This window comes from Deltaproteobacteria bacterium, assembly GCA_016219225.1.
In the GTDB taxonomy this organism is placed as follows: domain Bacteria; phylum Desulfobacterota; class RBG-13-43-22; order RBG-13-43-22; family RBG-13-43-22; genus RBG-13-43-22.
Genome location: JACRBX010000013.1, coordinates 1 through 48,652 on the forward strand (window position 1 = coordinate 1; position 48,652 = coordinate 48,652).

Genomic DNA, 48,652 nt, shown 5'->3' on the forward strand with positions numbered 1-48,652 from the left:
ATTTTTTACCACTAAGACACTAAGACACAAAGAAGGTCTTAATTTCATGAGGGTTAAACAAACATGAAAGCTTTATGCATTTCTTTGTGCCTTCGAGTCTTCGTGGTAAGCTTTTGGTTCCGGCTTGTCCGGGTTAGGGGTGTTCGGGGTGAAATCGGTAATGAGTTTGTTGTAGATGGTCAGATTCGGGGCCAAAACGAAAAAATTGTTCAGGCCGTGGGCCAGATGCAGATAACTGATGAAGGCCCCCATCAACCGGGTCTTGCCGACTCCCGTTGCCAGGGCAAAGCAAAGAGAGGGGAAATCACGCTCAAATTCACTGACCGTTGGAAACTCGCTGCCGATAGCGGCCAGGGCTGATACCAGGTCAGTGCCTTTTCGGGGTGGAACGATTTCGGAGATCCTATCAAGGATTTCCAAAGAGCGGCGCTGCGGTGGTCGCAGGCTCAGACGTCCGGCAATGGCGTTAACGTGGCGGTTCATTGGTTCTTCCTTGTATTCTTTTTGGGTGGTTTTGCCGGCTTTAGCTTTTCTATCTTCTTGATCGACTCCAGGAAATCTATTTCCACCGGGCTCGTTTTCGCCAGTTGTTTCAGGCTGAATTGCTCATATTGTCTCTCAGCTATTTCAATAGCTATTTCATGGCTGATCTTGCCCGCATGGGTGAGGATATCCCGTTCGCTGAGCCGTAGAAAATCGTCGAGCCTGGCAATCCAGTCCTGCATGTACATGGGCTTCCGGTTACGGGCTTGGAGTTCTGCAAATTCCAAGTAGGCCGTCACGATCTGGTTGAGGGCCTCCAGTTCTTCCCCATGCAAATAGTTTCTGGCCACTCCAACATCGGATTTACGGGGTCGGCTGCCCCCCCAACTGGTTAGTCCCATGTGGGGCAACCCGGCATCGGCCCGTTGTGAAATGACCTCGGCCGCAGTTTGACCATGGGCGGCCCAATGCATTTTATTTTGAACGGTGTCAAAGAACTGTTGGGTTATCTCGGCACTGGGATTGTAATCAATGCTGATGGCATAAATATCCAGTACTTTCCGCCAAAATACCTTCTCAGAGGAACGGATGTCGCGGATACGTTCGAGCAATTCTTCAAAATAGATTCCCCCGCCCGCCTGCTTTAGCCTGTCGTCATCCAGAGTAAACCCTTTGACTATGTATTCCCGTAAGCGTTCGGTAGCCCAAATTCGGAATTGGGTGCCCCGCTGGGATTTAATCCTGTAACCTAATGAAATAACTACATCCAAGTTGTAGAAGGAGACTGCCCGTGACACCTTGCGGGTCCCTTCCTGTTGAACTATTAAGGAATCCTTAATAGTTGCCTCCTGGAGCAGCTCACCTTCTGCAAATATATTGCGGAGATGCATATTAATGTTAGGGACGGAAGTCTGGAACAACTCGGCCATTTGGAGATGTGTCAACCAAACAGTCTCCCCCTCGAATCGGACCTCAAGACGTGTTCTTCCGTCTTCTGTTTGGTAGAGAATGAATTAAGAATCTTTTGGAGGTTTATCGAAAGGTTTTCTCACAATTGTTTCTCCCCTGCGGGTTTGGAATTTACTATCATGGGTTTCCAGGATTCGCTACGCGGGGCGTAGCCATTTCCCAAAATAAATTAGGAGGTTGAGTTTTCAATTTCCGAGGCAATGCGTCGGAAATCTCTGTCTATTTATCTTTCATGGTTCCTCCTCAAAAAGGGTCAACTGCCCCGGCTTGGGCGGGGCCTTGGGCAGGTTTTCCACCGCAGGCTGTAGTCATCATGGCCCCACTCTCAGCGTTTCAAGACGGCATTGGGAATTTTTTTGATGGTCAAATTGGGGAACCGGTCAGATTTTCCGCGGAAAGCCGAACAAAGGACCAGCAAGGATCGGCTTTGGCCGACTTCATCATTTAAGGCCTGAAGCTGGTCATGGTTCAGGTTCTGAGTGGTCACATAGATGAAATCCTGCTCGGTGGAATGGCCGTGCTGCCAATAGATACTGTCGCTCGGGGCATAGATAAACCCCTCCAGCTTACAGATGGCCTCGGCCAGCATTGTTGCATTGTATAGTTTATTGATAACCCAGTTGCCCCACTTGTCCTTCTCCAAGAGAGACGGCGCCAGCCGGTAATAACGGAACCCTCCCCCGCCTTTCCAGTTGACGGCCTTGGTGATCCCCCCTTGATCCGTCCCGTCGATGACCTTTTTCATCCGCGGAATAATGTGGGTATGGCAATGCTCTCCCAACTCCACCATAATCCACCGCCGGCCCATCTTATGCGCCACCGCTCCGGTTGTGCCCGACCCGGCGAAGGAGTCGAGGACGATGTCGCCAGGTGAGGAAGAAACTTCAAGGACCCTCTTGATTAGTTTCTCCGGTTTGGGGGTTATAAGCATTTCGGTATCTGTAATATCTGCAAACAAAGCGCGAACTTCAGTCTTAGCCTGTGCGTTTGTACCGCAATCTTCGTGAAACCAAAGAGTGGCTGGAACAACCCCTTGTTTAGCTTCTGATAGAAACTTCTTAATGCGCGAAATGCTGCTTCCGACTTTACCCCACCAGACCCGCCCATCCTCATCCAACTCGTCAAAGGTTGGTTTGGAAATTCGCCAGAATGTACCTTTTGGTGGGTAAAATGACTTTCCTTTTGGTGAACGGATTTCATAGGTTCCTTGGCTGTAATAATTGCGAGCTTGAACGGCATTTGTCGTCCAGAGCCCACGAGGGTCGTTGTCGGGATTTGAGTATGTCTTGTCTAACTTTTCTGAACGTGGAAGGAGATTCCTCTGCCACTTCGAAGCATCCTTCGCATATAGTATGATGTAATCGTGCATGTCTGAAAAGTGACGAGCTGAATTTTTAACGGTAAAGATTTTTTTGCCAAATAATCGTAGCAATGAAATTTTGTCGCCCAAAAATTTCATCCATCATGACTTTAAAGTAATGATTTTCATTATCATCGATAGACACCCATACACACCCATCTTCAGAAAGAAGCTGGCGAATAATTTCCATCCTGTCGCGCATGAGGGTAAGCCAGATCGAATGCTCGATACCATCATCGTAATGCTCAAAAGCGCTGCCCGTATTGTAAGGAGGGTCAATATAGATACATTTGATCTTCCCCGAAAACTCCTGTTCCAGGGTTTTCAATGCCAGCAGGTTATCCCCGAAGACGAGCCGGTTATCAAAGATGTCCTTATCCGTCATCCGATGCGGGGCATGGTAGGACCTCTCCGGCTCCTCCAACAGAATCCTCGGCCGATTCTCCTTCCCGATCCATGTGAGTTCGAGTTTTTGGTTTTCTCGTGTCATAGCCAAATATTACAAAAGAAATTATCTCGCTATGTAAAGATTCTCGGATTCATTGTTTAATGCCCATCTACAGGAAAAATTCTAATCAAATGCTGATAATATTCTTGTATCCAGGCTGCATAATGCATGATACTGATTTTAGACCTAAGAAAATCATCAAAATATTCTTTAGCCTTTGCCTGCTGGTCCAAAAATAGGGCGTATCTAGCTATCCTAACTATATATTCATTAGAAGCAGGATAATGGCGGAATTTTTCTAGGTCCGTGCAGGCATCATTTAGGTGCCTTTCCATAACCTCTCTCAAATACGGTATGAGAGAAGATTCTCCGATCGATAGAATAAATCCCATACATTCGTCAACTATGTTTAAATCCGCCTCGATTGCTGTAAATAAATTTCCATGTTGTAACTGGATATCTTTGATGCTACGGAGGTGTTCGAAAATAACATTATAATGGTCCATCAAATCAATCTTCGTCATTTCTATTTTTTGTATCTTACGCAAATGCACCTTTTCTTTCTCCCAAAAACAGCGCTCCAACACACAATAATCCGGTAATCCCAAAACATATCGGTCTATTTCTTTTTTTGACTGGCCCATGAAATCTATCACCTGTCCGAACAGGGCTTCGAATGGCCCCAAATTTTCCATTATTGCTAAGTCTTTTAGAATAATAAAGATTTCTTTAATCGCATAATATCGATTAGAGAATTCCAAATTAAGAAATAATGAGAGATTTTGTCTAACCCAAAACAGTTTTTCGTCCCATCCGGATTGGTTGTTCCACCTAATCCGAAGTTCAGTGATTTCAAAAAAAAGGGCCTCTTGAGTCGAAAGTTTTGGGAGGATTTCGGTCCTTCCTCTGACCAGATTTTCTAAAAAAAGCGGTTTGTTTTTCAGTTGCCTGGCGTATTCAAGACAATAATTGTTGAATTTCAAAAGATCGTCAACATTTTCCTTGTCGATAAGGCCCGAATATCGTTCCATGAATGAGTGGGCTTCCTGAGTACCACCCGTTAACAAATGGACATCTATGATATTAGGAAAGACAATGTGGATAAGGCTTTTTATTTTAAACCGTTGTGCTATTTCTGCCGACTTCTGGTAATAATGGATCGCATTTAGAAAATTCCCAAGTATTCTCTCCATGCGTCCGAGATTATTGTAGATTAATGCCAAGGCTTCTTCCTTGCCCCCCTTGCAGTCGCCTATGGCAGATAGCAAATTTTGGCTTGCCGATTCGAATTCCCCCTTTCTTTCATTGAAAATAGACTCCAATTGAAGAATTTCAGGGCATTTCGGTATGCTTAGTTGCTCAAAAATGGATCTTGCCCTGTTTGTATCCCCCAATTGAAGGAGTGCAAAAACCTGTTTCTGCCTGACATTGCTTATTTCCTCTTCAAATAAAGGAAGATTAAGTATTTTCTCATATATTGCATATCCTTCCTTTGTTCGACCTTTCAGCACAAGATGATGGGCTTGCAGCATATCCCATTCCATTTTTCCTGGGACGCTATGTATATAGAAAGGTTTTTTGCCAAAACGACCTTCAGTGGTTCTATAAGCTCCATCATTAATGAGGGTTTTTAAGCGTGATATTGGGAAAGACTCTGGAAAGACAATCTTGGCTGGGGCAAGAAAGGTTAGAAGAAAATAGCCTGCGTATAAGGGTATGAGAGCGAATAACGTAGCCAGGGAGAGAGGCTTCAGGAAATACAGTGTTACCATCACGAGGGGAAAAAAGGCCAACAATATAATGTTGTTCCGATATCTCTTATGATTATATTTGGGGTAATATCGGAAAAAGGCCATCAGCAAACCGATCACTACCATCCACATTAATGGAATATTATGGGTTGAGATGGCCTTAATGAGTTGATCAACCATGTTGTTTTATCTGCTGCTATTGCAGCGGTCCCCTGCTTTTTATTTGGCGGGTTGCCTGACAGTCCATAAGACGGGAGCAGGATTTATACATTTCACTGCATCTATTTGCCAGCCGAACATCCGCCCACTCATCTTCCTATTGACCCCTCCTACAGCTTCCTTTCGATGTCCCCCGGATTTTATTATTCCCAGTTTATCCGCAAAACCTATCTTCTCTCCATAACCTCCCAATGCCCACCCTTGGCAGAACCAATGCGGCGTAGGCGACCCTGCCCTTTAAGTTTGTCGATCTGTTTCAATACGGCCCTTTTGGAAATACCAATGGCTTTCCCCAATTCTTCCGTAGTGATGGTACCATCCTGCCGGAGAAAATCGATTATTTTATCTTCGGTTTTTGGTGAACTTTTTAGTGAACTTTCTGGTGAACTTTCTCTCGGCGTTTTCCCCGAACTTTTTAGAGAACTAAGCTGCTCCTTCCGATGAACCGTGGCGGTGAACAGACAGCCTTCCCGATCATCGATAAAGTCGATATCCGGCCATCCTTCCAGTGCCCGTTTAATACCGGAGCCAAGTCCATGATAGGGTAAAAGCCCCTTGGCCACAAACGAAACCAGAATCGGATTTCGAATATTGGAAATACCTGTCCGTATTTTTTCTACCGTCAGGTTATTGGGCAAATGGCCAGGGCTGATGATCTCAATGCGGTTGTCGAAGATGAAAAGGCGAATAGAAGCGCTTACCAGATAGTCCCTGTGGATCAGGGCATTGACCAGAAGCTCTTCAAAAACCGATTCCGGGATCTCCGGCAGACCCGGCGCATTGACGCCACGGCCAGCCTGCACTTTATGCAAATTGCGCATGACAAAGGCCAGGGAATCATCAAATACCTTGCGCAGGGGACCGGAAAAATCTTCGGTATCCACGTAATCACTGACATGGATTTCGTTGCCGGGATAACGAATGGCCTTGATAATGAACTGGGGTTTGATCCACTCGGGACGTTCGGCAAAAAGAAGGACGCCTGCAAGATTTAGTTGTCCGTCATCGGTGGCCAGATTCATATTCTGTAAAAGCCGAAGACGCGCGGCGGCCGAGTCGGGATACTCCAGCTTGTAGACATCGCGAAGGAAATCGCGAAAGCGCAGTTTGTCAAGTTTGTCTATTTTTGCTTTAGTCGGCAATTCATCGGCATGGAATTGATCGGAAATCTGAAACAATCTGCGCAGTTCTTCCTTGGAATTGACCCGCCGTTTGTCCGCCCCGCATTTCAGCCAGATGACCCCATTTTTATCGAAGTAGGGTTTGTCAATTCCTTTAGGCACGGTCAATACGATGATGATCCGCCCATGCGAAATCAGAACGTTTTGGGTCTGCACGGTCAGAGGACTGCGAACCAGATGGCTGGCCGCATTGCTGATAAGCTGATTGATTCTGGTCACATCCTCCTTACTCAGACCGGGTATCGAACCGTCATCGGCCACACCAATGAAAATCGTTCCTCCTTCAGAATTGGCAAAAGCGGCCATTTCCGAGGCCAGGGAATCGCTGTTCTTTATATTGCCCTTAAACTGGCGGGTACTGTCTTCCCCCGAAGCGATGAGGGAATATAGCTGTTCTTTTTTCAGGTTATCTTTCATCCTTCACAATTCCATCGATAAGCATTTCGATGCATCTATTTCAGGTCCTACTATCATCATTTTTCCACTTCCTTCATCGACCAGCCTTTCAATATAAAATCGTCACTAATGGAAAATAATCAAATTTCACTTAATCCCTTAGAATCAGAATAAGGGATGGCTGCCCCGACCGGTTTATCCTGCCAAATCTTTTCCCGGTGGGCGGCTGCATAAACTTGTCGATCTTCAGGGAAGGCTTTGACGATCTTCCGGATGATCTGCAATTCTTCATTAATCAGGTGTCCAGCTTGGGTTTCGTCCGCTTTTCTAATTTCCTCAACCAAATCCCGGTAGTTATTGAGCTGCGGCCCTAAAGGCAGGGCGGCATACCCGGCCCCGGTCATACTGGTGCCCAGGTCGCGAAAGGCCAGCATATCCGCATACCAGAGGTACTTAGCCGCATAAAGCATCTTATCGGTTTTCCGGAGAAGTGTCCTGCCCAATTTCTTTTCAAAGGTTGTTAAAACCAATTTGATCCGTGGTATGGAAAATGGTCGGTTTCCTGAAAAACTGTCTTTCAATCGGTTTCCCGTCAGGTGAAGACGAAGGGCATGGTCCAGGGACTTGCTCTGGATCAGCCCGGTTTCCCAACGCTTGATGCTGGCCACGCCGATCTTTAACCGATCCGCCAGTTCCTGTTGGGTCAGCCCTCTTTTTTTGCGTAACGCTTTAATCTCCTCCCCGGTAAGAAGTCCGGTCCGCTTACGGAAGGTCTCGGCCAATTCCTGTTGAATAGCGCCGGTGGAATTAATCGTTCCTCCCTCCAACCCGCATTCCGGGCAGACATAAGCCTCAACCTGGCAGGGAATCTCCATTCCTCGAAAGCTGACGGTTTTATTTATTTTACGGAGTTTCATTTTTTCATGCCCGCGAGGGCAATTCAAAGCCTTCATACATCCTCCTACGGTTGTCTGCTTTTATGCAGAGAAACCAGCCACAACACCCCAGTGCTCAAGGCAAACTTAAAATAGATGGGGCACTTAAAACGCAGGCTGATTACTTCAAAAGCAAACAGTTCCAGATCCTTGATGATTCGTTCGTAAGACCTTTGGGGTGGTCTGGTGCCCACATAATGGTCTGGAGAAATCAAACCCAATAGTTCGGATAATACCGGCTTCAATTCCTCCTTAACGAGGTAACCCAGTTCCAGGGCATCAGAAGCGGTGGCTTCCTGATTAAGAATACCTATCCGCCCATCAGCCACAGCCTCCTGGGCCTCTTTGATTCGTTTGATGATCTCCTTATCCGATGGTCTTTTCATGAGGATAAAGTATCAATTGATACCTTGTCAAGTATTATTTGAATCAAAAAAAGTTATCCTTTTTCTAATAAGCTGGAGCATCCCGGATTCTTTCACGAACTGTGATGATCGAAAAATAAATTCGTCTAGGGGCTTTACTCTGTCTTATTGATATCTCTACAAATCCCTCAATTAATCTTCCACTGTATCACAAACAATGTTTCTGAGCGTATCTTCTGGGTAAGTTTTCCTTCAATATCCGCAATCAACTGCTCCCTGCGCCGGTCGATCTCGTCCTGGGCATCGAAGAGGGCGCGCCGTTTGCCGTTTCGGAGGGACTCAAGGGCCTTGATCTGTTTTTGACCGGCCAGTTTTTCCTCCAGACTGAGAGCCAGGGTAGCTGACCGTTTAGCTTCTTTAATCTGCCGGTCCATGTCCTTGATCTCCCGTTCGAGGGCTACTTTTAGGTCATCGGCCCAGCCATCCAATTTTTCCGCCTCTATTTCGAAGAATTTGGCGTTTCGTTCTGAGATACTGCGCTGTATGTCCGTCCTTCGTTGTCCAACCTGGACCTGAAGCTTTTCACCTAATGGTGATGAGGGTAAAGGCGAAACGGATGAGGCCGGAAGGGAAAGGAGACTCCGGGTCGTGTCCTCATCAAGCATTTCCCCAACACCGTTTCTTCCCGGAAGTAATCTACCAGAGCCGAACGCATGTCCGCAGTACGCGACCCGGTGACCCGGTCCGTGCCCTGGTGGCGGTTTAACCAATCGGTGTATATCCGGCGTGATTGCTCATCATTATTCGACCCGTTAAAGAGGACAATGCCTTCGGCATAAGGACTGTCGGACAGGATTCGAAGCAGATATTCCTGGGTGCGCCGGGATTCGGTAAAAACGATAGCCTTGCGGGCCGTCCCCAGCCGGTCGGCCTCTTCGAAGGCGTGATCCAGGGCGACGAGGAGGGCATCCCCTTTGGCATTGTGGGTAATCGAGACTGCCAGGTTATGAAACGATTCCAGATCGGCCAGTTCTTTGACAATGGCTTCCCTGCCGGCCACTGAGAGAGGCTCCGGATCGGATAGTTCCTCCGTCCATTCTTCGGATGTTTCATTGAGGGACTCATAATCCTTTAGGGTCAAATCCTAAATGTACACAAAATTCCCAGTTCATTGTTGTCTAAGATGCTGCTGACTAAGTTGCCCCACAAAGAAACCCCCATTTCATTTGAAAAAAGGGAGGCTTGTTGGACTGCTTCATAAACAAACCTTTCGGTTAGAGGTTGCCGGTTTGAAGAACGCTGACTTTGGGATGAACAAAATAAAAACATATCCATCACTTGAAGTCAAATCAAAAGGAGATTAATTTATGTAGGAAATCCCCTATTAGCAGAATAACGCCAAAGGTCATTTCTTCCCGCCATGTTTGTCCCTTTGTTTGGTCTATTGGGGTTTTAGGGTTCGTTGGGTTTCTCGGCTTCGTTGAGTTTGTTGGGTTCATTGAGCCACCGCTCCAGCCGTTTCCCTGTCCCGATTTTCATTAACCGCCCGAAGGATCCCTTCCTCAGAGACTGGAAGGTTGTCCCAGGAAACTCCTGGCTTTAAGCCCCTTATGGAGAGTCCCGATGGCGGTCATCCATCGGCTGTTTAGTCTTGCTTTTCATCGACCCCCGCTTCCTTCGCCAGTTTCGCGATGAGGTCGCGCCCTTTTGGGGTGAGCCGGCATTTCTGTTTGCTGCTTGTGGGTTTGCCGGAAATGGTCATTTCGATCACACCGGCAGTCAGCGCCGGAACAAGATAAGCCTCCCGAAAGTAGTCTTCATGCCGGAGGGACAGAGCCTCCTGGATGTCCGCATGTTTCCTCTCCCCAATGAGTACCTTCAGGAGCCTTTGAACTTCCCCGGTGACTTCCCCGGCAATTGTCCCGGTAAGTTGGCCTTCGATTGCCCAGGCGAGTCCGTCTCTCACCCCTTCACCTCCCAACGGCCAGCCTTGGTTGAACAGCATGGCGGATGATTCCGGATTTGGTCAGTTTGCCGCGGTGAGTTTGACCATTTCTCTAAAAACGCAACGTCTTCATGATGCCGGATGAGCGGTAGCTCAGGTTTCTGCATTAGCCAAGGGGACCTTGAAATTGATTGACAATTTGACGATTAAAGTGTAGGTATTTTAATACAAAAGTAGATTTTTGGCACGGATTTCACGGATTACACAGTTAAAGCCATGGGGTATCCCTCGATCTCGTTAACTCTGGATTGAGGGTTTAATATGAAAAATTGTTAAAGAATGCGGAGAATTCTATGAAGGGTTGCTGTTAATGTTAATTTTTTAAGGGATAAGAAATGGCCAAAAAAAACATTAAGGATTATTATTGTAATGTGATCAGTGAACCCGTTAAGATTTTTTTAAAAAATAAGGTTAACATCGGCCTTAAATATCAAAGAGACTATTTTGTTAAATGCAATCAGGAAGAGTGTCAATATGTAGATAAAAATACATTGCCCTGTCCTTTAGTGATAGAAATGTTTAGTATACCTAACGAAGTCTGAGCCCGTCCTAATCATCCGGGCCACTTTCTCTCAAGAACAACTAACCTATCTCCCGGAAAAATTCCGGATCCTCTACCGTTCCAAAGGTAATAAGTCAATTGATCCTCCAAAGAAATCCTGATAAAAATATGCCATTTGTCTGTTTTTGTCTTGACTCTGAGGAGGGCTTTATAATATAGGATAAAAACCATTAACCCCTTGGAATTTACATCCCCCCATCCGGATTAGGCCCGAATAGCTTAATGGATACTGGATGGCAAAAGCAATTCTTCTAATAAAAACAATAAACGACTAAAGGCCTTCAAGGCAAAGGTTGAAGCCATTTCCCGGTTCTGAAAAAAGGCATTTGGCGCACCTTGATGGGAGATCCTGACTTCATCATGATCGACGAACCGACCGAGAGCCTGGCGCCCATGCTGGTCGATCAGATGGGTAAATTGATGGAGGAAATTGTCCGGCGGGAGGTCTCGGTATTGCTCGTAGAACAGAAATTGAGCATCGCCTTGAAGATTTCCAAGCGTCTGTACATCATGGGACATGGGCGGATTGTTTTTGAGGGCTCGCCGGACGATCTGAAAAACGATCAGGCCATTCGAAAAGAATGGCTGGAAGTCTAAGCATAAAACCCCGAAGAAAAGGTCTGCCGACCCAGGGTAACTTTTCCAGGCCGTCCCATTTTACCGTGGGGCGGTTTTTTATTCTGAAAGGATAGGCGAATAGCGATGATTGAACCAGGAAGAAGCACGGATAATCCAAAACACCCGCTTCAAGGTATCTTTGTTGTCGAATATGGGGTCTTTCATGCCGGCCCCGGAGCTGGGGCCATCTTGGGGGACCTTGGGGCGGAGGTGGTTAAAATCGAAGGCCCGGAGGGAGACCCGGAACGATACTGGACCAAGGTGGGCAGCCTGGACCTGGCCATGCCGAACGGCGAGAATGCCATATTCCAGTTTTCAAACCGGAACAAGCGGTCCCTCTGCCTGGATATCACATCAGACAAAGGCCGCTCGATCCTGGAACGTCTGGTGGCGCGGGCGGATGTCTTCCTGACGAACGTCCGACGGTCCACCAAGAAGAAATTGGGCATTGACTACGAAACCCTCAAGGCGATTAATTCCCGTATGATTCATGCCAATGTGTCGGGTTACGGGCCGGAAGGGGCCTTGTCGGATCTGGGGGCTTTCGATCCTCTGGGCCTGGCCAGATCGGGAATGATGTTTGCCACCGGAGACCCGGAACCCAGACTCTTGCACATCGGCATCCTGGATCAGGCCACGGCCATCGCCGCCAGTCATGCTATCATAACCGCCCTCTATGCACGGGAACGAAACGGTTCGGGCCAGGAGGTTCACGTTTCCCTTTACAGCGTAGGACAATGGATTAATGGTGTGAGCCTCATGGTAAACAGCCTTCTTGGGATCGATCCGATCGTCCCGGAAAACCGCGCCGTTCACTCTCCGCTGCGCAACCGATATCGGTGTAAAGACGGGGAATGGATCATCTGCACCCATCATCCCGAGGAAAAATATTGGACCCTGTTCTGTGAGGCGATCGAGCAGGGGGCTTGGCTTTCCGACCCACGGTTCGCCGATGCGGAAAGTCGAATAATCAACCGCGCCGCCCTGATCGAGATCCTGGACAGGATATTTGAAACCAGAACCAGCGAGGAATGGATGGAGATTTTTGTGGTCAGAGGGCTCATGTTTTGTCCGGTGAAACGGGTCGGGGATATTCGAAACGACCCGCAGGCCCTGGACAATCGGTATATGGTGGATTTTCAAGATCCGGACCTCGGCCCGCTCAGGATTCCCGGCTACCCCATCCACTTCAGCGCCCAGACCGCAGGAACCCGTTCTCTGGCCCCGGTTCTGGGCCAGCACACTACGGAAGTCCTTAGGGAGATGGGCTATGGCGACGAAGAAATCGAGGCTCTCAAAGGGGAGGGGGTCATCCGCTGAGATCTGAAAAAGGAAGCACTATCGACAGACTTAAAGGTGGATCACTCAGGGCAGGAGTGCCCGCCTGGACCGAGGGCCTTAACAAACTGACGCTAATCCTTTATTCAAGAGAGCCCCAGTTTATTGATGCGCTTTTGAAGCGTGGTACGCTTCATTCCTAAGAACTCCGCGGCCCCACCCCGACCGCCGATCTTCCCGCCGGTCCTTTCCAGCGTGTATTTAATATAACGCCGCTGCAATTCATCCAGCGAGGGTTGACCGTTATAGAATTGTCCTGAGTTTGTCTTCTTACCGGCGGGCAGATCTAACTCCAGGGTTTCATCATGGGAGAGGATTACGGCCCGTTCAATGATGTTCTGCAATTCCCTGATATTGCCAGGCCAGTGATAATCTATCAATCGGCCTTCATCTTCCGATGTCAGCTCGTATAAAGGACGTTTGGATTTTGCCGAATACTTCATCAGAAAATGGCGAGCCAACAACGGCACATCCTCCAATCGTTCACGCAGGGGCGGGAGGGTGATGGGCACTACGTTAAGGCGGTAATATAGGTCTTCCCGGAAGCGGCCGGCAGTGACCTCAACCGCCAGATCTCGGTTTGTGGCCACCACCAGTCGAAAATCGGAGGAGATGGTCTGCGTCCCTCCTAACCGGACCAGGGTTTTTTCCTGTAAAACACGGAGCAATTTGACCTGGACAGACTTGGGAATCTCCCCTATTTCATCGATGAACAGGGTTCCGCTATGGGCCAGCTCCAGACGTCCGGCCTTGCGGCGTTCGGCCCCGGTGAAGGCCCCTTTCTCGTGACCGAACAGTTCACTTTCCACCAGGTTCTCAGGGATGGAGGTGGGGTCGACAATCACAAAGGGCCCTTCGTTCCGGCGGCTCATCTGATGGATCCTCTGGGCCAGCAGCTCCTTGCCAACGCCGGTCTCGCCGAGTATCAGAATGGTGCTGTCTGACGAGGCCACGCGGTCCACCTGTCCCAGGATTTTTTTCATCACCTTACTCTCGGCTACAATATTCAGACCATCCGGGTATTGATCCAGATGGATCTTTTCCGTTGCCGATTGCTCCAGGCGCTGTGAAAATTCATACAGGCGGTTGATAAAAATACTCAGAGAGCTCCCCAGTCTGGTCAGCATGGGTTTTTCAAGGAAATCAAAACAATCTTTGACATAAGAATTGTCATGATAGAGAACGCCGCCGGTCTGTCCGGCTATTTCAAGGGGCAGACAGAGGATGGCCCTGACCTTATGGGGCCAATAACCGACCCCTTCCAGTCGAGCCACATGAGGCTGTTTTTCCCTGAAGGATTTGGCTATCAAGGCCAGATTGGACTTGAACGCTTCCGAAAACACTTCGCTTTGGGTCAAATTGTAAGAGCCCCGGAAGACCGGCTTTTCTTTGCTCTTTTCCCGGTTGAACCAGAAAAGGCCCCCCCGCTCGGCGCCGAAAAAACGGTTGGTGGCCGCCACGGCCCTGGCCATCAGGATGTCCAGGTCGGCAGACGGGGCGAGTTCCTGAATCATGGAGACAAATTTTTCCGTTAATTCTTCGCTGTTTTCCTGATTGACCTGGCCGGATGGGTGCACTGTCAACAAATGGCGCAGGTCGTCCGGAAAGAAAACATCTCCGTAGCCGGAAAAACCGTACCAGGCCTTTTGGGCATAGGCCCGGGCCTTTTCTTTTTGGTTCACTTTCAGTTTAAGCCGGGCCAGCTCCAGTCTGGTCTTGGCCAGTTGAATGGAGTCGCCGGATCGGCACAGGAGTTCTTCACTGGCCTGAAGCTCGGCTTCGATGAAGTTGTGGGATTCCTCCCTGGCGGCGGCATCCATGGCCCGCAGCCGGTGGGCGACCCCGCGCAGATGGATGTTAGGTTCCTGCAAATGCCTTTCGATCTCTTGATGATAACTGAGGTCGGGAATGGGTTTCATGCCCAGCCGGTTGAATTCATAAAGGTGTTCCAGGGCCAGGGGAGAGGCGTATTGCCGGATCAGGCCGGCGGTTTTCCCATGCTTGATATTTTTTGATAAGGTCTCCCAGGCCTCGTGGGGGTGTCCATCCATCAGTTGACAATGAGACAGATTTCCAAGAGCAAAGTAATAAGCCAGATCATTTTTGGTTTTTATAGCCTCCTGCCAGGCCCCGTTCAAATGTTGGAAGGCCTCTTCCTTCTTCTTGATCATCAGGAGCACAATGCCCAGCACGGCCCGTATGGTGGTGGCTAAAGACCGGTCGGATCTTTCCAGGGCCAGGCGACGGTAATAATCCAGGGTGCCTATGGCTTGATGGAAACGCCCCAGATAGGCATAACAATAGGCCAGCCAGATGGGACCGGACGGGTTCAGGGCCATCCCCTTGCCGCCGGATTCGTAGATTTGGGCGGCCCGCTCGAAGTGGGGTAAGGCGTCGTTGAAAAGACCCTGGATGTGATAATAAAACCCCAGGAATTCTGCTGAGCGGCTCAAGATATCCTCGTCACCCAGGTCTTCCACCTCGGTTTTACCCTCGGCAAAGAGGGCCAGGGCCTCGTGGCGGCGGTGGGCAAAATAATAAAAACGGCCGAGATGCATAATGATCAAGGCCCGGGAACGCCGGTCGCCCAGGCGTTCGGCAGCGGTTTTAGCGGTTTTTAAATTTGGGGCCGAATCCGTAAAGCCCTTGCCCAGGGCGAAACAGAGATTTGAAAATTCGAGGGTGATAGAGACCAGCAGATCATCACAGCCCCGGTCCGCAGGACAGGAGGAAAGTCGTGTCAGCACCTGTTTTTGTCGGAGCCAGGCCAATTCCAAATCCCCGTCGCTCAAGGCCTTGTGGGCCAAATCCCTTTCCAGATAAGCAGCTTCCTTGATTTGAGCAAGATTCAAAGCAGCAGGATTCGGGTTCACCGAGCACCTCCAATTATTCAAAAAATGAAAAGAATGTCAGCCTTTCATAGCATAATAATAAACATAAAACCAGAATGATTTGTCACTATAGCGGCAACCTATTTTGGGTGATATGCTATTTGAATGCCCTTATAGGGTCATAATTTGCCCCCATAGTGGCCATTATGAATAGTAATAAAATTTTTTATTTTAATTTTCATATAGTTAACTAATAAAAAAGATTTGGCATAAGTTTTGCTCTGAATAGCCTAAAGAATTTAAAATCTAAATTATCAAAGAATTTTTCTGCAGAAAATGGGCAACAATCTTTCAGGATCTTTAGCCATTGATCTCATAGCCAAAGCCGAGAGTCACCCTGACTTCCCGGTTGTCACCTTTGAAAACCATCCCTGGCCGGATGAGGTGCTGACCTACGCGGATATTGTTATCAAGGGAAACAAACTGGCCCGGGCCATTGGAAAAATGGGTTTATGCAGGGGAGACGTTTTCTCCATCATCATGCGCAACCATCCGGAAACGGTGATCGCCATGTATGCGGCTTCGGTTTTGAATGCCGTCCTTATGCCTATCGACCACCAAATGAAAGGGGACCAGCTCTATGGGCAGATCAAGGACTCCGGTTCCAAAGGAATAATCGCAGATGGTGAATTCATGGATTCTGTCGAAGAGATCCTGAAAAACGGAGCGGATGTCCGGCTGATCGGATGTCTGCACCAGACAGTCGAACAGAGAGGGCCTGTTGCTGCGGATTATCCCGATTTAAGGGAAATCCTGGAAGGTCCGGAAGTTCCTATGCTGGCGCCCCGGGCCGGGTCAGTCACTGAACCCTTTCAGATCAATTACAATTGGGAACCCGGCGTTAATCCGAGAAGCATCCCCATAGGCTACGATCGTATCCGGCAGGCCTGTTTCCTGGCTGAGAATGCCTGGCGATATGTTCCTCAGGACAGGCTTTATACCGGCATTTCATTGTCCCACTGGAATGCCCAGATGATCACCCTTTTTCCGGCCCTGTATCAAAAAATCCCGGCGGTCATAAGCCGCCAATTCTCCAAGAATCGTATTTGGGAATTCTGCCATCATCACCGATGCACCACCTTCTCTCTTTTGGGGGGAATGCTGTTGAGTATTTACGCCGAGCCGCCCAGGCCGGATGACCGGGACCATTCCGTCGGGGTGGTCCTGAGCACCGGTACACCCCGGGGGCTCCGGGAGGCCTTCCAGAACCGCTTCGGGGTGGTCATCCATGAATGGTACGGTTCGGGTGAGGGGGGATTTGCTCATAATCCGCCCGGTGCAGGTCCGGCCGGTTCTTTCGGCAAGCCGATGCCTGGCATGATTGAGATGAAGGTAATCCAGGAAGACGGCGCCGAGTGTGCGCCTTATGAGATCGGTGAATTGATCCTGCGCAATGGATGCGGTGCAACCGGGAGGATGTGCCAGGCTGTACCGGCGGCCCCGGGGGCCAAGACGCCGAAAGGATGGCTTCGCAGCGGAGACATGGGCCACCAGGATGCCAAGGGATGGTTTTATTTTGATTTCGCCAAGGGTGACGGCCTGAGGCGTAAAGGGGAATTTATTCTGCCTGAACAGGTGGAAGGGGTGATGGCCGGGCACCCGGATGTGATTGACGTCTGTGTCTATGGGATAAGCCTTCCCTCCGGGGAACCCGGTGATAGCGAACTGGTGGCCGCCATCGTCCCGACCCCGGACAGGATTCCGGATATAAAAAATATCTTTCATTACTCTCTGGCTAGGCTGGAGCGGAATCAGGTCCCTGCTTACATTCAAATCGTTCCTGAAATTCCCAAATCGGCTTCCGAAAAAAATCTGAGCCAATACCTGAAAAAAAAATTCGGTACAAAGGCTGAAAATGTGTACCGTTTCGAGGAATAGAACAGGTTATAAAGCGAGTCATTACGAGGATCAATAGATGGATATGTCACAGACCAGAATACCGGATTTTTTTCCCCGTGAATTAGAAGCCAAGGCGGAAGAAAACCCCGATTTCAAAATTATGACTTTTGAAAACGGAGATTATCCCGATGAAGTGCTGACCTATGCGGATATAGTCATCAAGGGCAGGAAGATGGCCGGCTTATTGAAGGACAGGGGCATAAAGAAAGGCGACACCTTTATTCTCCTGATGAGAAATCACCCGGAGTTCGTTTATTGTCTTTATGCCGCCACGGCCCTGGGGGCGATCATGGTGCCTGTCGATCCCCGCATAAAAGCGGAGAGACTTCAATTCCTGATAAAAGATTCCAAATCCCGGGGGATCATCCTGTCCAGCGAGTTTATAGACCATATCCAGGGGCTTCTTCAAGGCCTCCCGCAGGTCCCGGTGATCGGTGTGGCCTGTAAGCAGGGCTTCGAGGCGCTCGGGATGGGGGAATACCCTGATCTTAACGAAATCCTGAAGGGACCGGAAGTCCCTCCCCCTGATCAAAGGAACCAGACTCCTGATGCCCCGATTCAGATCATGTATACCTCCGGAACTACCGGGGACCCCAAGGGGATTGTCATCAGGGGAAGCCGTTTTACGAACTTTTCCATAATGGCCCAGCTCGTCTGGCAATACGGCCCCGAGGATAAACTTTATACCGGACTTTCGCTGACCCACGGCAACGCCCAGGGTGTGACTTTGATCCCTTCCTTATTTCATTCGATTCCTTCAGTCATCAGCCGGAAATTCACCAAAAGCCGTATATGGGACCTCTGCAGAAAATACGGGTGCACGAATTTCTCCCTGTTGGGAGGGATGATGATGGGAATTTACAGTGAAGTGCCGAGATCGGACGATGCCGATAACCCGGTGCGCGTGGTCCTGAGCGCCGGCACCCCCCGGGCTATATGGGAGGCCTTTGAAATGCGTTTCCAGGTGGTTATCCATGAATGGTACGGGGCCATGGAAGGGGGATTCGCCCACAGGCCGCCCGGTGTCGGACCGATAGGCTCTTTCGGCAAACCCGTCGAAGGGCTGGCGGAGATGAAGGTGGTCCGGGAGGATGACCGTGAATGCCTTCCCGGCGAAATCGGCGAGCTGATCAGCCGCGAGACAGGCCGGACTGTGGAAGTGGAATATTTCGGAAACCAGGAGGCCTCGGAGAAGAAAACCCGTGGAGGCTGGCTCCGTTCCGGAGACATGTGCCATCGGGACGAAGAGGGCTATTTTTTCTTCGATTACCGCAAAGGTGGGGGACTGCGAAGGGCGGGAGATTTCATCATGCCAGAACATGTAGAGGCCATTATCGCCAGACATCCGGATGTGGACGACGTCTGCGTCTACGGCATTCCGGCGGCATCGGGGGCCCCCGGGGAGAGCGATGTCGTGGCCGCTGTGGTCGCGGTCGAAACAGGTACCCTGAACATCCGATCGGTCTTCAGGCTTTGTGACGAAAATCTGGAAAGAAACGCCGTGCCTTCTTTTATTCAAGTCATCGGCGAAATTCCCAAAACGGCCTCGGAGAAAAACCTCGATCGGGTGCTGAGGGAACAATTCAGGAAGGATGGGGAGGATGTATACCATCTGGGGGATTATCTATAGAGTTCGGAGTTCGGAGTGAGCCAGTTTCATGCTTCGTCGGTGCCCAAACAGGCATGAGGATTTAATACGATAATAGAATTTGTTTAATGTAGCACAGCCGCCCTCGGCTGTTTCCACTAATGCCTCATTTTCATATTTCATGGTGTCCTTTGAGGCATAAGGGTTTAAAAAGGAGAATGGATCGTATGCGCAAAGTCAAGATTATCGGGGGGGCCATGACTAAATTCGGACGTCACCTGGACCGTAATTTAAAATCACTGGTTGAAGAAGCGGTCAGCGGCGCCTTGAAAGATGCCGGAGTGTCCAAAGATCAGCTTGAAGGGGTCTGGGTGGGCAATGCCTCCCAAGGCATCCTGCAGGGGCAGGAATCTATCAGGGGTCAGGTGGTCATGAGGGCCATGGGCATCGGCGGTATTCCGGTTATCAACGTTGAAAATGCCTGCGCCTCCTCGGCCACAGCCCTCCACGGGGCCAGGGCCATGGTGGCCCTGGGGGACATGGATGTGGCCCTGGTGGTGGGTATGGAAAAGATGTACTCGGAAGACCGAAGCAAAGTCCTGCCGGCCTTTACGGGGTGCATGGATGTGGAGATTCTGCCTCAGCTTATGCAGGCCTTCGCCGAGCAGGAGGAAAGGATCAAGAAGGAACAGATGATCCGGGGGGAAGGCCGGAAGCAGAAGTCCGGGCAGCGTTCCGTGTTTATGGATGTCTATGCCCTGAATGCCCGGAGCCACATGAAAGAGTACGGCACCACCCAACGGCAGTTGGCCGTCATCGCCTCGAAAAATCATTATCACTCCTCCATGAATCCCCTGGCCCAATATCAAAATACCTTTACCGTGGAAGAGGTCCTAGAATCCCCGGAAGTCACCTGGCCTCTAACCCGGCCCATGTGCTCACCCATCGGAGACGGTGCGGCTGCCCTGATCATCTGCTCGGAAGCCTTTGCCAGGAAGATAGGGGCTGCCTATGGTATCGAAGTGGCCGCCTGTATGTTGGCCAGTGGAGAGGACCCGGACCAGGAAAAAGGCGCCAGCACCCTTTCCCGTCTATCCAGGAAGTCTTATGAGAAAGCCGGCCTAGGGCCGGAAGATATCGACCTGGCCGAGGTCCACGATGCCACGGCCTTCGGGGAGTTGTATGCCAGCGAGGAATTGGGTTTTTGCCCTCTGGGCGAGGGCGGGGCCTTTGCCGAGGCCGGTCACAGCACCCTGGGCGGAAAGCTTCCCATCAATGTCTCCGGCGGCCTGGAATCTCAAGGCCATCCCATCGGGGCCACCGGTGTGCGGCAGGTGGTGGAGCTTTATTGGCACCTGGCCGGGAAAGGGCAGGCCGGCCAAAGGCAGGTCGAGGGGGCCAAGGCCGGACTGGCCCAAAATGCCGGTGGAACCGTCAATGGATCGGAGGGGGCCCTGTCCGTGACCATTTTGAAGAGATAAGGATCAAAAAACATTTTTACCGATTCAGAAAGGAAGAAGACCATGCCTCGAAGCTTCGAAGAACTCAAGCCCATGCTCCGACCTACGGGGGTCCATATGGGCGTGATGCGAGTGGATGCGGAAAAGTGCACCGCCTGCGGCCTGTGCCTCAGGAACTGTCCTTTCAAGTGCTGGGAGATGGGTGAAAAGGGGTTTCCCGTCATGAAGGCGGATAATGCCTGCTTTTCCTGTTTCAACTGCCTGGTAGCCTGTCCGACGGAGGCCGTTTCCATCGTTGAATCATACCATGTGGATGAAGGCTTTTTTGACACCTGGCTCCCCGTACTCAAAATGCCTCTCGAACCCAGGGATGCTGAAGACCGACCCGATGACTGGAACAAGGTGGAGCGGACCATCCTGGAGCGGCGCAGTGTGCGTAATTTCAAAGAAAATCCCATTCCCGAATCGCTGATACGGCGGGTCCTGGAAGCGGGACGTTTCGCCCCCAGCGCCGGCAACCATCAACCCTGGAAGTTCACCGTGGTCACGGACAAGGCCTTCATCGATCAGCTTGAGGAGGCCTGTTATGCTGTCTGGAACGGGATGTACCCCATGTTCCAGGATGACCAGACGGTCATGAACCTGGTAGATACTGTGCCGGTTGGGGCCTTCGATCCCCGGGTCCAGGGGGGAATAAGGTGCGTGATCCGAAAGGAGCTGCCCATCTTTAATAATGCCCCGGTGGTTATCTTCCTGGGTTGTCACGAAAATATGGCCTTTCCGGAGCAACATTCCGGCATCTGCGGACAGAACATGAACCTGTCTGCCAAGTCCCTGGGACTGGGTTTCTGCTGGAGTAATTTCGGATCGGCCGTCAATTTCATCCCGGAGTTGAAGTCCAGACTGGGCTTCGATGACCCCTGGCGGGTTTATTCGTCCCTGTGTCTCGGGTTCCCCAAATTCAAACAGGAAGGTCTGGTCCCCCGCTATTTCAGGCCCATAACCTGGTTTCGCCCCGGGACCGAGGGACCCCAGGTGGAGGGATAGTTCTATCAAAATGCAAGTTTCAAGATGCAAGATGCAGGTTTCAAAGCAGAGATGAACAGTGAACCGTATTTTCGAACTAAATTGCGAATCATTTTTTCCAATTAATCATACTTGCAACTTGGGACTTGAGACTTGAAACTATTTTTTCTTATTAAGAAAGGAGAAAGCCCATGGAATATTTAGATCTGGATCTCAATTTGACCGACAAGGATAGGGCCATCCGGCAAAGCGCCCATGAATTCGCCAAAGAGGTCATGCGTCCCATTGCCAAGCAGTTGGACGAGATGAAACCGGAGGAGGCCATCGCCCCCGGCTCACCCTACTGGGATTTTTTAAAACAGGCATATGAACTGGGATACCACAAATTCGGCCTTCCGGAACAATACTCGGGTATGAACACTTCATTGCTGCAAACCATGCTGATCGTGGAAGAACTGGCCTGGGGTAGCGCCGGTCTGGCCGTGGCCCTGGGCGTGGCCGGCATGCCGGCCCAGTTGGCTGCCCTGGCTCCGAATGATGACCTGGTAAAAAATATCATCGTTCCTTTTTGCGAATGCCGTGACGGCAGCATGCGGGGCTGTTGGGGCATTACCGAACCCGACCATGGCTCGGACACCCTGATGCCCGGTTATCCCAGTTTCCGGGACCCTAAAATCGAGGCCAACTGTCGGGCCCGGCTGGACGGCAATGAATGGGTGATCAACGGCCAGAAATCTTCCTGGGTGTCCTGCGGGACTGTTTCCACTCACTGTCTTCTGTACTGTCAGATCGATTCTTCCATGGGGCATGCCGGCAGCGGAATCTTTATCGTGCCGGCCGATCGCCCCGGTGTCTCCAAGGGCAAACCCCTGAACAAGCTCGGCCAGAGGGATGAGAATCAGGGAGAGATCTTCTTTGATGAGGTTCGTATTCCGAAATCGTACCAGATCTGCGGGCCGGAGGCCTATGAAGCCTTTTTGGAAGGCACCCTGGCCGGGACGATGTGTATGATGGGCATCATCGGAACAGCCATAGGCCGGGCGGCTTATGAAGAATCCCTGGCCTACGCCAAGAAACGGGTCCAGGGGGGGAGAACCCTGATCGATTATACCCACGTCAAAATGACCCTCTTCAATATGCTCCGGCGGGTCGAAGCCAGCCGTTATTTGACCCGGAACGCCTTCATCTATAACCAGACCGTGGCTCCACCGGCCCTGGAATATTCCCAAATGTCCAAGATCCAGGGGACTGAAACGGCCTTTAAGAACACTCATGAAGCCATCCAGATTTTTGGCGGGAACGGGCTGGCCAAAGAATTTCTGATCGAAAAACTTTTCCGGGATGCCCGGGCGACCCTGATCGAGGACGGATCCAATCAGATTATAGCCATCGCCGGAGGACACACATTAGCAGAAACGTATCCAAGAAGAAAATAAATTTGCAATTCGGATTTCGGAATAAACCGTTTTCATAAATCGTGGTGACTTAAACAATGTTCCGACATTCGTTTAAAAAATATTCATCAATTGTGGTGTAGTAATGCAGTTTCAAGGTTCACGCATGACGAACCTTGCACCTTGCACCTTGAACCTTTTTTCCCGAAAGTGTGAACAACCATGGCTGAGACGATCATTAAAGGGGGAAATTTTTTGTTCGATTCCGTTCATTCGGAGGATGTTTTCACCCCCGAGGACATGGACGGGGAACAGAAACTGCTTTCCCAGGTGACCGATGAATTTTTGCAGGGCGAGGTGGAACCCCGCATCAAGGAACTGGAGGCCGGGGATGAAGGACTGATGGTGGCCCTTTTCAAAAAGTCCGCCCCCCTGGGATTGCAGGGACTGGATATCCCGGAAGAGTTCGGCGGTATGGAACTGAAGGCCACCAGTTCTCTGATCGTTACGGAAAAGACGGCCTTAGGCGGTCCCTTCGGTGTGGCCAGCCTGGATCATACGACCTTTGCCACTTTGCCGATCCTTTATTTCGGGACAAAGGAACAGAAGAAGAAATATCTGAAGGCCCTGGCCGAGGCCGTTAAAATCGGGGCCTTTGCCTTGACCGAACCAAATTCAGGATCGGATGCCCTGAATGCCGGCACCACGGCCACCCTTTCTGAAGACGGCGACTATTACCTCCTCAATGGTGAAAAACAGTTTATCAGTAATAGTGCCTATGCCGGTCTTTTCATTCTCTTTGCCAAAATTGATGACAGAGATTTTTCGGCCTTTATCGTCGACCGGGATTCCGAGGGGCTGTCTCTGGGGGAAGAGGAGGACAAGATGGGTATCAAGGGCACTTCCACCCGAAGCGTCTTAATGCAGAATGTCCGGGTGCCCTGTCAAAACCTCCTCCTGGGGCCGGGGAAAGGGGCCCAGGTGGCCTTCAGCACCTTAAACCTGGGCCGTTACAAAATGGCCGGTCTGTGCCTTGGAAACGCCAAGCTGGCCTTGAAGGATTCCATCGGTTATGCCCGGAACCGGCTCCAGTTCGGCCGGCCTATTGCCGATTTCGGCCTCATCAGGGAAAAGATAGCGGAGATGGCGGTTCGTATATTTGCCGCTGAAAGCATGCTTTACCGGACGGCCGGGCTGATTCAGGAAGGACTTGAGGGAATGGATTTTTCCCTTGATCAGCCCGGGCCGGATCAGTCCGCAAGGCTCCAGAAATACGCTATGGAATGCTCCATCAATAAGATCTATGCCTCGGAGATGCTCCATTATGTGACCCATGAGGCGGTCCAGATCCATGGGGGCTATGGCTATATTAAAGACTACCCGGTGGAGCGGTATTACCGGGATGCCCGTATCAATTTGATTTATGGGGGGACCAACGAGATCAACCGCCTGTTGATTGCCCGCCTCCTTTTTAAGAAGGCCCTATCCGACGGCCTTTCTCTGACCGATGACCTGGTGCAGGCCCTTTCGGAAAAGAGAGGCCTGTCTGCCCCTTCCGGTTCCGATGGCCTCGGGTTGGAGGAAATGGCCTTTCGAGTGGAAAAGGCCAAGGGGGCGACCCTGCAGGCTGTTAAGGCGGTTTATGATGCCTATCCCGAAGACCTGGAAGAACAGCAGGAGGTGGGGGGAATGATTGCCAACATCCTCATCGAAATCTTTGCTATGGAAAGCAGCCTGCTCAGAATCCTGAAGATCACAGAAAAACGAAAAGGGGAGGGGGCTGAAATTCCAGAGGCCATCTCCGGGGTGATCGTCAGCGAGGGCTTAATGAAGGTGCGCCAATATTTTAAGAGCCTTTTCAGCAATCTTTTTCAGGGAGATGAACTCAAAGACCGTTTGACGGCCTTAAGGATCCTGAGCGAACCTTTACCGGCTGATTTAATCGGCCTTCGACGGAAGATCGCCGAGGCCATGATCAAGACCGGGAGATATTTTATTGTTTGAAACGAAAAGACGGTTCAAGGTTCAAAGTCCGGAAAATCAAGTTCGGAGTTTAGAGTTCGGAGTTCGGAGTAAATCATTTTCATGTTTCGTGTCGCCCCGGTGGGGAATAAGGGTTTGGAAATAAAAAGCATAAAAATAGATTCAATCTCGTTAAAAGAGGGAAACCGATGCACATCATCGTCTGTTTAAAACAAATCATCGACCCGGAGACCCCGGCAGAAGACTTTAGGGTGGATCCTGCAGCCAGGCGGGCCATTTTACCTCAGGACCGGGGATATGTCATCAGCGATTATGATGCCAATGCCCTGGAAGGGGCACTCAGGCTCAAAGACCGGGGAGATTCGAAGGTAACAGTATTCAGCCTGGGGGAAGAACGGACCAAGGAAGCCCTGCGCAAGGCCCTGGGTATGGGGGCCGATGAGGCTATTCTTTTGAGTGATCCTCTGTACGATGATGCCGACAGCTTTGCCGTGGCCCATGTCCTGAGTCAGGCCATCAAGAAGGCCGATCCCTTTGACCTTATTTTGTGCGGGAGACAGGAAGGGGACTGGGACGCCGGCCAGGTGGGCTCAGGAATGGCCGAGCTTCTGGGCCTTCCCAGCGCCACCTGTGTAGGCGGTATAGAAGTCCAAGACGGAAGCATCATAGTTGAAAGAATAGTTGCCGATGGGCGGGAAACTATCGAACTCCCTTTGCCGGCTGTGCTGACTATCAGCAGTGAAATCGGTGTTCCCCGGTATGCGCCTTTAAAGGGCGTCATGGCCGCCTTTGAAAAAAACATTCCTGTCTGGAATGCCGAGGTGATCCCTCCGGCTGAATCCCGGAACCGTATGCTCGATTTGTTTATTCCGGTCCGGAAAGAAGAGGAGTGCCTGTTTATAGAAGGCGATACTCCGGAGGAGGCCGGGATCAATCTGGCCCTGCGGCTCAGGAATGCCAAGCTTATCTGATTTCGAATTTCGGAATGCGGATTTCGGAATTGAAATACCTTGAACCTTAAACCTGTTTTTATGAGAGGTTGAGATGAAACAAGGGGTCTTTATTGTAGGTGAGATGAGGGATGGGAAGATGGCTTCCATAACCGCTGAACTATTAGGTGTCGGTCGGAAGCTGTCCGATGAACTGAACCAGGAACTTTCAGCCCTGTTCATAGGATTGGGTATTACCGATGCCGCCGGGGAGGCCATCGCCTTCGGGGCGGACAGGGTGTACGTCATGGATAATCCCCTGTTCAAGGATTATTTGACGGAATCCTATGTGGCGGCTTTGGAAAATTTGTGCCAACAGGCAGGACCTGGGATTTTACTTCTGGGACAAACATCGATGGGCAAGGATCTGGCCCCGTCATTGGCCTTCCGAATGAAGACCGGCCTGACCATGGATTGTGTGGACCTGACCATTGATCCGGAAACCAGGCACCTTAGAAAAACCAAGCCGGTTTATGGCGGCAATGCTTTGGCTGTATTTGTGTGTGAATCAGGGCGGCCTCAAATGGCGACCATAAGGCCAAAGGCCATGTCTCCCCTGCTCCCGGATCCTTCCCGGAAGGGTGAGGTCGTCCCCTTCGATCCGAAGATAAACCCTTCGGCCCTGCGGACCCGCTTGATTGGCAGAAAGAAAACCGAGATTGAAGGGATAAAACTGTGCGAGGCCGAGGTTGTCGTCTCCGGAGGAAGAGGCCTGGGCGGCCCGGAACCCTTCCAAAAACTGGAGACCCTGGCCAAAATACTCCATGGTACGGTCGGTGCTTCCAGACCGCCCTGTGATGACGGGTGGGTCCCTTCCCACTACCAGGTGGGCCTGACCGGTGAACTGGTCGCCCCCAATTTATATATAGCGGTGGCCATATCCGGGGCCTCCCAGCATCTGGCCGGCATGCAGGGTTCCAAAAATATCGTGGCCATCAACAAAAACCCCAAGGCCGGTATCTTCAGATTGGCCAAGTTCGGCATTGTCGGTGACTACCAAACCATATTACCGGCCTTTACTGAAAAATGCAGGGAACTTCTGGCGGATTAAAAATCATGCCCTTCGTCCACCCCTCCGCTGAAACCTATTTCGGGATTCCGGGTTATGTTCTGTCCTGGGTTATTCTTATTGCAGCCCTGGCCTTATTTTCCTGTACCCTTTACCAACGGATTTTATTGCTCCGTTCCGGACAGCCGGACCCCCGCTTTTCCCAATTGGACCGAAGATTCCTGGGGTTGATCCGTTACGGTCTGATTCAAAAAAAACAACTGCGCTATTTTGGGGCCGGTATAATTCATTATCTGATTTTTACCGGATTCATCATCCTGAGCCTCCGATCCCTGGACCTGATCATCCAGGGGCTGGGAGGCGGCTATGAGCTGTACTGGTTGAAAGGGTCTTTCGGGGGTTTTTACAACAGCTTGAAGGACGTCTTTGAACTGCTGGTCCTGGCCGCCGGTCTCTGGGCCATCCTGAGACGGCTCCTGCTTCAGCCAGAACGCTACCGGCGCAATGGAGATCCAGGCCATCAGTCAGAGGCTTATCTGGTATTGGGCCTGATCGTTTTTCTGATGATCACGGATATCCTTTTTGAAGCCGGTCGCCTGGCTTCCACTTCCCAGGTTTCCCGGGGCTGGCTTCCGGCGGCTGCTTTGGGGGCCTGGACCCTTTCCGGATCTCTTCCGTCTACAGGGGCGGTTCTTTCCAGCACCGTCTATTGGCTGCACCTGCTGGCCTTTTTTTTCTTTTTAAACTTCCTCCCCCTGGCCAAGCATTTTCACATCATCACGGCCCTGCCCAATGTCTTTTTCCGCAAGCTTGAAAAAGGAGGGATCAAACCGGCCCGATGGGGAATCGAAAATCCGGAAGACCTGGACAGCCTGGGGGTGGGCCGACTGACGGATTTTACCTGGAAGCACCTGCTAGACTTTTTTAGTTGCACGGAATGCGGCCGCTGTTCCGATCAATGTCCGGCCAGGGCCGTAGGCCGGCCTTTGTCTCCTAAAATGTTCACCATCAAGTTAAGGGATTACGGGTATTCGAAGGAGGAAAACAAAATCGCGATGACCGGCGGCCTGATCACCACCGATGAAATCTGGTCCTGCACGACCTGCGGGGCCTGTGAGGAGGAATGCCCGGTCTGTATCGAGTATATTGACAAGATGATTGACCTGCGCCGTCATCTCATCGAGACCTCGCAAACTCCCAAATCATTTAATTCCGTTTTGATGCAGATCGAAAAGACCGGAAATCCCTTCGGCAAACCGGCTTCCAAAAGGGCTGACTGGACCAAAGAGGTGCCGGGACTCCTCGTCCCGATTCTGAAAGCGGGAGATGAGGCCGAGGTTCTTTACTTTGTTGACGGCTATGCTTCCTATGACCCCAGGGTCCAGATCATAGCCCAGGCTATCGTTCAGGGGCTTCACCGTTCTAACATCCAATTCGGCATCCTGGGGGCTAGAGAAAAAGATTCCGGCCATCAGGTCCGCCGTCTGGGGGAGGAAGGCCTTTTCCAAAACCTGTTGGAAGAAAATATGGAGACCCTGGGCAGCCGCCGGTTTAAACAGATTGTCACCACCGATCCCCATGCCTTCAACACCCTTAAAAAGGATTATCCCGGAGATCTTCCGGTCATGCACTATAGCCAATTCTTTTTGCCCCTCATTCAGGACGGCCGGCTCAAACCGGCAAAGGCCCTGGCTCCCGGGGATGTCTATACCTATCATGACCCCTGTTATTTAGGCCGGCATAACGGCCTTTATGATCCGCCCCGGCAGATCCTCAAGACCTTGCCGGGCATGAACTTAGTGGAGATGCAGCGCTGCCGGGACCGGAGTTTTTGCTGCGGCGGCGGAGATGTCAATCTCTGGCATGAGATCGAAGGAGAGGAAATGCGTATGGCCGGAAAAAGGGTCCGGATGGCCCGGGATGCCGGGGCGAACGTCATCGTCACCGCCTGCCTCTTTTGCCTGCTTAATTTGGAAGATGCGGTCAAGACCGCCGGTCTGGATAAGGAAATGCGGGTAACGGATCTGATGGAATTGGTGGTTTCTACGATCTAAAAAATAGCCTTCAGGGATCGGGGATTGGCGAAAGACATTTTCATGATTCGTGGCGCCCCATGGGTATGAAGGTTTAGTTCGAAAATAGATTTAAATATGTAGCACAGCCGCCCTCGGCTGGGAACCGCTAAAGACAGCCTTAAACCTTCTCAGGAGGTATGTTTTGTGGACATCATTGTCTGTGTAAAAAGGGTCCCTTTTACCCAAGAGGTGGACCTGGAGATTGGTCAGGACAAAAAGGATATCGACCGGTCCCCGCTGGTTTATGCCTTGAACGATTGGGATGGTTATGCCATAGAAGAGGCCGTTCTGATCAAAGAGCAATTCGGCGGGACCATCACGGCCATCACCCTGGGCAGCGAAGACGATGAAGAGGTCTTAAGAAGATGCCTGGCCGTGGGGACTGACAAGGCCATGCGCATCGATCCCGGGAGCAGGGAATTGGACGGCTATGGGATTTCCAGGGTCCTTTCGGAGGTCATCAGAGGACTTTCTTTTGACCTGATTCTCACCGGTGTCCAGGCCGAAGACGACAACCAGGCCATGATCGGGATCATGACGGCCGAACAACTGGGCCTGGCCCATGCCGCCGTGGTGACCGGGATCGAGGTAAAGGATCAATCGGCCCTGATTCGCTGCGAACTGGAAGACGGGCTGGAAGAACGATCCATCCTCAGCCTCCCGGCCCTGCTGACCATCCAGAGCGGGATCAATGAACCCCGCTATGTGTCCCTCATGGGCATAAAAAAAGCGGCTAAAAAAGGGATCGAAACGGTCCTTTTGACTGATTTGAATCTGACCGAAGAGGACCTGGCCCCGAGAACGCACATCGAAGAAGTCTATCTGCCGCCGGATACCGAAGGGGCCGATATGATCATCGGTGAGCCTTCCCGGATCGCCGAAGAGATTTTACGCCTATTGAAAGAAAAGGGGGTGAGGACCTGATGAATCCGATCTTTGTCCTGGTGGAGCACCGTCGCGGAAAGATCCGGGATATAACTTTTGAAATGCTCGGGAAGGCCGGGGACTTGAGCCATTGGCAGGGCTGCCCCCTGACCGTGGTTTTAATCGGCTGGGAAGTAACCCCTTTTTTGCAGGAGCTTTCCGGCTGGGCCGATACCATCCTGGTGGTGGAAAAGGAAGAATTGAAAAACTTTGATGCCGGGTTATACCAGGAGGTCCTCCATCAACTCATTCAGGAATACCGGCCTTGTATTACTCTTATGGGCCAGACCTCCTGGGGGTTGGATCTGGCCCCGGCCCTGGCTGTTAAAACCGGGTTTCCATTGGCCACAGATTGCCTGGATATCCTCACGGACGGGGATCAGGTGAAAGCCATCCGCCAGGCCTATGGCGGCAAGGTCTTCACCCGGGTCGCTTTAAAGAAGTCTGCCGGATACCTGATGACCGTACGGGCCGGGGCTTTCTCCCCAGAGAAGACCGAAGAACGGAAGGGAGAGATCATTAAACAGGAGCTTAAGGCCGATCTGCCAGAACCGCGCCGGCGCTTTGTGGAATTTGTGGAAAATGGGGCCGGTGAGATCGATATCGCCCAGGCGGAGTTCCTGATCTCCGTGGGCCGGGGCATCGGTGAGGAAGAAAACCTGACCCTGGTAAAAGACCTGGCCCAGTCCCTGGGCGGGGTCCTGTCCTGTTCCCGGCCGATTGTGGACAAGAAGTGGCTGCCCAAATTTCACCAGGTGGGCACCTCCGGCAAATCGGTCAAGCCCAAGGTCTATCTGGCCCTGGGGATCAGCGGGGCCTTTCAGCATCTGGCCGGGATCAGCGGGGCCGGCACGGTTATCGCCGTCAACAAGGATCCCAAGGCCCCTATCTTCCGGGTGGCCGATTACGGTGTGGTGGAAGATCTTTTCAAGATCCTCCCGGCGTTGATGGAAAAGGTATGAAAAACCTAATATCGAATATCGAATAATGAATATCGAATGTCGAAGGAAGGAAAAAACTTCATGTTTCGAATCTCAATATTTTCAGATTAAGGAGAAGCTATGGAAGGATTGGTAGGGGCCGTGGTCGATGCCTTAATGCTATCGTCCATATACATCCTGGTCTCCCTGGGTTTCGCCCTGATCCTGAGCATCATCGGGATCCTGAATTTCGCCCATGGGGCCCTCTATATGATCGGGGGGTATATCTGCTATTGGCTTTCCACACAGTTGGGCTTGAATCAATGGCTATCGCTACTCATGGCGGCAATCATACTCGGGTTGATCGGTTTATTTCTGGAAAGATTTTGTTTTCGTCCCTTCGTCGGTGACGCAAACCGCACCATCATCATGGCCATAGCTTTGATTCTCATCCTTGAGACCACCATCAATGTGCTGGCCGGCGGCGTTACCCGGACCATCTCCTCTTTTGTCCCTGGAATTCTAAAAGCCGGGGCTGTTTCCGTGAGCCTGGAAAGGGTGGCCACCTTTTTCATGGCCGGAATTCTGCTGCTCATCCTGACCTTGTTCATTGGGAAAACCAGGGCCGGCCAACAGATGCTGGCTGTTTCCCAGGAACCGGAAGGGGCTATCTTACAGGGAATTCGCATCCACCGCATTTCGGCCCTGGCAGTGGTCATGAGTTGTGCTTTGGCGGCGGTAGCCGGATCTTTTATGGGTGCTATTTTCGATCTTAAACCGTTTATGGGTGGGCCCATGCTGGTCAAGGCCATTCAAGTGGTCGTTTTGAGCGGAATAGGCAATATAGGCGGCATATTGGCCGGAGGATTGATCATCGGCACCTTGGATGCAATTCTGCCGCTTTTGGCCGACGGAGCGGTTACCCAGGCCGTCGGTCTGGGCATCATTATCGTGCTTTTGCTTTTCAAACCCCAGGGGCTGTTCGGCCGGGAGGTAGCCTGAACCATGGCGAAAAAGCAATCCATGGGAATGAAAACAACCCACAGATACGGATGGATAAAGGCCTTCCTGCTGACGGGGCTGGTGGCCATTCTGGCCATGATTCCGCTGATGATTAAGTCTGTTTATCTTTTGCACATCTTTATCCTGGTTTTAGTCTATGTCATTGCTGCCAGCAGCCTGCGGACCATCGCCATTTCCGGCCAAATGTCTCTTGGCCATGCCGGTTTCATGGGCATCGGGGCTTACACCTCGGCTATCCTGGCCAAGCAATTGGAATGGACCCCCTGGGTCACCATGCCCTTGGGGGCATTGGCTGCCATGGTGGTGGCCATAATGGTCGGCTACCCCTTTTCGAGATTACGGACTTTCTATTTTTCCATGGTCAGTCTTTTTTTCGGCATAGGCATTTTGGCGATTAACACCATTTTCAGCCGTTTTACCGGAGGTTACTATGGCTTGGCCGGGATCCCGCCGTTGTTTGTGGCCTCCAAGGTTCCATTCTTTTTCTTCTTCTTGGGGCTAACCGTTTTTTGTCTGCTCATACTTTACAGATTTGAAACTTGTCGGATTGGCACGAGTCTGAAGGCCGTGGCCCAATCTCATGCTGTAGCCGCCAGTGTGGGGATTAATGAATCCGGATACCGGGTACTGGCCTTGGCTGCGGGTTCCTTCGTGGTCGGGTTGGCTGGTGCCGGATATGGGCACTATAATCTGGTTTTGTCCCACAGTACCTTTGATCTGGTAGCCAGCATTAACCTCATGGTCTATATGATCGTTGGTGGCATGAGCAGCTTTGCCGGACCGATTGTCGGCGCGGCTATTTTGGTTATTATTCCAGAGATGTTTCGTGATCTGAAGATGTACACACCTTACGTCTTCGCCGGAGTGGTCATCCTGATTATTTTTCTGGTGCCTCAAGGGCTTGTCGGCCTGTATGAAAAGACCGGATTTCTAATTAAGAAGTCGGATGACGGAGGTCAAGACGGCCGTGTTGCTTAAAATTAAAAAATTATCAAAATTCTTCGGCGGCTTGACGGCTGTGGCCAACCTGGACATGGTGGTCAGGGAAGGGGAGATGGTCGGGCTCATCGGTCCTAACGGGGCCGGTAAAACGACCCTGTTTAACCTGATCACGGGTTTTTTGCGTCCCACCGCAGGAAGAGTTTTGTTCGAAGAAAAGGATATCACTGGCCTGAAACCCCACACGGTGGCCAGGCTGGGCATAGGCCGTACCTTTCAACTGAATCCGCTTTTCGCCGACTTTACGGTTTTGCAGAACATCATCGCTTCTTTCTTTCTTCACCCGAAATCGAGTTTGTGGGCGGCCTATTTCAACACCTCCACCTACCGTCATAACGAATACCAAATTGGAGAACAGGCTCTGGAGATTCTGGAATTATTAGGATTAGATCGGGTGAAGGACAACTTGGCCAGGAATCTGCCCCATGGATACCAGAAGATGCTGGGTATCGCCAGAGCCCTGGCCACCAGGCCGAAACTGTTGTTACTCGACGAGCCGTTAGGAGGGATGAATGAGGATGAGATCGCCTTTGCCATGGGCATTATCGAAAAGACCCGGCAGCAAGGGATCTCCATTCTGCTAGTCGAGCATAACATGCAGATCATGGACATCGTGGATCGGGTGGTGGTGATGAACTTCGGCCAGAAAGTCTGCGAAGGCACGATCGAGGAAGTCAGAGAAAACCAGCAAGTCGTGGAGGCCTATTTTGGCATCGAAGAACCTGCTTGAAGTAAAAGAGATAAAGATCCAATACGGCAAGGCGGTGGCCATAGAGGACGTAACACTCACCGTTGCCGAGGAAAGCATCGTCAGTATCATCGGTGCCAACGGAGCGGGCAAGACCACCCTTTTGAGGGCCATTTCCGGTTTGACGCGCCTGCGCTCGGGGGAGATCTGGTTTGATGATAAGAGGATAGACCGGATGGATCCTGCCGATATCGTCAAGATGGGCCTGATCCACATTCCCGAAGGCCGGAAGCTTTTCCCCTATCTCACTGTCCTCAGCAACCTTAATCTGGGCGCCAGTCTGCGCCGGGATAAGGACGGCATCAAGAAGGAAATGGACGAGATCTTTGAGTACTTCCCAAGGTTGCACGAGAGACGGAACCAAAAGGCCGGCACCTTGAGCGGTGGGGAACAGGAGATGCTGGCTATTGGCCGGGGTCTGATGGCTAGACCAAAGCTCCTGTTGATGGATGAGCCTTCCTTGGGATTGGCACCAAAAGTGGTTCTTGATCTGGCTCCGGTGATCCGGAACATTAACAGCCGTGGGGTGTCTGTTCTTTTGGTGGAACAAAGCATCCCCTTGGTCCTTCGAGTGGCCCAGTGGGGTTACGCCTTGAAAGTCGGCAAGGTGGTCATGGATGCCGAGATAACCCACTTCAAAGCCGGACTAATCAAGAAGGCCTACTTGGGGGGATGATGACCCATGAAGATCGGTTCAAGGTTCAAGGGTCAGGGTGCAGGGTTCAAGGTTCAAGAAAAACCTCTTTCATTAATGATGCGGCCATACCCATCGACAATGCCTGTACGGCCCAATAAGGTCAGGTCAGATAAATGAAAAGTATTCTGCCCAGTAATGGCAGGGAAAGGAGGCTGGATCAAAAAGCCCTTAAAACCGAGGGAAGGGTCTGATGCGTAGATTGAAATTTGTCAATCTTAATTCGAAAAAAGAGGAGGACCAAGAATGAGAGCAAAAAGGTCATTATTGTCTGTTGGCAGCGCAGGTGCAGTTCTGCTTATAGTATTGCTGCTTTTTTCTTCTATTGGGCTTAGTGCGGAAAAGACCCAACAAGAGAAAGGACACCCCAAGATATTAAACATCGGCTGCATCGGCGCCCTGACGGGGTTTGCGGCACCCGGAGAGATGCCCATGGTGCAAGGAAGTCAAGTGGCCGAGGATTGGATCAACGAAAAGGGCGGGATTACCATTAAGGGAGAAAAATACCGCGTAAAGCTGGTCACCGAGGACCATAAGAGCACTGCCGAGGGCGCGGCCTCTGCGGCCACCAAACTGGTTCATGACCAAAAAGTGAAGTTTATCATCGGCGGGGTCATGCCATTCACCAATATCGCCATACGCAGCGTGACGGAACCGGCCAAAGTTCTTAACGCCGGGATCTACAACGTCGGTACCCCGGATGAGTACGGGCTGAAAACACCGTATACCTTCGTTACTATGAACGGCACTATCGAAGGTATGTATACTATGCTCGATTATATAAGTCAGGCTCACCGCGAGGTTAAAAAAATTGCCGTCCTTATTCCAGAAGATGGCAGTATTCCTCACCTTCAGCCGAGAATCGTGCAGATTGCCAAGGACCGCGGAATGATTGTGGCGGACGTGATCGGTTGGGCCCTCGATACGGTGGATTTTACCCCCATCGCGAAAAAAGCTCTTGCCCGCAACCCGGACGGGATATGTATGATAAACGGATGGCCGTCCATGACGGGCGGCATCCTTAAAGTCGCTCGTCAGTTAGGCTATACGAAGCCTATTTGGGTAACCAGCTATCAGCCTGCTGACGATACGCTCAAGGTGTCGGGTAAGGAAGCATCAACGGGATTCTATCTTCAGGGTCTTTTAGCCAACGACCCCAAGAACCCGCCACTCGTTACCGAAATATTTCGCCGGCTCAAAGCCAAATTTGGACACGAGAACATATACTACTCAAGCGTTGGATTTGATAACCTCTGGATGATGGTGCAGGCCATCGAAGCAGCTCAGAGCTTCGACCCCACGGTGGTAAAGAACAAATGGGAAAAGATGAGCGCCATGAAAAGCGTCTGGGGAGCCGCACACTTAGGAGGGCTGAAGACCTACGGGATCAAGCATACCATGTCCCATCCCATACCGGTAATAAGCTACGTAAACGCTGAACCGAAGACCATGAAATGGATGGACATCATAACCCCTTAAGGGGGTAACAAAGTTCATTTTTCATCGGGGCAGTGCGGGCCGCCTGCCCTGGATTTTTCAGGGAGAAGGAGTCTGTGCGGATTTGCTGTCGGGGTGTTATGAAACCAGGAAATCCTAGCGCGTAGCGGGTTATTAAATGCCTCGGAGAATGGATAGCGCGTAGGCGGGACTTGATGTTAGGTAATAAGATCTAAACAGTTAACAAGGGGATTAACGTATGAAGCTGAACAACAGAGTTGCCTTGGTTACCGGCGCGGGCAGTGGTATTGGGAGGGCCATCGCGGTTGAATTAGCGCAGGAAGGGGCTAAGATTGGTGTAAATGACATCAATGAGAAGGCTATTGATGAGACTCTCAGGATACTTCAGGATCTGGGTGCCTCCGGCATCGCTTTGAAGGCCGACATAGGGAACGTATCCGAGGTGAAAGGAATGTTTAAGAAACTGAAAGAGACCTACGGCACGATCGACATCCTGGTCAATAATGCCGGTATTGCCATGCCGCCATCCTGGGTCGTTTATAAAGAAAGGTCCAATAATGCCGCCTTAAAGGCGATGGGTGAGGTGATGGAGACAGGGAAAATGCAGGAATCCATGAAAATAACCTCCTCCTTTGAAGACGAATGGTGGCTGATTACGTTGAATGTCCATCTCAACGGGACTTTTTATTGCACCCGGGAGGCCCTGAAAATCATGGAGGAAAAAAGGAAAGGGAAGATCATTAATCTGTCCTCCGTCACGGCCCTGCATGGCGAACCAATTGTACCTGCTTACTCCGCCGCGAAGGCCGGTATCATCGGATTTACCAAGGCCGTGGCCCAGGAGGTCATTGGCTCCGGCATCATTGTGAATGCCTTGGCGCCGGGATACATTGATACGCCGTTGCTCGACGGCATGGACGACCGGGTCAAACAGATGATCATCGCCCGTACACCTGCCGGACGACTAGGCAACGCCAAGGAAATTGCCTCGCTGGTAGCCTATCTGGCTACGGACGATGCCAATTATATTGTTGGGCAGGTTATCAGTCCCAATGGGGGGATGGTTATTTAATTCGAAGGAGAAATCCATGAGCTATAACAACTTCCAATTTCTCAAGTTTCGGATAGAACGGGGGGTTCTGTTCGTGACCATCGACCATCCACCGATTAATATCCTCACACTGGACATGGCTGCGGAATTCCTCCGTCTTTCCGTGGAAGTGACGGCCGACAAGGATATCCGAGTCGTGGTATTCGACAGCGCCAATCCCGATTATTTTATAGCCCATTTTGACGTGGGCACCCTGGTGCAGTTTCCTGATTCTCCGGCCGCCGCCCGATCGGTAGACCTTCATGACCTAAATCGGGCCTGCGAAGCCCTTCGCCGAATGCCCAAACCGACAATCGCCAAAGTCGAAGGACGGGCCCGGGGTGGCGGGAGCGAGCTTTTGATGGCCCTGGATATGAGGTTCGGGGCCATCGGACGGGCATTCATCGGCCAACCCGAAGTGCCTTTGGGTATCATTCCCGGAGCCGGTGGTACCCAAAGGCTGCCTCGTCTCATCGGCGTTTGCAGGGCTTTTGAAGTCATCCTGGGTGCTGATGATCTCTCAGCTGATCTGGGCGAGCGTTATGGCTATTTTAACCGGGCCTTGCCAGAGAATGAACTAACAAAGTTTGTTGAGGCCCTGGCCTTTCGGATGGCTACTTTTCCACCGGCCGCGGTTTCGGCAGCCAAGGCGGCGATATTATCTGCAACGGAATTACCCCTGATAGAAGGAATCATGGAGGAATCAAGACTTTTCAGCACCATCCTACCCTCTGCAAAAAAGCGCATGAAAAAGTTTTTGGAATCAGATGGTCAAATCCATTCGATGGAACTGGATTGGACGAATATGTGGGATGTGCTGGCGAAGGTCGAATAGGTATTATGTCCGGGGCGAATGAGGAGGAAATTGGACTGGCGACTCGAAAATGGGTAAAAGGATCAGATGGGTGACAGCCAGACCAATGAGTTGATCAATAAAAATCGGAAGGAGAAGAAAGAAATGCGCTTACAGGACAAAGTGGCTTTGGTAACCGGAGCAGGAAGAGGTATTGGCCGGGCAATAGCCGAGCGGTTCGCCGTAGAGGGGGCCCGGGTGGTAGTCAACGATGTAAACGGGGAGAGCGCTCAAGAAACGGTTGAGATGATTAAGACCCAGGGAGGGACCGCTGCTCCCATTGAAGGCGACACAAGCCAAGAAACCCATGTGGAAAGGATGGTGCAATTCGTCGTTGATACTTATGGAGGGCTGGACATCCTGGTCAATAATGCCGGGGTCGAAATATGGAAACCGATTCACGAAATGACCGCCCAGGAATGGGACCGGATTATGGGCATAAATCTCCGGGGGGTCTTTCTCGTGTCCAAGCATGCCGTTCGGCAGATGCTGTCCCGGAACCGGGCCGGACAAATCGTCAATATGGCTTCAGTCGCCGGTTTAGTCTCTTTTCCTGGACTGGGCGCCTATAGCACTTCGAAGCATGGCGTCATCGGACTGACCAAGACCATGGCCTTGGAATTGAGGCCGCACAATATCCGGGTTAATGCCGTTTGCCCGGCATTCATCGATACCGACATGGCCGGACGGTTGCTCGAACTTCTTAAAAGCCAAGGCCTTCCTCAGGATGACCTCTTGATGCAGAATCAGGGACGTCTGGGCCATCCGGGTGAAGTGGCCAATCTGGCGCTCTTTCTGGCCAGCGACGAATCCTCCTTTATGTCCGGCGCGGCCGTACCCATAGACAATGGCTGTACGGCCCAGTAGAGTTTGTCCGGTCGTCGAGTCAATGTCCTTCATGTTGTTATCGATGCGGAACAAATAAAGGGTAATCAGGCCTACCGATTACTGCCGAAAGAACAGGGAAAGGAAGCCGGATCAAAAAGCCCATTACAATCGACAGGCGCGGTGGAGAGGTAAATTAAAGTTTACAAATCTTATATCTTAAGAAAAGGGGAGGAGCGAAAATGAACACAAGAAGGGTGTTATTTTTTAAGGCCAGTATCGTCACAGTCTTGTTTTTTGAACTAATGCTTTCACCCTCTTTGGGACTCTGTGTGGAAAAGACTCAAAAGGGAAAAGGTCAACCCAAGACCTTGACCATAGGATATATCGCCGGTATGACCGGGTTTTCGGCCGGTTCGGAAAGAGTCATTGAGCAGGGAGGCCATTTGGCCGTGGACTGGATCAATGAGAAGGGCGGGATCGATATCAAGGGGGAGAAATACCTGATCAAACTGGTCACCGAGGACCATAAGAGCACGGCCGAGGGTGCAGCCGGTGCGGCAATGAAACTCATTTATGATCAAAAAGTAAAGTTCATCGTCGGAGGTATCATGCCCTTCACCAATGTGGCCATAAACAGCGTGGCGGAACCGGCCAAGATTCTACGGGCGGCTATCTACAACGTGGTCACACCCGACGAATACGGACCGAAGACCCCTTATACCTTTGTCACCTGCAACGGCACCGTGGAAGGCATGATCACCATGCTGACCTTTCTGGCCCAGGCCCATCCTGAGGTCAAAACCATAGCGGTTTCCCATCCGGATGACGGCGCCATACCCTTTATCCAACCTTGGATCGTGAAGATCGCCAAGGAACGGGGGATCACGGTATTAGGGGACGTCGTCGGCTTTGCCTTGGATACAGTAGATTTCACCCCCCTCGCCAAAAAGATGCTGGCCCGTAATCCGGATGCCATAGGGATGATTAACGGCTGGCCTTCCATGACGGGGGGCGTTCTTAAAGTGGCCCGGCAGTCTGGTTACACCAAACCCATTTTCATTACCACCTATCAGCCGGCAGAGGATACGCTGAAGGTGGCAGGCAAAGAGGCGTCAACCCTTTTCTATCAGCACAGTCTTCTTCCGGGCGACTCTCACAATCCGCAGATTGTTGATGAGCTGATGCGCCGGTGCCAGACCAAGTTCAACCATAGCCATATTTACTACATCATCGTTGGGTTCAATAATCTCTGGATGCTGGCCCAGGCCATCGAAGCGGCCCAGAGTCTTGATTCCACGACGGTGAGGGATAAATGGGAAAAGATGAACACCATGAAGAGTGTTTTGGGAACCGCACACCTGGGCGGGCTGAAGACATACGGGATCAAACACACCATGTCCTATCCCATACCGATAATCAGTTATGTAAATGGCGTTCCGAAAACCATGAAATTGATGGATGTCACGGCTCCCTAAAGGAGGGAAGTCAGGATCCAGGAGACGGGATTCAGGATGTTTAAGGTAATCCAAGCTATGAGGAGTCAACAATGGGCAAAGACAAAGTAAATTGGGAGTATATAAACGAGTGGAAGAAGGATGTTAATCCCCTTGGGAAAAAGGAAGACTTCAAGGCCATCGGGTTTTCTTTCGGTCTTCCGGAGATCATCGATCCCATAGGCACAAGATACGGTGTTGAGGTTGAGGTGCAGCCTCAATGGCAAATTCCACGGAAGGCCCTTATATGCCAGACGATCGTCGGCGCCCTTTACAGCCGAAGGGGGAATCCCCATCAGCCTATTGAACCGGAAAAAACCAGGGAACAGGCCCTTGCCTGCCTTGAAGCCGGCGCTCCCAACGTGCATATTCATGTGAGGGATCAGAACGGTTACAACACGCTCGACCCGGAACTTTTTCACTTTGTTATCGATCCCATCAGAAAGGCCTATCCCGACAGAATCGTGTGCGGCTGCATGGTCCCGAACATCGACGGCGACTGGGAGAAATTTATCGAATGTTGCCAGGATGGATTGTTTGATCAAACCCCGATAAATACAACGGCAACGTTTTTAGGGGATACGGCTTTCGTCAAGCCCCCTCATGTCATCATTGAAAAAACGCGGATATGCCAGGAATTAGGAGTTAAGCCGCAGATTGCCGTGTACAGCGATGGGGATATCGATAATGCGGACCGGTATCTTATCAAGACAGGGGTTCTTGAGAAACCCTACTACTGGATAGTCCTGCCCGCGCTCCCCGGCGGGTCCCCTATGCATAGTCCCAAAGCCATGGTGGAAGTGCTGATGCATTACTGCAACCGAATAAAGGAGATCGATGAAGATTCGCAGATTGTCGTGTGCGCCTCAGGCAGGGCATCATCCTACCTGTCCACTTTTGCCCTGCTTCTGGGTCACCACATTCGTATAGGCATGGAAGATACCGTATGGCGATGGCCACACAGAAATGAGATGATCACGCATAACCTTGAAACGTTCAAGGCTGCGAGGACGATGTTGAATTTACTCGGCAGAGAATTGGTGACGCCGGATGAGTGGAGAGAGCTCCTGGGCATGCGAAAACCGGGAGGCACGCTGAAACGCTGATCATGGGCGCAGAGGAAGAAAAACGGTTTAATTCGGGTAAAGGAGGGATCGAATGACCGGACCAATGACGGGGAAAGTCGCCCTGGTAACCGGGGCGACCTCGGGAATCGGCAGGGCCACAGCCCTGGCCTTCGCCAAAGAAGGCGCCTGGGTTGTGGCCGTAGGGGATTCCAATGTTGCGGGGGGGAAGGAAACGGTTGCATTAGTTGAAGGGGCAGGCAGCCAGGGCCTATTCGTAAAGTGTAACGTATCGAAGAAAGAAGAAGTTCAACACTTGATTCTAACAACCCTCAAGGAGTTCGGACGTCTTGATTATGCCTGTAATAATGCGGGCGTTCAGCAACAGATGGCACTTCTGGCTGAAATCGATGAGGCCGAATGGGACCGGATTATTGCCATCAATCTGAGAGGAGTGTTCCTTTGCATGAAATATGAGATTCAGCAGATGGTGAAGCAGGGGAATGGTGTTATTGTCAATATTTCCTCTATGGGGGGGCTTGCTGCTCCGTCGCCGGGTCTTTCCAGCTATATCGCTTCAAAACACGGTGTAATCGGTCTGACCAAGGCGGCGGCCATCGAGTATGCCAGAACAGGGATTAGGGTCAATACCGTATGCCCTGGGGTCATTGAGACCGGGATGACTGCCCAGTTTGCCGCGAAAGCCTCGGAGGAAATGATGCAACTTCTGGTGAATATGCATCCTGTCGGAAGATTCGGGAAACCGGAAGAGGTGGCCTGCGCGGTAATCTGGCTCTGCTCGGATCTGGCAGCCTTTGTGACGGGCTCCAGTGTGGTCGTGGATGGAGGGGTGACGGCGCAATAAGAGGAGTTCCCGTCACAATAATTTAAGGGAAAGGAGGACCGATCAACCAGCTTTTGAGATCAAAGGGGTGCCCCGATATTCTTTTTGAACCCGGGTAAGTCCGGCCCCCTGCCCTGGCCTTCACCAGGGAAGGGGCCGGGTCGGAGGTCTGACGGCAAAATAGGGCGGGTATCGGCGAAACTCTGCGCCCAATTTAATCCAAGACGAATGTTCCTCAGGAGATCTGGCCCATTGCTAATCTCCTTGACAAAAAGTTAAGATAACATATATGTGGGTAAGTTAAGAATACGTAGTGCTTCTCTACCCCAAGAGATAACCGTCCGGGCATTGTGGCATTAGGGCGGACCAGCGTCACATATATTCCGAGATTTTCCGGCAATCGGGGTTGAATCTTTTCTTTTTCCGAGAAACCGATGAAGAATGAATCCAGGGAATCGCAATTACTGAAAATTGCCGAAGAGATCGAGGCCTGTGCCCTGTGCCGGCAGGGGAAAGTGGGCCTGGCAGTGGTCGGTGAAGGAAACCCTGACGCGGAAATCGCCTTTATCGGAGAGGCCCCGGGCAAAGAGGAAGCCAAGGTCGGCCGGCCGTTCATTGGAAGATCGGGGAGGTTTTTACGGTCGCTGATCCGGGAGATCGGACTGGAAGAAAAAGAGGTCTACATCACCAGTCCGGTCAAATATCTGCCCCAACGGGGGACCCCAACCAGGGCGGATATCGCCCACGGCCGCACCCATCTTCTCCGGCAATTGGCGGTCATCGATCCTAAAATCATCGTTCTTTTAGGCCACGTAGCCGCACTCGCCGTCCTGGACCGGGAGGTGGCCGTCAGCCGGGAACATGGAAAAATGATTAAAAAGGGGGATAAGACCTATTTGATTACCTTTCATCCGGCGGCGGCCATGCGTTTTCCCAAGATCAGGAAAGCATTTTACGAGGACTTTGAGAAATTGAAAGGATTAATTGAAGAAGAGTCAGTTTAAACACCCTATTTCAAATAGCTTTGGTCAGGTCTTCGGGAAAATTAAATCATCCGCTCCCGCCCTTCCCAGTATTTCTTCCTGACCGCCTTCTTATCCAGCTTTCCGTAAGCCGTCCGGGGGATGGCCTCGTAGAACTCGATCCGTTTCGGCCTCTTATAGGCAGTCAGATTCTCCCGGCAGAATTCCAGGAGTTCGGTTTCGCTGACTTTTTTCCCTGCGGCCTTGACCACGATAGCCAGAACCATCTCTCCCCATTTTTCATCGGGAATGCCGATAACGATCACCTCACTCAAAGCCGGATGCATGGCCAGGCAATACTCGACCTCCGTCGAGTAGACATTCATCCCCCCGGAGATGATCATGTCGTGCTTGCGGTCCACGAGATAGAGGTAGCCGTTTTCGTCCCGGTAGGCGATGTCCCCGGTATGGAGCCAGCCGCCCACGATCGCCTTGCCCGTTTCCTTTTCCTTGCCCCAGTAGCCCTTCATCATGTGAGGGCCCCGGGTGATGATCTCCCCGGTTTTTCCTGTCTCCACATCCTGATCGTCCTCGTCGACGATACGCACCTGGGACATGATGATCGGCATACCGCAGGATTTCAGCCTTTCCTTCCTGCCCTTTTCAATGGCTTCCAGGTGCTGGCGTTTGGTGAAGGAAGCGGTCTGGTTGGCCACCTCCATCTGGGAATAGGCCTGCATGAATATGGGCCCCATGGCCTTCATGGCCTCTTCCAGCCGTCTGGGGGAAATCGGCGCGGCGCCGTACATGATGGTTTTCAGGCTCGACAGGTCGTAGTCATTTCTTTTCGGATGGTCGAGGAAACCATAGATCATGGTGGGCACCATAAAGGTGCAGGTGATTTTCTCTTCCTGAATCAGGCGGAAGGTCTCTTCCGGGTTAAAGCCATTGGTTATAACGACCCTGCCGCCCTTTAACAGGCAGGGGGGGATCATGAAACCGGCGGCATGAGGCAGCGGTGCGGTTTGCAACATGATCTCCCCCTCGGAAATATCCATTTCGACAATAGAGCTGAAAATGATGCTTACATACGATTTATGAGTATGCATGACCCCTTTGGATTCCCCGGTGGTGCCGCCGGTATACATAATGGCCCGAAGGTCGTCCTGCTCTACCCCCACATCCAGGGGGGTGGACGGGGAACTTTCCAACAACCGGTAAAAACCGATCACCCCCTGGGAGAGAATCTCCTCCCGGTCGGTAACGGCGATGACGGTCTGGACAAAATCATAGTCCTTGAAAAACAGCCCCACCTTCTGGTAAAAGAATTCATCCAGGAGTATGGTCCGGGCCCCGGAGTCTTTTATCCGATAATCGATGTCCTTAAAGGTCAACATGACATTCAAAGGGATCATCACCAGGCCGGCCTTGGCCGCGGCATAATCGGCATAGAGATATTCTATGCAGTTGGTGGTCATGATGACGATCCGGTCGCCTTTTTTCAGGCCCAGGCCGATAAAGGCGTTGGCCAGTTTATTGACGGCCGACTCGACTTCCCTGTAGGTATAGACCTGACCGTTTATCTTGAAGGCCACCCGGTCTTTATACTTTATAAACGCTTTGTCCAAAATATTGCCGAAACTGGTTTCCAGCATAGTTACCTCCCGTAAATAGAATAGTTATCTGCGTATATCGGCGAAAATCTGCGTTCTGATTAAGAATTCGGCCTTTTCAGCCGCCGATATACCCCTTGATGATCTCAGGGGTGTTCTGAAGTTCCCGGGCCGTGCCTTGCATGAAGATCTCGCCGTTCCGCAGGACGTATCCGCGATGGGAAAGGGCCAGGGCCAGGGTAGCCGCCTGTTCGACCAGGAGTATGGTGATCCCGGTCTTATGAAGGTGCCAGATGGCCTTCATGATCTGTTCGACCACCAGAGGGGCCAATCCTATGGATGGCTCATCCATCATGATGAATTTCGGCTCCATCATGATGGCCCTGGATATGGCCAGCATCTGCTGCTCCCCCCCGCTCAGGGAAGAGGCGATCTGATTCCTGCGCTCCCCAAGGATGGGGAAACGCTCGAATTCCTGTTCCATGAGCCGTAGCACCTTGTTTCGGTCCCTCCTCTGGAATCGATAGGCCCCCAACTCCAGATTTCCCTTGACGGTTAAATCAGGGACGATCCGTTTGCCCTGAGGCACATGGGCGATGCCGAGTCCGGCGATCTGGTGGGGCTTGAATGTTCCAAGATCATGGCCTTCAAAGAGGATCTGACCTTCGACAATGGGGGCCAGACCGGAGACGGCCATGACCAGCGTTGTCTTGCCGGCCCCGTTGGCCCCGATCAGGCTGACCACTTCCCCCTGACCAACCTCGACATCAATCCCTTTGAGTGCTTGGACTTTATCATAACGGACGGAAAGTCCCTTGACGCTGACCACCGATTGCTGAGCAATGGTCAACGTATTCTGTTTGACTGGATTAGACATCATGCTTCTTATCCTTCTTTCCGGCGAATATTTTCAAGGGTCTTGGCCAGGTCGCCCCGTCCCAGATAGGCTTCGATCACCTTCGGATCCCTGCGGATTTCCTGAGGGGTCCCCTCGGCGATTTTAATCCCGAAGTTGTGCACGGAAATCCGATCCGAGATGCGCATCACGAAATCCATGTTATGTTCGATAAGTAGAATAGTCATCCCCATGGCCCGGAGCTTTGAGAGGAGGCTAAAGACCTCTTCGACCTCTGAACGGTTTAGACCGGCTACTGGCTCATCCAGCAAAAGGAGATCCGGTTTCAAGGCCAGTGCCCGGGCAATCTCCAAGAGTTTTTGATGCCCGTAAGACAGGTCACCGGCACTTTTCGAGGCCAGATGGCTGATCCCGACGAACCGGAGGAGATTGAGGGCACTGTCCTTGAAACCGGCCTCTTCTTTCCGGGAGGCCGGCAGAGAAAGGGCATAAGAAACAGATCCACTGCTGAAGTGCCGGTAAAAACCCACCAGGACATTATCCAGGACGCTGATCTCACTGAAGAGCTTGAGATTCTGAAAGGTGCGGGCCATGCCGAGGCTGCCCCGGCGGTGGGCTTTTAGACCGTTCAGGTTCAGGTTGTTGAAAATGATGGTTCCCTGATGAGAGTTCAGACTGCCGGTGATGAGATTGATCAGGGTGGTCTTGCCGGCCCCATTGGGTCCGATAATGGCGTGGACCTGTCCATTCCGGACCGAAAGGTCCAATCCATTGACAGCCATCAGACCGCCGAAGGAGCGGGAAAGTTGCTTGATGGTCAGGATGGTGCTGCCCGGATCTTTTGGCTCCCGCCTTTCAAATAAAGCGCTGATATCCTGTGCTGAATCTTCATCCCTGCTCTCCGGGAGTACTTTTGCCTTGAGAACCCTTCGGATTCTTTTTTCTGCCAGGCCCACGACCCCTTCCGGTAGCAGGGTCAAAACGGCCAGGAAGGTTCCTCCGTAAAGGAAAAACCGGTATTCATAGAGTCCGGCCAGGACCTGATTGATGAAGGTTAACAGGGCGGCACCGACCAGGGGACCCCAGCGGCTTCCGGAACCTCCGATGACCAGGGCGACCAGAAGAAACATGGAAATGTGAACGGTGAAGCTGTCGGAGTTCAGATAGCCGGTCTGGTGAGCCAGAAAAAATCCGGCAATACCGGCATAGGCCGCGCTGATGACAAAGGCGATCACCTTCTGTTTGGTTATGGATATGCCCATGCTTTTGGCCGCGTCTTCGCTGTGTTTCAGGGCAATGAGCGTCTTCCCCCAGCGGGATTCCACCAGATTATCGGCCATCCATTGCAGTAAGGCCCAGGTGATGGCTACCAGATAGAAATACCCCCAGGGGCCGAGTTCCTTTCCGGACAGGCTGGGAGTGGGCACTCCGTAAATGCCCATGGTCCCCCCGGTCAGGGAAATCCATCTCTGGCTCAATATCTCCACTACAAAACCGAAGGCTATGGTGATCATGGCCAGATAAAGGCCGCGGGTCCGTATGGCCGGAAGGGCCACGATCAATCCGACCAGGCCGCTGGACAGGGCGGCCAAAGGCAAGGTCAACCAGAGCGGCCAGCCCAGTTTCGTAGCCAGCAGGGCGGAGGTATAGGCACCGACGGCCATAAATCCCGAATGCCCGATGGATATCTGATTGGTGTACCCCACCAGAAGGTTCAGGCCGATCACCGCTATGGCGTAATAACCTATGGTTTGACCCAGGCTCAGGACGTAGTCCCCCCGGAAGAAAAGGGGAAAGACCATAAATAAGCCTATGGGACCGAATCGATAAAGACCATCAACCCAATTGGTAAGAAAATACCGTTCAGCGTTAAGTCCCGCAAGGCGGGATTCGTCAAAATTTTTTTTCATAATTTGCGGCGCCTCCTCGGGGGCCTGTGTTCAGTAGTCTAATAAATTTCCTGTTCCTTAAATAGACCGGAAGGCCGGAAAATAAGAACGGCAATAATCAACAAGAAAGCGATCATATCCCCGAATTCGGAGGTCATCAAACAGGCAAAGTTTTCAATCAACCCGAGGAGTAAGGACCCCACCAGTACGCCGACCGGGTTCATAAAACCGCCCAGGATGGCTGCGGCAAAGCCCTTAATAGTCAGCTTGAAGCCCATAAAGGGTTCGACCGTGGCCACCGGGCCGACCAGGAACCCGCTGATCCCGGCCAGGATGGAGGCGATGATATAGGCGGCCACTTTTATCCGGATCACATTGATCCCGAAAAGAAAGGCCGTATCCGCATTGTAGGCCACGGCCGAAAAGGCCTTGCCGATGAGGGTCTTCTTTAAAAGGAGGAAGAAACAGATCATCACGGCCAGTGAGGCCAGGATGATGAATATCTCTTCGGGGAAAAACCCTATTCCGCAAAGATGCACCGCCTCTGCCCGGCTGCCACCGAAAAGGGAGGGGAAGGGCCGGGCATGGTTGCCCCAGAGGACGATGACCGCATTCTGAACGATCATGGCAAAGCCCATGCCGGTCAGAACATAGGAAAGTCCGGCATGGGCTACGGGCCTTATGGCCACCCTTTCCAGCACAATTCCCGCCAAGGCCAGGAAAACGACCACCAACACAAAAACCAGCAGATAGGGGAAGTTTAAATGAATGAACAGGAGGGCAATGAAGCAACCCAACATCAGGAAATCACCCTGACCGAAATTGAGGGTGTTGGTAATCCGATGGGCGATGTAGAAGCCTTCGGCAATGAGGGCATAAATGGCCCCCATGGCCAAGCCGGAGATGGAAATTTGCAAGATTGTTGTGTAATCCATTTGGTTCCTTTCTCTTTTTGGAACATTCAGCGATCAGCTGTCAGCAGCCAGCCAACCCCATGATGGAAAAGATTTTACGTATCCATATGATTCAGGTTCAGCTTCAGATTTTTCAAAAGGCTGAAGTGTTACGATTTTACTGAAAGCTGACAGATGATTGCTGATCGCTGACCGCTGCTAATGCGTTGCCCTGACCACAATGTCATCCTTCCAGACCCCGAGAAAAACCCCTTTCGGATCCAGGATTTCATGATCCTCTTTACTGAAGGGTTTTTTAGGGACCGCGGTAGTGGCCGCCTCAAAATTGTCGATCTTCTCCAGGGCGTCCCGAATTGCCTCGGGATTGGGACCGGCCATATCCAGGGCCTTGAGAAGGATGCGGGCCCCGTCATAATGAAGGATGGTGACTGCCGGCCAATCATATTTGGACCCGTACTCGGCCCGTAATTTTTTGTCCGCAGCGGCCGCTCTGGGTTCGGAGACATCCACGGTCTGGCCCATCATAATCCCCTGCA

General features: G+C 51.5%; 38 protein-coding genes and 3 pseudogenes. 25 read left to right on the forward strand and 16 right to left on the reverse strand.

All coding sequences use genetic code 11. From position 1 onward, the window contains the following. Nucleotides 1-135 precede the first annotated feature (135 nt). From HY879_00805 to HY879_00850, 10 genes and pseudogenes are all read right to left on the reverse strand, one after another. A pseudogene (locus tag HY879_00805) lies at nt 136-483 on the reverse strand (DEAD/DEAH box helicase family protein). Further along, complete coding sequence (locus HY879_00810) at nt 480-1,412, reverse strand: virulence RhuM family protein (protein ID MBI5601874.1); 933 nt, start codon at nt 1,410-1,412, stop codon at nt 480-482. Before HY879_00810 ends, HY879_00805 begins: the two are co-directional and overlap by 4 nt. Nucleotides 1,413-1,777: 365 nt before the next feature. Next, nucleotides 1,778-3,302, reverse strand: a pseudogene (locus tag HY879_00815) (site-specific DNA-methyltransferase). 56 nt (nt 3,303-3,358) lie between these two features. Further along, a complete protein-coding gene (locus HY879_00820) occupies nt 3,359-5,191 on the reverse strand; it encodes a tetratricopeptide repeat protein (GenBank protein MBI5601875.1) in 1,833 nt (610 codons plus the stop codon). Between the two features lie 206 nt (nt 5,192-5,397). Next, entirely contained in the window at nt 5,398-6,816 is a 1,419-nt protein-coding gene (locus HY879_00825; GenBank protein ID MBI5601876.1) for a putative DNA binding domain-containing protein, read from the reverse strand. A gap of 131 nt (nt 6,817-6,947) precedes the next feature. Beyond that, nucleotides 6,948-7,760: a helix-turn-helix domain-containing protein gene (locus HY879_00830; GenBank protein MBI5601877.1), complete on the reverse strand. Its 813-nt coding sequence runs from the start codon at nt 7,758-7,760 to the stop codon at nt 6,948-6,950. Between the two features lie 8 nt (nt 7,761-7,768). Beyond that, nucleotides 7,769-8,128, reverse strand: coding sequence for a hypothetical protein (locus tag HY879_00835; protein ID MBI5601878.1), 360 nt, complete (start codon nt 8,126-8,128; stop codon nt 7,769-7,771). A 167-nt stretch (nt 8,129-8,295) separates the two neighbouring features. Continuing rightward, the gene (locus HY879_00840) at nt 8,296-8,595 is read right to left on the reverse strand and encodes a hypothetical protein (protein MBI5601879.1); all 300 of its coding nucleotides are present in this window, start codon (nt 8,593-8,595) and stop codon (nt 8,296-8,298) included. A gap of 98 nt (nt 8,596-8,693) precedes the next feature. After that, nucleotides 8,694-9,167, reverse strand: a complete 474-nt coding sequence (locus HY879_00845) for a hypothetical protein (GenBank protein MBI5601880.1) — start codon at nt 9,165-9,167, stop codon at nt 8,694-8,696. Nucleotides 9,168-9,752: 585 nt separating this feature from the next. Next, the gene (locus tag HY879_00850) at nt 9,753-10,073 is read right to left on the reverse strand and encodes a hypothetical protein (GenBank protein ID MBI5601881.1); all 321 of its coding nucleotides are present in this window, start codon (nt 10,071-10,073) and stop codon (nt 9,753-9,755) included. 925 nt (nt 10,074-10,998) lie between these two features. Between HY879_00850 and HY879_00855 the strand changes: the two are divergent. After that, nucleotides 10,999-11,271: pseudogene (locus tag HY879_00855) on the forward strand (ABC transporter ATP-binding protein). A 105-nt stretch (nt 11,272-11,376) separates the two neighbouring features. Beyond that, on the forward strand, nt 11,377-12,612 hold the full coding sequence (locus HY879_00860; protein ID MBI5601882.1) for a CoA transferase: 1,236 nt from the start codon (nt 11,377-11,379) through the stop codon (nt 12,610-12,612). Between the two features lie 104 nt (nt 12,613-12,716). Here HY879_00860 and HY879_00865 read toward each other — a convergent pair whose 3' ends face one another. Beyond that, nucleotides 12,717-15,503, reverse strand: coding sequence for a sigma 54-interacting transcriptional regulator (locus HY879_00865; GenBank protein MBI5601883.1), 2,787 nt, complete (start codon nt 15,501-15,503; stop codon nt 12,717-12,719). A 294-nt stretch (nt 15,504-15,797) separates the two neighbouring features. On the opposite strand from HY879_00865, the gene HY879_00870 reads away from it, so the two are divergent. The 23 genes from HY879_00870 to HY879_00980 all read left to right on the forward strand — a co-directional run bounded on the left by HY879_00870 (nt 15,798) and on the right by HY879_00980 (nt 42,886). After that, on the forward strand, nt 15,798-17,399 hold the full coding sequence (locus HY879_00870; GenBank protein ID MBI5601884.1) for an AMP-binding protein: 1,602 nt from the start codon (nt 15,798-15,800) through the stop codon (nt 17,397-17,399). Nucleotides 17,400-17,436: 37 nt separating this feature from the next. Next, nucleotides 17,437-19,050 carry an AMP-binding protein gene (locus tag HY879_00875; GenBank protein MBI5601885.1) on the forward strand — a complete coding sequence of 538 codons (1,614 nt, stop codon included), beginning with the start codon at nt 17,437-17,439 and terminating at the stop codon, nt 19,048-19,050. A gap of 185 nt (nt 19,051-19,235) precedes the next feature. Then, nucleotides 19,236-20,489: a thiolase family protein gene (locus HY879_00880; protein ID MBI5601886.1), complete on the forward strand. Its 1,254-nt coding sequence runs from the start codon at nt 19,236-19,238 to the stop codon at nt 20,487-20,489. A gap of 42 nt (nt 20,490-20,531) precedes the next feature. Further along, nucleotides 20,532-21,515, forward strand: coding sequence for a nitroreductase family protein (locus HY879_00885; GenBank protein ID MBI5601887.1), 984 nt, complete (start codon nt 20,532-20,534; stop codon nt 21,513-21,515). A gap of 170 nt (nt 21,516-21,685) precedes the next feature. Beyond that, complete coding sequence (locus tag HY879_00890; protein ID MBI5601888.1) at nt 21,686-22,930, forward strand: acyl-CoA/acyl-ACP dehydrogenase; 1,245 nt, start codon at nt 21,686-21,688, stop codon at nt 22,928-22,930. A 213-nt stretch (nt 22,931-23,143) separates the two neighbouring features. Next, nucleotides 23,144-24,892 carry an acyl-CoA dehydrogenase family protein gene (locus tag HY879_00895; protein ID MBI5601889.1) on the forward strand — a complete coding sequence of 583 codons (1,749 nt, stop codon included), beginning with the start codon at nt 23,144-23,146 and terminating at the stop codon, nt 24,890-24,892. A gap of 167 nt (nt 24,893-25,059) precedes the next feature. Then, complete coding sequence (locus HY879_00900) at nt 25,060-25,842, forward strand: electron transfer flavoprotein subunit beta/FixA family protein (protein MBI5601890.1); 783 nt, start codon at nt 25,060-25,062, stop codon at nt 25,840-25,842. 73 nt (nt 25,843-25,915) lie between these two features. Continuing rightward, a complete protein-coding gene (locus HY879_00905; protein MBI5601891.1) occupies nt 25,916-26,911 on the forward strand; it encodes an electron transfer flavoprotein subunit alpha/FixB family protein in 996 nt (331 codons plus the stop codon). 5 nt (nt 26,912-26,916) lie between these two features. Next, nucleotides 26,917-28,923: a (Fe-S)-binding protein gene (locus HY879_00910; protein ID MBI5601892.1), complete on the forward strand. Its 2,007-nt coding sequence runs from the start codon at nt 26,917-26,919 to the stop codon at nt 28,921-28,923. 165 nt (nt 28,924-29,088) lie between these two features. Further along, entirely contained in the window at nt 29,089-29,868 is a 780-nt protein-coding gene (locus HY879_00915; GenBank protein ID MBI5601893.1) for an electron transfer flavoprotein subunit beta/FixA family protein, read from the forward strand. Further along, nucleotides 29,868-30,830 carry an electron transfer flavoprotein subunit alpha/FixB family protein gene (locus HY879_00920; protein ID MBI5601894.1) on the forward strand — a complete coding sequence of 321 codons (963 nt, stop codon included), beginning with the start codon at nt 29,868-29,870 and terminating at the stop codon, nt 30,828-30,830. Before HY879_00915 ends, HY879_00920 begins: the two co-directional genes overlap by 1 nt. Before the next feature lie 99 nt (nt 30,831-30,929). Beyond that, complete coding sequence (locus HY879_00925; protein MBI5601895.1) at nt 30,930-31,790, forward strand: branched-chain amino acid ABC transporter permease; 861 nt, start codon at nt 30,930-30,932, stop codon at nt 31,788-31,790. A gap of 3 nt (nt 31,791-31,793) precedes the next feature. Continuing rightward, the gene (locus HY879_00930) at nt 31,794-32,789 is read left to right on the forward strand and encodes a branched-chain amino acid ABC transporter permease (GenBank protein ID MBI5601896.1); all 996 of its coding nucleotides are present in this window, start codon (nt 31,794-31,796) and stop codon (nt 32,787-32,789) included. Beyond that, nucleotides 32,758-33,540 (forward strand): ABC transporter ATP-binding protein, encoded by a 783-nt coding sequence (locus tag HY879_00935; protein MBI5601897.1) that lies wholly within the window; start codon nt 32,758-32,760, stop codon nt 33,538-33,540. Before HY879_00930 ends, HY879_00935 begins: the two co-directional genes overlap by 32 nt. Further along, nucleotides 33,533-34,234, forward strand: a complete 702-nt coding sequence (locus HY879_00940) for an ABC transporter ATP-binding protein (protein ID MBI5601898.1) — start codon at nt 33,533-33,535, stop codon at nt 34,232-34,234. The genes HY879_00935 and HY879_00940 overlap by 8 nt, the downstream gene beginning before the upstream one ends. Nucleotides 34,235-34,498: 264 nt before the next feature. Further along, nucleotides 34,499-35,731 (forward strand): ABC transporter substrate-binding protein, encoded by a 1,233-nt coding sequence (locus HY879_00945; GenBank protein ID MBI5601899.1) that lies wholly within the window; start codon nt 34,499-34,501, stop codon nt 35,729-35,731. Nucleotides 35,732-35,948: 217 nt separating this feature from the next. Then, on the forward strand, nt 35,949-36,782 hold the full coding sequence (locus tag HY879_00950; GenBank protein MBI5601900.1) for a 3-oxoacyl-ACP reductase FabG: 834 nt from the start codon (nt 35,949-35,951) through the stop codon (nt 36,780-36,782). 16 nt (nt 36,783-36,798) lie between these two features. Then, nucleotides 36,799-37,635: an enoyl-CoA hydratase/isomerase family protein gene (locus tag HY879_00955; GenBank protein ID MBI5601901.1), complete on the forward strand. Its 837-nt coding sequence runs from the start codon at nt 36,799-36,801 to the stop codon at nt 37,633-37,635. A 123-nt stretch (nt 37,636-37,758) separates the two neighbouring features. Beyond that, nucleotides 37,759-38,520 (forward strand): 3-oxoacyl-ACP reductase FabG, encoded by a 762-nt coding sequence (locus HY879_00960; GenBank protein MBI5601902.1) that lies wholly within the window; start codon nt 37,759-37,761, stop codon nt 38,518-38,520. Nucleotides 38,521-38,720: 200 nt separating this feature from the next. Next, nucleotides 38,721-39,956: an ABC transporter substrate-binding protein gene (locus HY879_00965; protein MBI5601903.1), complete on the forward strand. Its 1,236-nt coding sequence runs from the start codon at nt 38,721-38,723 to the stop codon at nt 39,954-39,956. Between the two features lie 71 nt (nt 39,957-40,027). Next, a complete protein-coding gene (locus tag HY879_00970; GenBank protein ID MBI5601904.1) occupies nt 40,028-41,080 on the forward strand; it encodes a 3-keto-5-aminohexanoate cleavage protein in 1,053 nt (350 codons plus the stop codon). A gap of 52 nt (nt 41,081-41,132) precedes the next feature. After that, nucleotides 41,133-41,903, forward strand: a complete 771-nt coding sequence (locus HY879_00975) for an SDR family oxidoreductase (protein MBI5601905.1) — start codon at nt 41,133-41,135, stop codon at nt 41,901-41,903. A 413-nt stretch (nt 41,904-42,316) separates the two neighbouring features. Further along, a complete protein-coding gene (locus HY879_00980) occupies nt 42,317-42,886 on the forward strand; it encodes a uracil-DNA glycosylase (GenBank protein MBI5601906.1) in 570 nt (189 codons plus the stop codon). 41 nt (nt 42,887-42,927) lie between these two features. Here HY879_00980 and HY879_00985 read toward each other — a convergent pair whose 3' ends face one another. The 5 genes from HY879_00985 to HY879_01005 all read right to left on the reverse strand — a co-directional run bounded on the left by HY879_00985 (nt 42,928) and on the right by HY879_01005 (nt 48,641). Further along, nucleotides 42,928-44,499, reverse strand: a complete 1,572-nt coding sequence (locus HY879_00985) for a long-chain-fatty-acid--CoA ligase (protein MBI5601907.1) — start codon at nt 44,497-44,499, stop codon at nt 42,928-42,930. A 76-nt stretch (nt 44,500-44,575) separates the two neighbouring features. After that, nucleotides 44,576-45,334 carry an ABC transporter ATP-binding protein gene (locus tag HY879_00990; protein ID MBI5601908.1) on the reverse strand — a complete coding sequence of 253 codons (759 nt, stop codon included), beginning with the start codon at nt 45,332-45,334 and terminating at the stop codon, nt 44,576-44,578. Nucleotides 45,335-45,342: 8 nt separating this feature from the next. Then, nucleotides 45,343-47,223 carry a branched-chain amino acid ABC transporter ATP-binding protein/permease gene (locus HY879_00995; GenBank protein ID MBI5601909.1) on the reverse strand — a complete coding sequence of 627 codons (1,881 nt, stop codon included), beginning with the start codon at nt 47,221-47,223 and terminating at the stop codon, nt 45,343-45,345. A gap of 38 nt (nt 47,224-47,261) precedes the next feature. Continuing rightward, nucleotides 47,262-48,137: a branched-chain amino acid ABC transporter permease gene (locus tag HY879_01000; protein MBI5601910.1), complete on the reverse strand. Its 876-nt coding sequence runs from the start codon at nt 48,135-48,137 to the stop codon at nt 47,262-47,264. A 177-nt stretch (nt 48,138-48,314) separates the two neighbouring features. Further along, complete coding sequence (locus HY879_01005) at nt 48,315-48,641, reverse strand: hypothetical protein (GenBank protein ID MBI5601911.1); 327 nt, start codon at nt 48,639-48,641, stop codon at nt 48,315-48,317. Nucleotides 48,642-48,652: the final 11 nt, after the last annotated feature.

Excerpts from the sequence above, each read along its gene's own strand:
- HY879_00810 (MBI5601874.1), bottom strand. The coding sequence starts at position 1,412 with ATGGCCGAGTTGTTCCAGACTTCCGTCCCTAACATTAATATGCATCTC.
- HY879_00820 (MBI5601875.1), bottom strand. The coding sequence starts at position 5,191 with ATGGTTGATCAACTCATTAAGGCCATCTCAACCCATAATATTCCATTA.
- HY879_00830 (MBI5601877.1), bottom strand. The coding sequence starts at position 7,760 with ATGAAGGCTTTGAATTGCCCTCGCGGGCATGAAAAAATGAAACTCCGT.
- HY879_00835 (MBI5601878.1), bottom strand. The coding sequence starts at position 8,128 with ATGAAAAGACCATCGGATAAGGAGATCATCAAACGAATCAAAGAGGCC.
- HY879_00860 (MBI5601882.1), top strand. The coding sequence starts at position 11,377 with ATGATTGAACCAGGAAGAAGCACGGATAATCCAAAACACCCGCTTCAA.
- HY879_00870 (MBI5601884.1), top strand. The coding sequence starts at position 15,798 with ATGGGCAACAATCTTTCAGGATCTTTAGCCATTGATCTCATAGCCAAA.
- HY879_00875 (MBI5601885.1), top strand. The coding sequence starts at position 17,437 with ATGGATATGTCACAGACCAGAATACCGGATTTTTTTCCCCGTGAATTA.
- HY879_00880 (MBI5601886.1), top strand. The coding sequence starts at position 19,236 with ATGCGCAAAGTCAAGATTATCGGGGGGGCCATGACTAAATTCGGACGT.
- HY879_00885 (MBI5601887.1), top strand. The coding sequence starts at position 20,532 with ATGCCTCGAAGCTTCGAAGAACTCAAGCCCATGCTCCGACCTACGGGG.
- HY879_00890 (MBI5601888.1), top strand. The coding sequence starts at position 21,686 with ATGGAATATTTAGATCTGGATCTCAATTTGACCGACAAGGATAGGGCC.
- HY879_00900 (MBI5601890.1), top strand. The coding sequence starts at position 25,060 with ATGCACATCATCGTCTGTTTAAAACAAATCATCGACCCGGAGACCCCG.
- HY879_00905 (MBI5601891.1), top strand. The coding sequence starts at position 25,916 with ATGAAACAAGGGGTCTTTATTGTAGGTGAGATGAGGGATGGGAAGATG.
- HY879_00910 (MBI5601892.1), top strand. The coding sequence starts at position 26,917 with ATGCCCTTCGTCCACCCCTCCGCTGAAACCTATTTCGGGATTCCGGGT.
- HY879_00920 (MBI5601894.1), top strand. The coding sequence starts at position 29,868 with ATGAATCCGATCTTTGTCCTGGTGGAGCACCGTCGCGGAAAGATCCGG.
- HY879_00925 (MBI5601895.1), top strand. The coding sequence starts at position 30,930 with ATGGAAGGATTGGTAGGGGCCGTGGTCGATGCCTTAATGCTATCGTCC.
- HY879_00930 (MBI5601896.1), top strand. The coding sequence starts at position 31,794 with ATGGCGAAAAAGCAATCCATGGGAATGAAAACAACCCACAGATACGGA.
- HY879_00935 (MBI5601897.1), top strand. The coding sequence starts at position 32,758 with ATGACGGAGGTCAAGACGGCCGTGTTGCTTAAAATTAAAAAATTATCA.
- HY879_00945 (MBI5601899.1), top strand. The coding sequence starts at position 34,499 with ATGAGAGCAAAAAGGTCATTATTGTCTGTTGGCAGCGCAGGTGCAGTT.
- HY879_00950 (MBI5601900.1), top strand. The coding sequence starts at position 35,949 with ATGAAGCTGAACAACAGAGTTGCCTTGGTTACCGGCGCGGGCAGTGGT.
- HY879_00955 (MBI5601901.1), top strand. The coding sequence starts at position 36,799 with ATGAGCTATAACAACTTCCAATTTCTCAAGTTTCGGATAGAACGGGGG.
- HY879_00960 (MBI5601902.1), top strand. The coding sequence starts at position 37,759 with ATGCGCTTACAGGACAAAGTGGCTTTGGTAACCGGAGCAGGAAGAGGT.
- HY879_00965 (MBI5601903.1), top strand. The coding sequence starts at position 38,721 with ATGAACACAAGAAGGGTGTTATTTTTTAAGGCCAGTATCGTCACAGTC.
- HY879_00970 (MBI5601904.1), top strand. The coding sequence starts at position 40,028 with ATGGGCAAAGACAAAGTAAATTGGGAGTATATAAACGAGTGGAAGAAG.
- HY879_00975 (MBI5601905.1), top strand. The coding sequence starts at position 41,133 with ATGACCGGACCAATGACGGGGAAAGTCGCCCTGGTAACCGGGGCGACC.
- HY879_00980 (MBI5601906.1), top strand. The coding sequence starts at position 42,317 with ATGAAGAATGAATCCAGGGAATCGCAATTACTGAAAATTGCCGAAGAG.
- HY879_00985 (MBI5601907.1), bottom strand. The coding sequence starts at position 44,499 with ATGCTGGAAACCAGTTTCGGCAATATTTTGGACAAAGCGTTTATAAAG.
- HY879_00990 (MBI5601908.1), bottom strand. The coding sequence starts at position 45,334 with ATGTCTAATCCAGTCAAACAGAATACGTTGACCATTGCTCAGCAATCG.
- HY879_00995 (MBI5601909.1), bottom strand. The coding sequence starts at position 47,223 with ATGAAAAAAAATTTTGACGAATCCCGCCTTGCGGGACTTAACGCTGAA.
- HY879_01000 (MBI5601910.1), bottom strand. The coding sequence starts at position 48,137 with ATGGATTACACAACAATCTTGCAAATTTCCATCTCCGGCTTGGCCATG.
- HY879_01005 (MBI5601911.1), bottom strand. The coding sequence starts at position 48,641 with ATGATGGGCCAGACCGTGGATGTCTCCGAACCCAGAGCGGCCGCTGCG.